This window comes from Blastococcus xanthinilyticus, assembly GCF_008124835.1.
In the GTDB taxonomy this organism is placed as follows: Bacteria; Actinomycetota; Actinomycetes; order Mycobacteriales; family Geodermatophilaceae; genus Blastococcus; species Blastococcus xanthinilyticus.
Genome location: NZ_VNHW01000002.1, coordinates 1 through 56,680, shown reverse-complemented (window position 1 = coordinate 56,680; position 56,680 = coordinate 1). Strand labels below are relative to the sequence as shown.

Below are 56,680 nucleotides of genomic sequence, written 5' to 3'. Positions count from 1 at the left end.
GGCCATGCCCGCGGCCGCGGTGATCATGTTCTTCTCGGCGATCCCCACGTTGACGAACCGCTCGGGGTGCCGCCCCTGGAAGTCCACGGCCCGGTTCGAGCGGGCCAGGTCGGCGGTGAGCACCGCGACGCGGGGGTCCCGGTCGGCGATGTCGGCCAGCTCGTCGCCGAAGACGAAGGCGGTCGTCCCGCGCCGGTCGTTGCCGTCGGCCGACCGCGCGTCCTTGAGCGCGGTGTCCGCCGTCCCGTTGAAGATCTCCGACTGGTCCTGCCACTCGCTCATCGGGGGGTCCCGCCGTCCGAGAGGCCGGCCGACAGCTCCGCGACGACGTCGTCGTAGTCGGCCCCGACCAGGTTCCCGACGTGCCAGTCGGGGCTCAGCTCCATCCGGCGCACGCCCCGGCCCTTGACCGTGTCGGCGATGATGCACTGCGGCCGGCCCCGGTCGGCGTCCGGCAGGCTCGCGAAGGCGGCCAGGATGCCGGGCAGGTCGTGCCCGTCGATGCGCCGGGTCTCCCAGCCGAACGACTCGAACCGCGCGGCGATCGGCTCCACCGTCATGACGTCCTTCGTGAAGCCGTCGATGCCGAGCTGGTTCACGTCCACCACCGCCCGCAGCCGCCCGAGCCCGTAGTGCCCGGCCGACATGGCCGCCTCCCAGATCTGGCCCTCCGCCAGCTCCCCGTCGCCGAGCATCACCCAGGTGCGGTAGTCCGCCCCCGACATCCGGCCGGCCATCGCCATGCCGAAGCCGACGGAGAGCCCGTGCCCGAGGGAGCCGGAGCTGAAGTCGATGCCGGGGATCTTCTTCATGTCCGGGTGGTCACCGAACGCGCTGCCCAGCCGCGTGTAGTCGTCCAGCAGGGCCGGCTCGAAGAACCCGAGGTCGGCCAGGACCGGGTAGAGGCCGATCGCGGCGTGCCCCTTGCTCAGCACGAAGCGGTCGCGGCCGGGGTCGCGCGGGTTGCGCGGATCCACCCGCAGCTCGGAGTAGTACAGCGCGGCCAGGAGCTCCGCGGCGGAGAAGACGGCGGAGTAGTGGCCCGCCCCGGCGATCCGGCTCAGCCGCACCGTCTCGAGCCGGATGAACATCGCCTTCTGCGCGAGCGATTCGGGGCTCGCGGCGGCCGTCGCCGGCCGGACCGTGCTGAGACTCATGGCTCGTTCCTTCGGTCGCCCGCACCGGGGTGCGGGATCGAGGTGACTATATTGGCCGGGCGTCCGGTATATCAAGGGTTCAGCGTGCCGGTACGGGGTCGCGTGACCGCGCCCGCGTGGCGCTAGGAGGACGCGCCGGGCAGCACCGCACCGAGCTCGGCGACGGGCAGGGCGTGGGCCTCGGCGACGGTCCCGGCCACCAGGGCGCCGGCGACGGTGCTGACCCCCGCGGCCAGTTCCGGGTCCTCCACCACCGCCCGGCGGGTGCCCTTGTCGGCGAGGGCGAGGACGTAGCGCAGGGTCGCGTTCGTCAGCGCACGGGTGGACGTCGACGGGACCGACCCCGGCATGTTGGCGACGCAGTAGAAGAGCGAGCCGTGCACGGGGTAGGTGGGGTCGGCGTGCGTCGTCGGCCGGGAGTCCTCAAAGCAGCCGCCCTGGTCGATCGAGATGTCCACCAGCACGCTGCCGGGCTTCATGCCGGCCACCTGGGCGTTGTCCACCAGGCGTGGCGCGCGGGCTCCGGGCACCAGTACCGCGCCGATGACCAGGTCGGCCCCGGCGACGGCCCGGGCGATCTCGTAGGCGTTGGAGCTCGTCGTCCGCACCCGCCCGCGGTACAGCGCGTCGGCCGCCCGGAGGCGGTCGGCGTCCAGATCGAGCAACTCGACGTCGGCGTGCATGCCCACCGCGATGGAGGTGGCGTTCAGGCCGGAGACGCCCGCGCCGATCACCACCACCTTCGCGGGCGCGACGCCGGGCACCCCACCCATGAGGACGCCCGCCCCGCCGCTGTGCCGCATCAGGTGGTAGGCGCCGACCTGGGCCGCCAGCCGCCCGGCCACCTCGGACATCGGCGCCAGCAGCGGCAGGGAGCGGTCGGCACGCTGCACGGTCTCGTAGGCGATCGAGTCGATCCCCGAGTCCAGCAGGGCCTCGGTGCAGGCGCGGGAGGCCGCGAGGTGGAGGAACGTGAAGAGCGTCTGCCCGCGGCGCATCCGGGAGTACTCGGACGCCACCGGCTCCTTGACCTTCAGCACCAGCTCGGACTGCGCCCACACGTCGTCGGCGTCGTGGATCTTCGCCCCCGCGCCGAGGTACTCCTCGTCGGCCAGCCCGGAGCCCACCCCCGCGCCGGTCTCCACGTGCACGTCGTGGCCGCGGGCCACGAGCTCGTGGGCACCGGCCGGCGTGAGGGCCACGCGGAACTCGTTGTCCTTGACTTCCTTGGGAACTCCGACTCTCAACGGGACTCCTCGTGCACCGGGGAAGGAGCTGGCGAGCGGTCGGCATCCGCGGCGACCGGTGCGGGTTTTATATCACTCGTCCGGAATAATCACCAGGGTCTGACGGGCGCCGGGAGCCGGCACCCGCCCGGGCGGTCAGAGCTCCGGACGACGCGCTCCCGCGGGGTTCGCCAGCTCGAACGAGGCCGCGACGCGGAGCAGCTCCACCTCGCCGTACGGGCGCCCGACCAGCTGGATGCCGACGGGCAGCCCGGCCGCGGTGAAGCCGCAGGGCAGGGAGATCGCCGGGAGCCCGGTGAGGGTGATGTACCAGCACGACCGCATCCACGTCAGGTAGTGCTCCTGCGGCTGACCGGCCACCTCGTGCGGCCAGTCCCAGTCGACGGGGAACGGCGGCAGCTGCACGGTGGGCATGGCCAGCACGTCGACGCGGTCCAGCGCCGCGAGCACCCGCGCCCGGACCGCCGACTGCTCCTGGACCGCCCGGTACAGCCCCTCGGCGGTGACCCGGAAGCCGTCCTCGACGTTGGTCCGCAGGTTCGCGCCGAGGACGTCGGCGTGCTCCCGGTACATCCCGCCGAACCGGCCCGCGACGCTCCACGCCCGGATGGTGGAGAAGGCGACGTCCGCACCGCGGAAGTCCGCCGCCCAGTCCACGACCGAGGCGCCCAGGCGCTCGAACGCGGTCCGTCCGTCCCGCTCCAGGACGGCGGTGACCTCCGGGTCGACCGGCAGGCCGCCCAGGTCGGGCGTCCACCCGACGCGGAGACCGGGCATGCGGTCCCGGGCCGGCTCGTCGGCGAGGGCGAGGAACTCCTCACCGGTCCCGGGCACCGAGTTCGGGTCCGCGGGGTCGAACCCGCTCAGGACGCCGTGCAGCAGGGCGGTGTCCCGCACGGTGCGGCCCAGCGGGCCCAGCACGGCGAGGTCGGGCCAGCTCCCCCGCTCCACGGGAGCCTGCGTGACCCGCCCGGGCGGGGGGCGCAGGCCCACCACGTTGCAGAACGACGCGGGGTTGCGGAGGGAGCCGCCCATGTCCCCGCCGTCCGCGAGGCTGACCATCCCGGCCGCCAGCGCCGCTGCGGCCCCACCCGAGGAGCCCCCGGCGCTGCGGTCGGGGGCGTAGGGGTTGCCGGTGCTGCCGAACACCTGGTTGACGGTGTGCGAGCCGAGCCCGAACTCGGGGACGTTGGTCTTGCCGACCCGGACGGCCCCCGCCCGCGCCATGCGCGCGGCGGCGTGCGCGTCCGCCGCCGGGACGTGGTCGGCGAACAGCCGGCACCCCCACGTGGTGCGCATGCCGCCGGTGGCCAGCAGGTCCTTGTGCGCCATCACGAGCCCGTGCAGCGGGCGCAGCTCCCGGCGGTGCGCGAAGGCCTCGTCCGCGGCGGCCGCCTGCCGGCGTGCACCCTCCGGATCGAGGGTCACGACGGCGTTGAGCACCGGGTTCACCTGCTCGATGCGCGCCAGCGAGTTCTCCAGCAGCTCCCGCGCGGAGAGCTCGCCGGAGCGGAGGAGCGACCGCTGCTCGACCGCGGGCAGGTGGCACAGCTCGACGTCCACGATCGCCTCCGGGTCGGGTGGAGGCGAACCTAGCCGCCCCGTCAACGCCGCCGGTCCGGAGCGATCGGGCGACCGGCACCGCGCCGACGTGCGGTTCCTCCCCTAGCGTGGGCGCGCGGAGTGCGGCGACGCACGGCCCCGGCCGACGACGGAGGCACCACCATGGCAGCGTTCCCGGCATCGGGCACCGACGCGTCCGAGGTCCTCGGGCGGATCGAGCAGCTCCAGCACGAGGACATCGGCTGGCGGGACGGACGCGCCTTCGCCTACGTCTACCACGCCGGCGAGGCGCTGGAGGAGCTCCTCCAGGACGCCTACCTGGCCGGCTTCTCGACCAACGGCCTGAGCCCCGCCGCGTTCCCGAGCCTCGGCCGCATGGAGCGGGACGTGCTGGAGATGGTCGGCGACCTGCTCGGCTGCCCGGCGCCCGCCGGGAGCATGACCTCCGGCGGGTCGGAGAGCATCCTGCTGGCGGTCAAGACGGCCCGGGACGCGCTGCTGGCCAGCCGCCCCGAGGTCGCCCGGCCGCGGGTCGTCCTGCCGGTGTCGGCGCACCCCGCGTTCAGCAAGGCCGCGCACCTGCTGGGCATGACCACCACCCGGGTGCCGGTGGACCCGGCCGGCCTGCGGGCCGACCCGGAGCGGATGCACCGGGCCGTGGCCGACGACACCGCGCTGCTCGTGGCCTCCGCCCCCTCCTATCCCCACGGGGTCGTCGACCCGGTGGCGGACCTGGCCGCGGTCGCCGGCGACCACGACGTGCCCCTGCACGTGGACGCGTGCGTCGGCGGCATGCTCCTGCCGTTCGTGCGGGACCTGGGCCGCCCGGTCCCCGCCTTCGACTTCACCGTCGCCGGTGTCTCGTCCATGTCCGTGGACCTGCACAAGTTCGGCTACGCGGCCAAGGGCGCGTCCCTCGTGCTGTACCGGGACCCGTCCTACTTCGCCCACCAGCCCTTCGTCTTCGACGACTGGTCGGGCGGGCACTACGCGGCGCCGAACGTGGCGGGCACCCGGCCGGGCGGGGCCATCGCCGCCGCGTGGGCCGCGCTCACGCACCTGGGCCGGAAGGGTTACCAGGACCTGACCCGGCGGGCCCTGGCGGCCACCGATGAGATCCGTGCCGGGATCGAGCGGATCCCCGGGCTGCAGGTCCTCGGCGCCCCCGACGCCAGCCTCCTGGCGTTCGGCTCGGCCGGGCCCTCGCTCCCGGCGATCGTGAAGGACATGCGCCGCCGCGGGTGGGCCATGGGTCTCCAGGGGCCGCCCGAGTCGATCCACCTGACCGTCACCGCGGGGCACGAGCGGGTGGTCGACGCGCTGCTGGCCGATCTCCGGTCGGCGTGCTCGGCCGAGGACACCGCCCCGGCCGAGCGGGCGCCCGGCTACACCTGAGCCGCCCCTGCCCGCCGGGAGAGCTCAGCCGGCCGAGCAGGCGCCGACCAGCGCCCGCGGGTCGGCCGCGCCGCGGGCCGGGCCGTCCAGCGGGAGCTCGATGAGGTGGGCGTGCCCGAACCCCACCAGGTCCCGGCCCGCCGTCTCGACCTCGTGGCCGCGCTGCTCCAGGCCCGCCCGCCAGGAGGCGGGGGCGTGCTCCTCGATGCGGACCCGGTGCGTGTCGGGACGCTCCCACACGTTGAAGCCGGTCCCCTCGTCCACCGCCAGGACCCAGCGCGGAGCGCTGAGCAGGGTGCCCGGGTCCTGCCCGGCGACGAGCAGCCGGGCCAGCATCTGGAGCAGGACCTGGGTCTGCGAGTCCCCGCCCATCGTGCCGAGCACCGCCCGCAGGGACCCGTCGGGACGGGTCACCAGTGCGGGAGCCAGCGTGTGCGGCGGGCGCCGGCCCGGCCGGTACTCGGCCGGGTGCCCGTCCTCGAGGCTGAACCCGAGGCCGCGGTTGTGCAGGAGCACGCCCGTGCCCGGGACCGCCACGTGGCAGCCGAACCCCTTGGCGTTGGACTGGATCAGGCTGACGCCCATGCCGTCGGCGTCGGTCGCGCACAGGTAGATGGTGCCGCCGGCGCGGTAGCGGTCACCCAGCCGCGCCGGACGCTCGGGGTCGAACATCGCGGCGCGCTCGTCCAGCCGGCCGGCGGCGATCAGCGCGGCGCCGTCCGCGCCGTCGAAGAGGCGCTGCGGCCGGTCGAACCCGGCCAGCCGCGCGGCCTCCACGGTGGCGTGGGCCCAGGCGCCGTCGTCGGGGTCCGCGGGCAGCCCGAGCCGCTCGGCGATGCCCGCGCCGGCCAGCCCGAGGTAGCCCTGCGAGTTCGGCGGGACGGTCCAGACGCGGTGCCCCCAGACGTCCAGGGCCAGGCCGTCCACCCACTCGGCCTGCGACCGGGCCAGGTCCTCGGGGAGGTACTCCCCGGCCCCCACCTCCAGGAGCCGCTCCCCGAACTCTCCGCCGTAGAAGCCGTCGCGCCCCTCGGCGGCGACGGCGCGCAGCATCCGCGCGGGCCCCGGCCGCAGCAGGAGGTCTCCCTCGGCGACCCCGGACCGCACCAGCTCGTCGCACCCGGTCACGCCGGCCAGCCGGGGCAGTGCGGCGGCGAGGAGCGGCGACGTCGGGAAGCCGGCCTCCGCCAGCTCGACCGCCGGCGCCAGGACGTCGGCGAGGGGCAGCCGGCCGAGCCGGCCGTGCAGGGTGACCCAGCCGTCCACGCACCCCGGCACCGGCGCGCTCCGCACGTCGGCCACCAGAGGCATGGTGCGGTGCCCCTCCGCGCGCATCCGGTCCGGGTCGGCCCCGCTCCCGGCCCGGCCCGAGGAGTTGAGCACCAGCGGCTCCGCCGAACCGGTCCCGGGGCCGCCGACCAGCGCGAACAGGTCCCCGCCCAGCCCGCACATGTGCGGCGCGGTGACCGCCAGCGCCGCGCTGGTCGCGATCGCCGCGTCCACCGCGTTCCCACCGGCCCGCAGCACCGCCGTCCCGGCCTCGGAGGCCAGCCGGTCGATGCTGCACACCAGCCCGTCCGTGCCGGGAACCGTCTCGGTCTTCCAGGACATGGGTGCCGCCTTCGGTCGGAGGCCGGGTGCGCCGGGTGCGCACGGCCACGGGGTCGGACTGGACGGGACGGACCCGGCGGACCGGTCCGTCCGGCGCGTCAGAGGTCGGGCCGGGCCGCCGCCCACGGCCGGCTCGCCTCGAAGGCGGCCGACGCGGTCAGGCAGAGGGCGTCCGCGTGCCACGGGGTCATGATCTGCAGCCCGATCGGCAGGCCGTCGGACGTGAAGCCGCACGGCACGGAGGCCGCGGGCCACCCGAGCGCGTTGGCCGGGAACATCAGCGGCCAGCGACCGCCGGGCACGGCCTGCACGGGCCGGCCGCCGATGTCGCCCGGCTGACCGTCGTAGGGCCACGCACCGCTGGTCATCGTGGGGCTGAGCAGGATGTCGTAGCCGTCCATGAACGTCCGCGCCTGGTCGTAGAAGACCGATCGCTGCCCCTGCGCCTGGACCAGCTGGGTCATGGTGATGTCCCTGCCGGCCTCCATGAGCGCAGCCATGCTGTCGTCGATCCACTCCGGGTGCTCCCGGGCCCGCTCGCCGAAGCTGCCGACGATGCCCGCCCGGAACAGCGTGCGGTGCCACTCGGAGGGGTCGTCCCAGCCCGGGTCGACCTCCTCGACGGCGCAGCCCAGCTCGCTGAACCGGTGCGCCGCCGCCTCGGTCGCCGCGCGGACCTCCGGGTCCACCCCCACCCGGTCCAGCCCGAAGTCCGGCGTCCAGGCGACGCGCAGGCCGGTGAGGTCGCCGTCGCAGGCCGCGACGTAGTCCTCCGGCGCGTTGTCGATCGACAGCGGGTCGCGGCGGTCGGGACCGGCCATGACCGAGAGCATCAGCGCCGCGTCGCGCACCGTGCGCGCCATCGGGCCGATGTGCGACCGCGCGCCCCAGTAGTCCCGGTTCGGCCAGAAGGGCACCCGTCCCGCCGACGGCTTGACGCCGTAGACCCCGCACAGGGCGGCCGGGATGCGGATCGACCCGGCGCCGTCGGAGCCCAGCGCGATGGGCCCCATGCCGGCGGCGACCGCCGCTGCCGCTCCCCCGCTGGAGCCGCCGGCCGTGCGGCTCAGGTCCCAGGGGTTGCGCGACGCCTCGGCCACCAGGTTGTCGGACATGTCCTTGTGGCCGAAGTGCGGGGTGTTGGTCTTGCCGATGATGACCGCACCCGCCGCCCGCAGGCGCTCGACCGCGACCACGTCGAAGTCCGGGACGTGGTGCTCGAAGAACTTCGACCCCCACGTCGTCCGCAGGCCGGCCGTGGCGAACAGGTCCTTGATCGAGACGGGGATCCCGTGCAGGGGGCCCAGGTCCCGCCCCTCCGCGACCGCCTGCTCCGCATCGCGCGCCCCCTGCCGAGCCCGCTCCTCGTCGAGGGTGATGAAGGCGTGCAGCGACGGCTCCACCTCGGCCACCCGCTCGAGGACGGCGTCCATGAGCTCCACGGGCGACAGCTCGGCGGACCTGATCCGCGCCACCAGCTCCGTGGCCGGCGCGTACACGAGCTCGTTCGTCGTCGCGGTCATGTCGTCGCGGTCATGGCGTCGCGGTCATGGCGTCGTGGTCATGGCGTCGTGGTCATGCGGGGCCTGCTCTCGTCAGGGACGCGGAGGATCGTGGTGCCGTGGCCCCGCGGGCACCGCATCCGTCCCGGAGACCGCTGCCGTCGACCGGCTCGCGGCCACGATCGGTGCCTCCCGGAAGCGGATCGGGAGCCGACCCGCGGTCGGTGATCCGGAACGGAGCGCACGCTACGACCAGGCGCCGGGCGCACGCAAGGATCACCGGGGGGACCAGCGGGCGGCTGCTCTAGGGTCGCCCGGGTGACGATCCCGGCGCTCGGCGGAACCTCCTCCCGGGAGGCGGCGCCGCTCGCCGAGCCCGACAGCGCCCGCGGACGATGAGGGTTCCGCCCGGCCCGGTGCCGGTCGCCGGTGGGACGGCCGAGCTGCTCGCCGACGCCGACCGGGACGGCAGCTGGGTGCTGCTGGTCGACGACACCCCGCAGTCGCACGTGGATCTCGAGGACCCGGCGCACCTGGAGTTCGAGTACGTGCGGCGGATGGGCCACGTGCTCGACCTCGCGGCCGGGCCGGGCGCGCCGCTGGACGTGGTGCACCTCGGGGGCGGCGCGCTGACCCTGCCGCGCTACGTCGCGGCCACCCGCCCCGGGTCGCGGCAGCGGGTGGCCGAGATCGACCAGCCGCTCACCGACCTGGTGCGCGCCCACCTCCCCCTCCCCCGCAACGCCCGGGTCCGGGTGCGTGCCGCGGATGCCCGGGCGGCGCTGGAGTCGATGCACGCGGCGACCGCCGACGTCGTCGTCACCGACGTGTTCGCCGGGGCCCGCACGCCCGCGCACCTGACCACCGTCGAGTTCGCTGCCCACGTGGCCCGCGTGCTGCGGCCCGGCGGGATCGCCGTCGCGAACGTGGCCGACGGCCCGCCGCTGCGCTTCGCGCGGGCCCAGGTGGCGACGCTGCGGACCGCCTTCCGGCACGTCTGCCTGCTCGCCGAGCCGGGGATCCTGCGCGGCCGCCGCTTCGGCAACCTCGTGGCGGTCGCCTCCGACGCCGAGCTACCGGTGGCCGGACTGAGCCGGGCGTGCGCCCGGGATCCCATGCCGGCGCGGGTCGTGGACGGCGCGGACCTGGAGCGCTTCGCCGGGAACGCCCAGCCGGTGCACGACGTCGACGCGGCGCCGTCGCCGGAGCCGCCCGCGGGCGTCTTCAGCCGCTGAGCCGGACGGCTGCGGGCCGACCTGCTACCAGGTGTTGCCGCGGGGCAGGCCGCGGACCGCGGGCCGCACGTCGACCAGGTAGACGACGGCGGCGATCACCGCGGGCAGGCCGAGCAGCGACATCGGCGTCTGCTGCCAGAAGATGACGAGCGCGGCGAGGCCGGTGATGGCCGCCCAGCCGGGCTTGGTGAGCTTGCCGGCGGCGACGTACCCCGCGGCCGGGCGGACGAGCGCGTCGGCGAAGGCCCAGACGGTGAGCGCCTGGGACGCCAGGTACAGGATGAACAGCAGCCATCCGTCGAACACGCCCATGCGGGGCAGCGTACCCGCGCCGGGGGGCCTCCCGGCCGGTTTCGCCCGGGCGGCTTCCCCCCGGAGAGGCAACCGCCCCGGACGCGACAGGGCCCCGGAGCGCTCAGCGCGGCTCCGGGGCCCTGGATCGTGGACCGTTCGGTCAGTTCTTCTTGGCCGGCACGGCGGTGGGGTCCGACCGGCGGGCGGTGCGGGCGCGGGTCACGCGCACCGACGTCGTCGGGGCCTTCTTGGTCGCCGCGCTGTTCTTCTTCGCCGCCGCCTTGGCCTTCGGGGCCTCGACCGGCTCCTCGGCCGCCTCGGCCACGGTGGCCGTGGCGGAGTCGGCCGTCTCCTGGACGGTCTTCTCGGCCTTGGCCGCGGTCCTGCCGGCCTTCGCCGCGGTCTTCTGCGCGACCGAGGTGACCTCGTCCGACGCCTCGGCGACGGTCTCGGCGGCCTCCTCGATGGCCTCCTCGAGCGAGCCCTCGACGGTGTCCACGGTCTGCTCGGCGCGACGCACCACGCGGCGGAAGCCGGGCTGGCGGCGCAGGTTCTCCACGACCTCGGCGCCGTGCTGGGCCAGGTCCTCGACGGTGGTGACGGCCTGCGTGCGGGCCACCTCGACGAGCCCGGCGACGGTGCTGCGCAGGGCGTCGGGACGGACCGCGGTGGCCAGCTGCTGCGCGGTGGAGCGCGCGGTGGTGGCGGTCTCGGTGGCGCGGGTGCGCGCCTCCTTCACGGCCAGGTCGGCCTGCACCTGGGCCTCGCCGGGCAGCGCGAGCACCGAGGAGGTGGCGCGCGACCGGAACTGCGACACCACGGTGCGGGCGCGCTCGACGGCCAGGTCACCGGCGCCGATGGCGGCCAGGAGGGGGGTCTTGGTGGCGGTGACGACGGTCTCGCCGTACTGCTTCACGGTCTGCGTGGGGGTCATGCCTGCTCCTAGGGGAGGAAGGGGGAACGGTCAGCGGGAGGGACGGTCAGCCGGCGGCCGGGGTGGTGACCCGGTGCTCGCGGACGTAGGTCTCGTAGAGCTCGAGCAGCACGGCCTTGTGCCGTTCGGACAGCGCCTCGTCGTTGCGGATCGCCGCCACGGTGTCCGGGTTGCCGGCGCGCCGGTCGAGGATCCCGGCCTGCTCGTAGAGCGTCTCGGCCGAGATCTTCAGGCCCCGGGCGATCGAGGCTAGGATCTCCGCTGACGGCTTCCGGAGGCCTCGCTCCACCTGGGACAGGTAGGGGTTGCTGACGCCGGCGGTGCGGGCCAGCTCGCGCAGCGAGACCCGCGCGGCGCTGCGCTGCTCGCGGATGAAGTCACCCACCGAGGTGCTGACCGACGAGACGCCCGGGGCTTCGGCGACCGAGTCCGCCACGGTGCCGGCGACCCGGTCCACCGTCTCTCGGACCGACGTCACCTGCTCTCGGACGAACTCACCGGGGGTCTGCACGCCTACGACGTTAACCCCGGGTGCTAGCTCCTGCAAGCGGAACGGTTAGCACGCCGGCGTGAAGAGCCTCACAGGGAACAGCCCAGCTCAGGGGTTCAGCGACGGGGCCGGGCGGACCTCTCCGACGACGCCGTCGCCACCCTTCACCGCCGGGCGGGCCCAGGGAGCAAGCGCCTCGGCGGGGACGCCCAGCCGGTGCAGGCCGGCGGCGAGCGCCGGGGTGCGGCCGCGGTCACCGCCGTCGTCGAGCTTGAGGGCCACCGCGCCGGCGCCCGGCAGCGCCGCGACGTGCACGCCGTCGGCGCCGCCCTTCACCAGCAGCCCGGGCAGCGCCGTCATGAGGTCGGTGTCCTCGCGGCCGGTGCCGGCGACGAACCACGGGTGCGCCCGCATGGCGTCGGCGACGGCGCGCTCCCGGGACCCCTCGGCCGCCGCCACCAGGGACAGGACGCCGCGGGCCAGCCCGGTCAGCGACAGCGCGTGCTGGGGCGCCCCGCAGCCGTCGACGACGACCGCGGTCACCGGCTCCCCTGCCGCGCCGGCCAGCCGCGCCTCGATCGCCTGCTGGAGCGGGTGCTCGCGCTCCAGGTAGCCCGCCGTCGGCCAGCCGGCGGCCACGCACGCCGCGAGCATCGCCGCGTGCTTGCCCGAGCAGTTCATCGCCAGCCGCTCGGGGGCGCGGCCGGCGACGATCCACTCCGACTGCGTGCCGATGTGCTGCGGCAGCGCCGGCGGGCAGCCCAGGTCGTCCGGCCCCAGGCCGGCGGCGGCGAGCATGCCGGCGACCAGGTCGCGGTGGCCGTCCTCGCCGTTGTGCGAACCCGCGCCGATGGCCAGCTCCGGCCCGGTCCGGGGCTGCCAGCCGGCCGCCAGCATCGCGGTGGCCTGCACCGGCTTGTTCGCCGAGCGGGGCAGCACCGGCCGGTCTCCGTCGCCCGCGGCGAAGGCCACGTCGCCGGCGGCGTCCAGGACGACCAGCGAGCCCCGGTGGACCGACTCCAGGAACCCCGACCGCCAGACCTCGACCAGCACCGGCGACGGTGACGTGCTGGAACGGCCCCCTTGCAGGGCCCCACCGCGAGCCTGCGAGCGGTGGGGGGCAAGGGGGTCCTCCATCAGTGCCGGCCCTCGTCGGCGAGCAGCGCCGCGACGTCGGCCTCGCCGTCGCGGTACCGCCGGCCGAGCTCGGCGGCGAGGCCGTCCATGACCTGCTGGACGCCGCGGCGCCGCTCCGACAGGCCCTTCTCCGCCGCGGCGAGCGACCGGGCCGCCTGCTCCAGCTGCGCGTCGGAGAGGTCGCTGATGGCCGAGAGGTCGGCGCCCCTGGTCAGCGAGTTCACCCAGTTCTCGTAGGCGTTGGGATCGGCCGGCTGCACCGTCTGGTGCCGGCCGAGGCCGTGGGCCGGGCCCCGGCCCTTCTCCGCCAGGATCTCCGGCAGCAGGTCGACCAGCGACCGGCCGTCGTGCTCGGCCCGGCGCTGCAGCTCGCGCCGCACGATGTCCAGGCGGCCCTGCAGGAGGCGCCGGGTGTAGGAGAGGTTGACCTCTTCCTGCTCCGCCTGCCGGCGCAGCCGCCGCACGTCGCTCATGGGCTGCTGCAGCGCGTCCTCGAGGAAGGCGGGGTCCAGCAGCGCGTCGACGGTGGCACCCCCGGCGGGGGACGGCTCGGAACTCACGGGGGACCTCCAGGTGCGGGACACCCGGCATCCGGGCATCGGTCTCGACGGGCGCGGGGACGAGCTCGGCAGCCGACCTCCGGACCTGGGCGGAGCGTAGGTCAGCTCGTCCGGCCTGCCCACCCGGGAGCGGGCGGCCGGATCAGGCGATCGTCCCAGACCGGACCGCCCGCACCCGGTCGCGCGCTGCCGTCCGGGTGTCGTCGAGCGCGTCGGGGCCGTCGTCGGGGTCGATCGCCGCCGTCGAGCCGCCCACGGTCAGGGCGGCGTCCTGGGCGACCGACTGCTTGACCAGCGCGAGGGCGATCACGCCGAGCTCGTGGTGCCGGACGACGCTGCCCACCCGGCCCACCGCGCGGGTGCCCGACAGCACCGGCTCACCGGGAGCGGGCAGGTCCTCGCTGACCCCGTCCAGGTGCAGCAGCACCAGCCGCCGCGGCGGGCGACCGAGGTTGTGCACGCGCGCCACGGTCTCCTGGCCCCGGTAGCACCCCTTCTCCAGGTGCACGGCGGTGTGCAGCCACTCCAGCTCGTTGGGGATGGTGCGGTGGTCGCTGTCCACCCCGAACCGCGGACGGCGGGCCTCGACGCGCAGCGCCTCGTAGGCGGAGCTGCCGGTGGGGCGGGCTCCGGCGGCCAGCAGCCGGTCAGCGGTCCCGCCCAGCTCGGCGCGCGGCACCAGCAGCTCGAGCACGACCGCCCCGCCGTCGCCGACCGGCGGCATGCGCCGCACCCAGCCGGCACCCGCCGGGGCGACGCGGTACGCAGCCTCGGGCACGGGGAGCCCCGCCGCCGCGACCACCCGGGGCGCCTCCGGTCCGACGACGCCGAGCAGGGCCCAGTCGTCGGTGACCAGCTCGGGCTCGACGCGGAGCATGAAGCGCATCCGCTGCAGGAAGGCGTGCAGCCCCGCGCCGGTCCCCGGCTCGACGTCGGCCCAGGTCGTGCCGCCCAGCTCGGCCACCACCAGGTGGTGCTCGACGTGCCCGTTCGGGCTGAGCACCAGCGCCTCGCTGCCGGAGCCGTCGGCCAGCCGCTCGACGTGCTGGCTGGTGATGCTGTGCAGCCAGGACAGCCGGTCGGCACCCGGTACCGCGAGCACGTCGCGGTCGCTGCGGTCCACCAGCCCGGCGCCCTCGGTGAGCACCCGCTGCTCGCGGAGCGGGTCCCCGTAGTGCGCCGCCACCACGCGGGCGGCGTCGCCGGCGACCTCGACCGGCACCGCACCCGGGAGGGAGAGCAGCGGCGAGGGCGTGGGCCTCTGGGGGGCGGGGCTCTGGGGGGCGGGGCTCTGGGGTGCGGTCATGACGACTCCGTTCCGGCGCGGTCTCGGCAGGCGCGGCACGTGCCCGACAGGGCGACATGACCGACGTCCACGGTGAAACCCAGATCCGCCGCCAGACGTTCCGCCGCCTCGTCCAGCAGGTCCGGCGCCACCGAGGAGATCTCCCCGCAGGAGGCGCACACCACGTGCAGGTGCGGCCGCTCGGCGGCGTGGTAGACCGGCGCGCCGCGCCCCAGGTGGGTGTGCCAGACCAGGCCGAGCCGCTCCAGCAGCTCCAGCGTCCGGTAGACCGTCGAGGTGTCCGGCGCGCTGCCGCCGGGACCGGCCTCCTCGCGGAGCCGGGCGCCGATGGCCTCCGGCGTCGCGTGCGCCAGCGCCGCCACCGCCCCCAGCACCCGGGCGCGCTGCGGGGTGAGGCGCAGCCCCCGGGCCCGCAGCTGCTCGGCGAGCGGCGCCGCGATGTCGTCGGTGCCCATGGCAGGAGCCTAGGCCCGCCGTGCGGCAGGCTGGAGGGGTGAACGAGCAGCGCAGCGTGGCGGTCTGGCGGAACGGGACGACCGAGGTGGTCCCGGCCGAGCAGCCGGTGGTGACCGCCTTCGACCTCGGCCTGGCCCGCGGCGACGGGATCTTCGAGTCCGTGGCCGTCCTGGGCGGCCGCACGCCGCACCTGGACGCGCACCTCGCCCGGCTGGCCCGGTCGGCCGCGGCCCTCGCCCTGCCCTCTCCCGGGGAGCCGGCCTGGCGGGCGCTGGTCGACGCGGTGCTGGCCGGCTGGACCTCCGCGGCCGAGGGGGTGTGCCGGCTGGTCCTGACCCGCGGGCACGGTGCGGGCACCGAACCCACGGCCCTGGCCCTGCTGTCCCCCGTGCCGGCCGAGACGCTGCGCCAGCGCGCCGAGGGGCTGTCGGTCGTGACGCTGGGGCTGGGCATCCCCGCGGACTTCCGCGCCGGGGCGCCGTGGCTGCTGGGGGGCGCGAAGACGCTCTCCTACGCGGTGAACATGGCCGCCCAGCGGCACGCGCACGACCTGGGCGCCGACGACGTGGTGTTCACCAGCCTGGAGGGGCTGCTCCTGGAGGGGCCCACCTCCACCGTGGTGTGGGCCGCGCGCGGCACCCTGCACACGCCGCCGGTGGAGACCGGGATCCTCGCCGGCACCACCCAGGCGCGGCTGTTCGCCGCCGCGGAGGCCGCCGGCTGGCCGACGTCGACGACCTCGGGCACGGTCGCGGACCTGCACGCCGCCGACGCCGTGTGGCTGCTCTCCGGGGTGCGCGGCGCCACCCCCGTGCACACCCTGGACGGGGTCCCCCGCGGGGACGCCGGGCTGTCCCGGCGGGTGCGCGACCTGCTCGCCGGGTAGCGTGGGCCCGAGGTGAGCCGGGAAGTCTGGTCGGCAGTCCCTTTGCCGACCCTCGCCACCGGAGCCGCCGCATGACAACGCCCGAATCCACCCGCCTGCTCGGCCGGGGCTCCTGGGCCGAGGCCCAGCGGGTCGCCTCCGTCCTCCGCAAGGAGACCGTCGGCGGCGCCCTGCTGCTGATCGGCGCCGCGATCGCGCTGATCTGGGCCAACTCGCCCTGGGCGGGGTCCTACGAGGCCCTGCGCGACGCCCGCGTCGGGCCGTCCGCGCTGCACCTGGACCTTTCGCTGGGCACCTGGGCGGCCGACGGGCTGCTGGCGATCTTCTTCTTCGTCGCCGGTCTCGAGCTCAAGCGCGAGTTCGTCGCCGGGGATCTCCGCGACCCGCGCCGGGCGGCGCTGCCGATCGCCGCGGCGGTCGGCGGGATGGCGATCCCCGCCCTGTTCTTCGTGCTGCTCAACCTGGGCGGACCCGAGGGAGCACTGCGCGGCTGGGCGATCCCGTCGGCCACCGACATCGCCTTCGCGCTCGCCGTCCTCGCGGTGATCAGCACCCACCTGCCCAGCGCGCTGCGCACGTTCCTGCTGACCCTCGCCGTGGTCGACGACCTGCTGGCGATCGTGGTCATCGCGATCTTCTACACCGACGAGCTGGTCGTCCCGGCGCTGCTGCTCTCGCTGCTGCCGCTGGCGGTCTTCGGTTTCCTCGTGCAGAAGCGGATCCGCTCGTGGTGGCTGCTGCTGCCCCTGGCGCTGGTCACCTGGGTGCTCATGCACGAGTCGGGCGTGCACGCCACGGTCGCCGGCGTGCTGCTGGCGTTCACCGTGCCGGTGGTGCGCAGCGACGCCGCCGGCGGACCGGACGCCGGCCCGGGGCTCGCCGAGCACTTCGAGCACCGCATCCGCCCGCTGTCGGCCGGGTTCGCCGTCCCGGTGTTCGCCTTCTTCTCCGCGGGCGTGGCCGTCGGAGGGCTCTCCGGCCTGGGCGAGTCCCTCGGCGACAGCATCGCCATCGGCATCATGGTCGGGCTCGTGGCCGGCAAGGCGATCGGCATCACCGGCGCCACCTGGCTGGTCTCCCGCTTCACCCGTGCGCAGCTGGACGAGAACCTCGGCTGGCCGGACGTGGTGGGGCTGGCGCTGCTCGGCGGGATGGGCTTCACCGTCTCGCTGCTGATCACCGAGCTCGCCTACGGCGCCGAGAGCGAGAGCTATGAGCACGCGAAGGTCGGCATCCTCTTCGGGACGCTGCTCGCCGCCGTGCTCGCCGGGGTCATCCTGCGGCTGCGGAACCGTCGCTACAAGCAGATGTACGCGGCGGAGAGCAGCGACGTCGACCGGGACGGGATCCCGGACGCCTGGGACACCGTCGACGACCGGGCGGAGCACCAGCCGGGGTGGGAGGGCGCGCCTCCCCCCGGCAGCACCTACGCCGGCAACCCGCTCGGGGAAGAGAAGGACGCGCCTCCGCCCGCCTACGAGACCGTGGACGACGAGGCCGAGCACGACCCCGACTGGGAGGGCAGCCCCCCTCCGGGACGGTCGGCCAGGCCGTTCGCTGACGGCTGACATTCTCGGTTGCCGGAGCGCTCGTGGCCGTCGTACCGTCGTCGTACACGAGAGAGGAGGTGGTCCGTAACTTTGCATAGCTACAGGACTCGTGAGGTGGCTGTCCGCTAGCCGCCGTCCAGATGGGCCGCCCGTTCAGACGACAGTCTGAGCGACGGCAGATCGCCCGTCCGTCGTACGGCGGCGAGCGAGAACCGGACAGTCACCCGACCCCCGGGCCGCCGACATTTGTCCAGTCGGCCCGCGAGCTGCTCCCCTCCGGGGGAGGCGCCGCGGAGCAGCCCGGGGGTTGTCCGTTCCCGGGGGGAGTTCGCGTGCAGCTCGGCGGCCTGCGGGTCGAGCCGGACGTCTCCGTCGGCACCTGGATCGCCGAGGCCGTGGCGCGGTCGCACTGGAGCACCGTCGGCTCCCTCGTCCCGCCGGGGTACCTCGCCTACGCGCGGGTGCTGCACCCGGCCTACCGCTACGACGGCGACGACGACGTCGAGGTGCCCTGGGCCGACGTCGCCGCGCTGAACGGCGCCGCCGGGCACCCTCGCATGCAGTGGCCCGCGATCACCGGCGGCTGGGAGTACCTGTCCGAGGACAGCCAGCCCCCCACCTGGGACGGCGCCCCCGCCGAGGGCCACCTGCCCTGCACCGTCGCCGAGCGGATGACCGCGGTGCTGGCCCGGCACACCGCCACCCCCGACAGCTGCCTCTTCGGCCGCTGGGCCGGGTTCGCCTTCGACACCCCCGACGTCCGGGGCGCCCCGCGGCTGGAGCTGCCGCGCGCGCGGGACGTCCTGCTGGTCCGCGGGCAGGTCGACCACGCCGTCCGCAACCTCGCCCCGGAGCCCTCCGAGCAGAGCGCCAACCTGTGGTGGCCGGCCGACCGCGCCTGGTGCGTGGCCACCGACATCGATCTGATGAGCACCTACGTGGGCGGCACCGAGGCGTGCATCGCGGAGCTGCTGGCCACCCCGGGGCTGGAGGTCGTCCGGGCGGACCCGGCCGACCGGGTCGGCCACGGCGACGACCCGGTCAACCCGGTGCCGCCCCGCGGCTGAGCCGGGCGCCGCTCAGGGCTCCAGGACCACCCAGTCCCCGGCGACGTCGACGAGCACCCCGTCGTCCACGGGCCGCACGTCGGTGATCCGCTGCGCGAAGGGCAGGGGGTCCAGGGGCACCCGGAAGGAGAAGCGCTCGCCGAGCAGCAGCTCGCTGACCCCGCTGAGGCCCGGCACTCCGCCGAACTCCCGGGGTTCGACGACCAGCGCACCGCCGTCCGCGCCGAGTTCCACGTCGGCGGTGGCCTCCACCCGGCGGCCGAGGAGGTCGGCCGAGCCGGTGACCTGCAGCTCCCCGGGGTCGGCCGCGTCGAGCGCGAGCGGGCGGCCGCTCAGGTCGAGGTACCGGTTGAGGTCGTCGTAGCTCAGGAACGCCTCCGCCTCGGTGCCGGCGATCAGCAGCCGGTCGGTGTTGCCGTGCAGCAGGTCGTGGAAGGACAGGTAGACGTCGCCCAGCCGGGCCTCGACGGACTGGATCCGCAGCGGGCCGGAGCTGACGTCCTCCATGGCGATCTCCACCTCGTCGTAGCGCCCGCGGAGCACCTGCGGGAGGAAGAACGCCCCGCGTACCGTCACGGCGGGTTCCTCCACCGTCCCGGTGTGCTCCTGCAGCGCCTGCGCGACGAGCCCCTCGGCCGCCCGGCGGGCGAGCAGGTCGGCGCCCCACAGGAGCAGGACGATGCCCAGCAGGATGCCCGCGGCGATCGCCGCACCCCGGCGCCCCTGCCGCCGGCTCGCCGCTCCGATCCGCCCCAGCAGGCTCGTCACGTGGCCGGCCCCGCCGTCCCGGCGGTCGCGGGCTCCCGGCCCGCGCCCTCGGCGGCCGCCCGCTCCTCGAGCAGGGCGTCCTGCTCCGCCGCGCCCAGCGGCGCCTGCGAGATCCGGATCCGCCCGCTGGGCCACCCCGCGGCCCGGCCGAGCAGGGTCAGGACGGCCGGCGTCAGCACCGGCCGGATGAGGAAGGTGTCGATCAGCAGCCCGAGCGCCATGATGAAGGCGACCTGCCGGAAGCTGTCCAGCGGGATGATCGCCACCATGGCGAACGTGGCGGCCAGGATGACGCCCGCCGCGCTGATGGCCCGGGCGGTGGCCGGCATGGCGACGACGATCGCCTCGCGCAGCGGGCGGCGGCCCGCCTCGTCCCAGATCGAGCCGACCGCGAAGACGTTGTAGTCCGAGCCGAGCGCGAGCAGCAGCACCGCCGTGGTGAACGGGACGTAGAACGTGAGCCCCGGATCGTCGAAGAGCCCCTGGAAGACCAGGACCGAGATGCCGAGGGAGGCGGCCACCCCGAGCGCGCTGGTGACCAGCAGCAGCAGCGGGGCCAGCACCGCCCTCAGGAACAGTGCCAGGATGACGAACTCCACGATCAGCGCGGCGAGCATCGTGCGCCAGAGGTTCTCCTGGGTGATCAGCGCGAGCTCGGCGGCGACCGCCGTCTGCCCGGCGACCCCCACCGTCGCGCCGTCGACGCCGGCCTCCTCCAGCAGGCCGGGGAGGCGGTCCCGCAGCAGCCGGAGATCCTCGATGGCGTCGGCCGCGAGGGGGTCGCTGTCCAGGATCACGACGAACCGGGCGATGTCGCCCGCGGCGGAGAAGACGATCCCGAACTCCTCGGGCAACGGGTTCTGCGCCGGGCCCAGGACCTGCGCCACGCCCGGCTGCGCCGCGATGGAGCTCTGCAGCCGGGCCAGCGCGCCGCGCTGGTCGGCGATGCCGGGGGCCTCGACCAGCACCTCGGTGGGCGCCACCACGCCGCGGACGCCGGACTCGTCGAGCAGCTCCGCGCCCTGCCGCACCGGGTCGTCCGACGGCAGCCCGGAGCTGAAGGACAGGTCCAGCCGGAGGTCGGCCAGCGGAACCGCGGCCGGCACGAGCACGCCCAGACCGATGAGGACCGCGATCCACGCCCCCCGGCGGGTGGAGGTGGCTCGCGCCATCCACCGGGCGCCGCGCCCGGACCGGCGGTCCAGCGCGCCTCCCCGCGCCACGCCCGACGGGAAGAACAGCCGCGGGCCGAGGACGGCGATCAGCGCCGGCACCAGGGTCAGCGACACCGCCACCCCGACCACGACGGTGAGCGACAGCGCCGGGCCGAACGCCCGGAACAGCTCGAAGTCGGCCACCAGCAGCGCCGCCGTCCCGGCCGCGACCGTGAGGCCCGCCACCGCGACGATCGGGCCGTCGGTGGTCACGGTCCGCCGGGCGGCCTCCTTCGGCGTCATCCCCGCCTCGAGGTGCCGGCGCATGCCGGAGAAGAACAGCACGCAGTAGTCGGTGACCACGCCGATGAGCAGGGCGGCGGTGAGCGGCCGCAGCTGGTCGGGGAGCGAGAACCCGAAGGCGGCTGCGGCGCGCGCCAGCACGTAGGTGGCCACCACGTAGCCGATCCCCGCCGCCGCGAGCACCACGAGCGGGGCGACCACGGAGCGGAAGGTGAGCCCCACGACGACGGCGATCAGCACCAGGGTGGCGACCTCGAACAGGTGCAGCCGCGCTCCGAGGTGCTCGGCCTGCTGGACCCGCGCCGGGGTGATGCCGGTGACGTAGGTCTCGACGTCCGGCTGGTTCCGGAAGTGCTGCGCGTACTGGCGGGCCAGCGCGGTGCCCTCGCTCAGCGACGTCCCACCGGTCGTGTAGAGGTAGGTGACCGCCGTCTCGGGGGTGGACGTCGGCAGCGGCACCGCGGCCACGATGTTGCCGTCCGCGGTCGGGGCCTCGCCCCGGAGCGCGGGCTGGGTGTGCTGCAGGGCCCACAGCGCGATGTCGGCGCGGGTGAGGGCGCTGAGCCCGCCCGGGTCGTGGACGACGACGGCGGTCTGGGACAGCACCGGCACGCGGAACTCCGTGAGCGACCGCTCCTGCACCTGCGCCGCCTCGCTCTCGGGGGGCAGCAGGCTGCCGAAGTCGTTGCTGCCCCCACCACCCGAGGGCGTCGGCAGCAGCACCGCCGCGACGGCGGCGGCCAGCCACAGACCCATCACGACCCAGCGGCCGGCCACCACGGCCGCGCGGAAACCGCGGCCGACGGCGGACAGCCCCCTGGCCGGCGCCCGCACCGCGGCCCGCGCCGCCGACCGTGCAGTCACCACGGCCTCCAAGCCTGTGATCGGCACCCGAGTACCGCCGGTGGGAGAAGGGTAGGGCGAACCCGCATCAGCCGCAGGCGGAAGGACTCCCCAGATGCCCGAGCACCGCGCCGAGCCCCCGGCCGGCGCCACCGCAGTCGCGGCGGCGGAACCCGAGCCCGCCGGGGAGGGCGCGGGATCCGGCGGCCCGGCGGGAGGCATCCGCACCTGGTGGCTGGTCGCTCCGGCCTTCGTCCTGGGCCTGTTCGCCGGCGCGATCCTCCTCGGGCTGCTCCGCGAGGACCCGCCCGCGGTCCCGGCGAGCGCCGCGGAGTACCCGGCCGACAGCGAGGCGGCGGGGCAGGGCCCGTCCGGCGAGGACGAGGAGCCGGGCGCGAGCGCGGAGTTCGCGGTGAACGCGGCCTGCCTGCGCGTGGTCAACGGGACCCGTGACCTGGTCGACGTCATCGGCGACCTCGGCACCGCCGCGGCGGACCTGGACATCGCCGGCCTGGACCAGGGGATCCGCGAGCTGCAGCCGCTGGAGCGGCGGCTGCGGGAGGACCTGGACGGCTGCGAGAGCGAGACCACGCTGCCCGGCGGCCGGGAGCCCGAGGACCCGGATGCCCCGGAGTCCGCCGACCCGTCCGGTGAGGACGGGTCGGAGGAGCCCGACGGCTCGCCCACGACCACCGCGCCGCCGGACTGAGGCGCCCACCCGGGGCCGGGCTCAGAGGACGGCCAGCTCCGTGGCGAGGTCGTCGAGCCCGAGCGAGCCCTGGGAGAGCGCGGCCATGTGCCAGGCCTTCAGCGCGAAGTCCGCGCCGCGGGCCCGCTGCGCCGCCGCACGGCCGTCCAGCCAGGCGCGTTCGCCGAGCTTGTAGCTGATCGCCTGCCCCGGCAGGCCGAGGTAGCGGACCAGCTCGCTGTCCAGGAAGCCGGGGTCGGCCCCGGAGTTCTCGCCGAGGAAGGCACGCGCCAGCTCCGGCGTCCACGGCCGGCCGTGGTGCCCGGCGAGGCTCCCCTCGGCGTCGTCGGGCACCGGCAACCCCAGGTGCATGCCGATGTCGATGACCACGCGCACGGCGCGCAGCTGCTGCGCGTCGAGGAACCCCAGCCGCTCCCCCGGGTCGGCGAAGTAGCCGAGCTCGTCCATCAGCCGCTCGGCGTAGAGGGCCCAGCCCTCCACGTTCGCGCCGACCGACCCGAGCGAGGTCTGGTAGGTCGAGAGCTCCCCCGATACGTGCGCCCACTGGGCCAGCTGCAGGTGGTGGCCCGGAACGCCCTCGTGGTACCAGATCGACACGAGGTCCCAGAGCGGGAAGCGGGTGCGGCCGAGGGTGGGCAGCCAGGTGCGCCCGGGGCGGGAGAAGTCCTGCGCCGGCCGGGTGTAGTACGGCGCCGCCGCGCTGCCGGGCGGGGCGATCATCGCCTCCACCCGCTTCACCGGCGCCGCGAGGTCGAAGTGCGTGCCGTCCAGCGCGACGATCGCCTCGTCCATCATCGCCTGCAGCCGCTCGCGGATCTCGGCCACGCCCTCGACCGCCGGGCCGTTCAGCGACAGCCACTGCATGGCCTCGAGCGGAGTGGCGCCGGGGCGCACCCGCTCGGCCTCGACGCGCTGCTCGGCCAGGATCCGGCGGTGCTCGGCCCAGCCCCAGGCGTAGGCCTCCTCCAGCCCCTGGCCCGCACCCAGGTCCGAGCCGGTCCAGCGCCGCGCCGCGACGGCGTACCGCTCGCGGCCGACGGCGTCCGGCGTCCCCACGGCGGAGGCGGCGTACTCGTCGCGCAGGTAGTCGCGGATCTCCGCGACGGCCGCGTCGGCCGCCTGCGCGGCGGCGTCCAGCTCCCCGCGCAGGGCGGCCGGGCCCGGGGCCACGAACCCGGCGAAGAACGGCCCGGCCAGCCACTCGTCGAGCTGGGCGACGACGCTGCGCACCTGCCGCGGCGCCACCACGAGACCGCGGCGGACGCCCTCCTCCAGGGTCTGCCGGTAGCCGCGGCAGGCCTCCGGCACGCGGGCGAGCCGGCGGCCGAGGACCGACCAGTCCGCCTCGCTGGCCGAGGGCATCAGCAGGAACACCTGACGCACACCGTGCAGCGGGCTGAACAGGTTGTTCAGCGACCGGAAACCCTCGCCGGACTCGATCACCGCGAGCTCGGCGCCGAGCCGCTCGCGCAGCAGCCGGGCGCACCGGCGCTCCACCGGGTCGTCGTCCAGCGCCGGATCGGCGGCGAGCACCCGGTCGAGCTCGGCCAGCGTGGCGCGGGCGAGCGCGGCCTCCGCCTCGAGCCCCGCCGGGCTCGTGTCGGGCAGGCGGTCGTCCCCGGGCCGGGTGCCCAGCGACGTCGCCACGATCGGGTCGAGGTCGCAGACGGCGTCGACGTACCGGTCGGCGACCTGGCGGGGGGTCGAGGGGGTGCCGGGCACCGGGGCGCTCACCGCAGGCGCTCCAGGCGGGCCGACATCGTCGGGCGCAGCGGGGCGTCGCCCGCGGCCCGGTCGATCGCGTACATCAGCGCGCCCTCGACGATGCCGTACAGCCGGACCGCGCGGGTCACCTCGGGGGCGTCGGGCGTGCGGGCCAGCACGTCGCTGGTGAGCTCCCAGCTCGTGGTGGTGCGGGCGGTGCCCACGTAGATCTCCACCAGCCCGTCGGGGCTGGCCACGAGCAGCTCGACGTCGTCGGAGCCACGGGGCCGCCAGAAGCCGGACTCACGGACGTCGGGCCCCACGATCCGGCCGTCGTCGGTGAGCCGCCAGGTGCGGGACTCGTAGGCGAGGAAGCCGCGACCGTCGTGGCCGAACCGGATCCACTGGCCGAACCGGACGTCCTGGTCGGAACCGGCGGCGGCGCCGCTCAGGATCCCCTCCCCGTGCCACTCCCCCAGCAGGGGGAGCATCGACAGGAGCTCCTCCGAGACCTCCGGGCCGCTGCGGACGTCGGCGGTGTCCGGGACCGGCAGCTCCGTCGGGCCGCTCATCGCCGGGCCGCCTTCGGGCCGCGGGACAGCCGGACGGCGCCGTAGCCGAGCGGCAGCGCGAGCAGCGCCGAGACGGTGACCAGGATCCAGGCAGAGACCATGGGAACCACCGTAGTGACGGCGCCGGGGCGCGGCCTCAGGCGGCCGCGACGGCGGCCTGCGCGGTGGCGGCGACCGCCTCGTCCCACCCGGTGGCCCGGAGGCCGAAGGTCGCGGTCGTCGCCGACCCGTCGATGACGTACTCCTGGTCGAACTGGTGCCGGATCGCCACGACCTCGCGCATCATCGGCACGGCGAGCCCGACCGCCCGCAGCACCGGCCACGGGATGCCCCGGACGGTTGGCGCGGGGACGCCCATGGCCGCGGCGAGGTCGGTCAGCGCCTCGCGCTGCGACCGCGGGGGCGCGCTGGGCACGTGCCACACCCGCCCGAGGGCGCGCTCGTCGGTGCCGAGCGTGGCGAGGGTGGCGGCCACGTCGGGCAGGTACGCCCAGCTCCGCGGGACGTCGGGGTTCCCGACCACCCAGGCGGTGCGCTGCCGCCGGAGGGCCGTGAGCTGGCGGGTGAGGTGGGACTGCGCCGGCGGCACCTGCGGGCCGACGAAGTCCGCGGCGCGCGCCTCGGTCACCCGGACCCGACCGGCCTCGTGCGCGGCCAGGGCGTCGGCCCACATGCGCGCCCGCACCAGCCCCTTGGTGTCGGTGGCGGAAAGGGGGCTGTCCGGTGCCATCGGGCCGGAGGGCCGGCCGTAGGGGTAGAGGTTGGCCATCGTCACCAGCACCGCCCCGGTGCGCTCCGCGGCGACCAGCAGGGCGGCCGCCACGGGAGGCCAGTCGGTGGCCCACCGGTGGTAGGCGGGGTTCACGGCGTTGTAGAGGGCGGCCGCGCCGTGCGCCGCCGCGGCGAGCGCCCCGGCGTCGGCGGCGTCGACCCGCCGGTGCTCGATGCCCTCCCCCGACGTGCCGCCGCCGCGCGAGAGCACCCGCACCTCGTAGCCGCGGTCCCGCAGCTCCCGGGCGGTGGTCAGGCCGACAGGCCCCTTGCCGACGACGACGTGCAGTGCCATGGGTGCTCCCTGGTCGCGGTGTGAGCAGTGCTCTCGTTCGTGGACGATGCTCGCCCTCTGCGAATCGAGTGTCAAGAGCGGTGCTCTCGATTGCGTGCGGCGCTCCGGACCTGGCAGGCTGGCGGCCGTGCCCACCGCCCGCGACCGCGTCCGCGCCGAGATCACCGCCGAGATCGCCGACGCCGCGCGCCGCCAGCTGGCCGAGGTCGGTGCGGCGGCGCTGTCGCTGCGCGCGGTGGCCCGGGAGCTCGGCATGGCCTCCTCGGCGGTCTACCGCTACGTGCCGAGCCGCGACGACCTGCTCACCCGGCTGATCATCGACGGCTACGACGCGCTCGGCGCCGCCGCGGAGCAGGCGGACGACCCGGCGGCGGCGCCCCGGGAGCGCTGGCTGGTGGTGTGCCGCGCGGTGCGGGCCTGGGCCCTGGCGCACCCGCACGAGTACGCCCTGCTCTACGGGTCCCCGGTGCCCGGCTACACCGCGCCGCGGGACACCGTCCCCGCCGCGACCCGGGTCGGCGTGGTCCTGGGCCGGATCCTCGGTGACGCCGCCCGGGCCGGCGCGCTGCCGCCGGTGTCCGGTGCGGCCGCCGCGGGGCTGGTGACCCCGGAGGCCACCGCCGTCCTGGGCGGATCCCACCCCGCAATCGACGAGGACGTGCGCGTGCGGGCCCTGCTCACCTGGAGCTCGCTCTTCGGCCTGATCAGCTTCGAGCTGTTCGGGCACTTCGTGGGCACCGTGGCGGACAGCGACCGATGGTTCGACCGCGCCGTGGCCGAGCTCGCCGGCACGCTCGGCCTCTGAGCCCGCGGCAGGACTGAGTCCGACCCGACAGCCACGGTCGCTGGTGGCGGCGGGGGGTCGTACGGCAGGCTGGTGGACCGGCCCCGGACGGCGGGGAACCGGTGGGAGGAGCAGTCATCGAGATGGCCGAGGCCGGCCGCGGCACCGCGCCGACCCCGGACGTCGACGCGCTGCCCGGCACCCCGTCGTGGTACTCGGTGCTGCACGACTCCTCCTTCATGTTCGCCGCGGTCTGCGACACCGCCGGCACCCTGCTCACCGCCAACCGGCTCGCCGTGGAGGGCCGCGGCTTCGACCGCCGCCGGCAGCTGGGCCGGCCGTTCTGGGACGCCGGCTGGTGGGCCGGCGACCCCGAGGTCCGCGACCAGGTACGCGCCTGGGCCCTCGAGGTGGCCGCCGGCGGTGCGCCGGTCCGCGCGGTCACCAGCTTCTTCCTCGCCGACGGCACCCGGCGGACCGCCGACCTGACGATGCAGCTCGTCCGTGACGGGGACCAGCAGGAGTTCCTCCTGGTCACCGGCATGGACATCACCGACCGGCTGCAGACCGAACGGGTCACCGCCGAGGCGCGCGCGGCGGGCATGGAGGCCTCCACGCTCCGCCAGATCGCCACGGCCCGGGCCCGCGACCTGGAGGTGCTGCGAGAGACCGAGGCGAAGCTGTCCCGGGCGCTCGCCATCTCCGAGCGGGTGCTGGCCAACGTCGCCGACGGCATCTACGGCCTCGACAGCGAGGGGCGGGTGGAGTTCCTCAACCCCGCGGCGTCCCGGCTGACCGGCTACCGGCCCGAGGAGCAGCTCGGCCGTGACCAGCACGCACTGATCCACGGACGGCGCCCGGACGGCTCGGAGTACCCCCGCGAGGAGTGCCCGGTCTGGCAGGCCCTGCGTACCGGCCGCACCATGATCGCCGACCACGAGACCCTCTGGCGCCGCGACGGCACGCCGATCCCGGTGGAGATGGTGGTGGTGCCCACCCTCGAGGACGGCGTGCACACCGGCGTGGTGGTCTCCTTCCGCGATCTCACCGACCGGCTGGCCGCCCAGCGCCAGGCCGCGGAGCTGGAGGCGCTCGCCGCCCGGACCGCCGCCGACCGCGCGCTGTCGGACCGGCTGCAGCAGTCGCTGCTCACGCCGCCGCCGGAACCCGACCACCTGCAGATCGCCGTCCGGTACAGCCCCGCGGCGCACGAGGCCCAGGTGGGTGGCGACTGGTACGACGCCTTCCTGCAGCCCGACGGCGCCACCATGCTGGTGATCGGCGACGTCGTCGGCCACGACAGCAGCGCCGCCGCGGCGATGGGCCAGGTGCGCGGGCTGCTGCGGGCCCTGGCCTACGACCAGGACGAGGGGCCGGCGGCGACCGTCACGCGGGTCGAGCACACCGCCCGCGGGCTGGCCGTGTCGACGCTGGCCACCGCCGTGCTGGCCCGGATCGAGCGGCACCCCGACGTCCCGGTGACCGGCCGGCGGCTGCTGCGGTGGAGCAACGCCGGGCACCTGCCCCCGGTGCTGCTCGCCCCCGACGGCACGACCACGCTCCTGACGACCCCACCGGAGCTGATGCTCGGCATCGACCCGGACGCGCCCCGCAGCGACCACGTCGTCGACCTGCACGACCGGCACACCCTGCTGCTGGTCACCGACGGCCTCGTCGAGCGCCGGGACATCGACCTCGACGAGGGGATCGCCCGGCTGCAGGAGGCGCTGCGCGACCTCGGCTCGACACCGCTGGAGGAGCTGCTCGACACCGTGCTCGCCCGCCTGGTGCCCGAGCCCGGCGCGGACGACGTCGCGATCGTCGCCGTCCGGGCCTTCCCCGAGGACCGCCCGCGCCCGGCCGAGGCCGGCCCGAACCGCCTGCCGCCCGGCATCGACTAGCAACGGCAGCGGCCCGCCTCCCCGGAGGGAGACGGGCCGCTGCGCGGAATCGTCACTCGACGACGACGGTCGTCTCGTTCAGGCCGACCTCGGCCGAGACCACGCGCTCGCCCTTCCCCACGGACGCCAGCGAGCGGACCTTCCACTCACCCGGCGCGGCGAAGAACCGGAACTCGCCCTCGGGGCTGGTGACCACCTCGGCGGTGAACTCGTCGGTCGAGTCGAGCAGCCGCACGTAGGCGCCGGCCACGGGTGCGCCGTCGTGCCACACCGAGCCCTGGATCACCGTCTGCGTGCTCAGGTCGATGCCGGCGAGACCACCGCCCTGCTTCGGGGCTCCGCACATGTCAGCTCACTTCTCGATCGGGACGCCGACGAGCGAGCCGTACTCGACCCAGCTGCCGTCGTAGTTCTTGACGTTCTTCTTGCCGAGGAGCTCGCTGAGCACGAACCAGGTGTGGCTCGACCGCTCGCCGATGCGGCAGTAGGCGATGGTCTCCCGGCTGTCGTCGAAACCCTGCTCGCCGTACAGCGCGGCCAGCTGCTCGTCGGACTTGAAGGTGCCGTCCTCGTTGGCGGCCTTGCTCCACGGGATGTTGATCGCCGTGGGCACGTGACCGGCCCGCTGCGACTGCTCCTGCGGCAGGTGCGCGGGGGCGAGGATCTTGCCGGAGAACTCGTCGGGCGAGCGGACGTCGACCAGGTTCTTGCTGCCGATGGCCGCCACGACCTCGTCGCGGAAGGCGCGGATGGAGAGGTCGGGCTCGCTCGCCACGTACTGGGTGGCGGGCCGGTCGACCTCGTCCTTCGACAGCGGGCGCCCGTCGAGCTCCCACTTCTTGCGGCCGCCGTCCATGAGCTTGACGTCGGAGTGGCCGTAGATCTTGAAGTACCAGTAGGCGTACGCGGCGAACCAGTTGTTGTTGCCGCCGTACAGCACCACGGTGTCGTCGTTGCCGATGCCGCGGGCCGACAGCAGCGCCTCGAAGGCGGTCTTGTCGAGGTAGTCGCGGCGCAGCGGGTCCTGCAGGTCCTTCTTCCAGTCGAGCTTGACGGCGCCCTCGAGGTGGCCGCCGTCGTAGGCGCTGGTGTCCTCGTCCACCTCGACGAAGACGATGCCGGGCTGGCCGAGGTTCTCCTGGGCCCAGTCGACGGTGACGAGCACATCGGTGCGACTCATGGTTCCTCCGTTGGTCGGTGTGCGGGGGATCGTTCTGCTGCGGGGCGGAACAGGTCCGCGGACGAGCCGGCGCGCCGGACCGGGCGCGGCGCCGCTCGAGGGGCTCACGGGAGACAGGGGCGTCCCGGCGGCACGCGAGGCGCGTCCGGGCGGTGCGGTGCCGCCCTCAGGGAGCCGGACACAGGCTGCTGCCGACGCGGCACAGGTCCACTGCGCGGCGCGAGGTCAGCAGGAAGCCCACGGCGCGAGAGTAGCCGATCACGCGCCACCGGCCCCGTGGGCGTCTACCAGCGCGACCAGTTCCGCCAGGCCAGGCGCGCCGCTGCTCCGGTGGACCACCCGGCCCGCGCGGTCGAGGTAGAACAGCTCGGGCGTGCGGCGGACGCCGAGCTCCCGCACCTCGGCCAGGTGGCTCTCCGCGTCGACGTGCAACGTGGCCAGCCCCGGCCGGGTGGCCTGCAGCTGTGCCAGGCGGGCCTTGGTGGCCCGGCACGGTCCGCAGAACGCGGTGGAGAACTGGACGACGGTCAGCTCGGCCCGGTCCGGGTGCACACCCAGCCGCTCGAACACCGCCCGCTCCTCCACCCGCCGTCCAACCCGGGTCGCCGGGGCCGCATTCCGCCCGGCCCCCGCGGCTACCCCGCGCCGATCAGCGCGTCATCGGCCGCGACGCGCACGTCGACGCCGTCCGGGGCCGGGGCCACGCCGGTCAGCCGGAGGCCGAAGGGCAGCTCGATCGGGTAGCGCAGGTCGAGCAGGTCGCTGGCCGGGCCGACCAGGAAGCCGGGCAGGGCGACCCCCGCGCTCTCGGCGCGTTCGACGTTGATGACCAGCTCGTCGCCGTCGAGGGAGACCGTGCCCACCGCGGCCAGGGGCACCGGTCCGCCGAGGAGGTCCACGGTGCGGGTGATGCGGAGCCGGTCGCCCTCCGGCTCGAGCGTCGTGTCCCCGCCGATCTCCTCCGCCAGCAGGTCGTAGGAGAGCGTCGCGACGCCGTCGATGCGGCCGACCGGCAGCTCGCCCACGTCCCCGGCGAGGACTGCCGACAGCGGCAGCTGCACCTCGCGCAGGACGACCTCCGCCCGGGTGCCCTCCGGCCGGCCGAGCTCGGCGCCGGTCAGCGCGATGCGCACCTCCTCGTAGCTGCCGCCGACCGCCTGGGTCAGGAACGGGAAACCGCGGATGTCGACCGCCGGCACCCCCGCCAGACCGGCACGGTCGGCGAGCTGCGCGGCGACCTGGTCCTCGGCCACGGCCACCGCGATCCGGTCGAGGAGGACCCCCAGACCGACCAGCAGGACGAGCAGGACCGCGAGGACCCTCACAGCACCGTCAGCACGCCGAGGGCCACCGGTGCGCAGGCGGCGACCGGCAGCAGGACCTGGACGACGGTCGGCGCCCAGGGCGAGAGGGCGTCGACCCGGCCCTCCGCCGTCGTCTCCACGGCGAGGTAGCTGCCGGCCACCCCGGCCAGCGCCACGACGCCGGCGAGGACCGCGCCGGCCAGGAGCGCCCGCAGCATGCCGAGCTCGGCGACGTCGCGGACCGCCCAGGCGGTGGCCGCGCCGGCCAGCACGGCGAGCACCATGCCGGTCAGCCCCCGGGGGACGCCGGGCGCCAGCTGCGGTCGCGGCAGCACGGCGTCGGTGAGGTGCCCGACCACGAGCGCGGCGCCGATCACGAGGCCGGTGACCACGAGCGGCCCCTCGCCCGACCGCTCGAGCAGCAGCACCGCGCCGAGCGCGGTCACGGCGGTGAGCAGCACCGCCGACCCGGCCAGCGAGTCGACCAGGTCGGGCCGCGGGAAACGCACCATCTGCTGGAGCACCAGGGCGAGGAAGCCCACCCCGAGGACGGCCAGCAGGCCGCCGAGGACCGGTCGCGCGGGGAGCAGGAGGGCCAGGTCCGCCGCGACGGCGGCGGCCGTGCCGACGGTGAGCGCGGCGGCGAACCCCTGCACGCCGGTGGCCAGCACCCAGGAGAGCACCAGGGCCAGCTGCAGCACCAGCACCGCGGCCAGCGCCCCCACGTCCCCGAGCAGCCCGGGTAGGCCGGCCAGGAGCGCGGCCACGACGACCGCGAGGCCGGCCGCCGGCAGGTGGTGCGGCCGGGCCGGCGTCGTGGAGGGGACGGCCGTGGAACTCACCGGCCGATCGTCTCAGAAGCGCGGCGTCCGGTCCGCCCGACGAGCGGAGCCGTCGCACCGGGCGTGTCCGGAGCCGGGGCACCCCGGGCGCGGGCTCCGAGGGTCAGGCGCCGTTCCCGGGCGCGACCCGGCGGAGGCGTTCCTCGGGCCAGCGGGCGACGGCCTCGGCGAGCACCTCGTGCAGGAAGGCCAGGAACTCCCGGGTCTCGGCCAGGCGGCGCCCGCCGGGGCGGTCGGGCCCCAGCAGGTCGATGCCGGCCGCGACGATGTCCTCCATCCGCTGGAGGGAGCTGAGCTCGGCACTGGTGAAGCGGGTCCAGAGGTCGGCGTCGTCGAGGACGTAGAGGTCGCTGCGGGTGCCGGGCTCCCGCTCCCGGACGAGGAAGCCGATCTGCACCAGCTGGCGCACCGCCCCGCTGATCGCGGCCGGGCTGACCCGCAGCCCCTCGGCGAGCTCGGCGGCGGTGTACCGGTCGGCGTCGTCGGCCAGCGCGTAGGCGAAGACGCGCGCGGGCATCGGGGCCATGCCCGCCTCCCGGAGGAACAGCGCGAAGCGCTCGACGAACCTGAGCAGCGTCTCCCGCTCCTCCGCCGTCGCCTCCGCGCTGGTCACGTCCCCACGGTACCTGAGCGTCGCTAATTCAATGAGCTTCACAAATTTGTGAAGGACGCGTAGCTTCGGGTGCCGTGACCACGACCACAGCCATCTCCGTGTCCGGTCTGGGAAAGAGCTTCGGCGCCACCCGTGCCCTCGACGGTCTCGACCTCGAGGTCGCCTCGGGCGAGGTGCACGGCTTCCTCGGTCCGAACGGTTCCGGGAAGTCCACGACCATCCGCGTGCTGCTCGGCCTGCTGCGCCCCGACGAGGGCCGCACCGAGCTGCTCGGCGGCGATCCCTGGCGCGACGCCGTGGCGCTGCACCGCCGGCTCGCCTACGTCCCCGGCGACGTGACGCTGTGGCCCACCATCAGCGGCGGCGAGACGATCGACCTGATCGGCGCGCTGCGCGGCGGCCTCGACCCGCGCCGCCGCGCGGAGCTGCTGGAGCGCTTCGACCTCGACCCGCGAAAGAAGGCGCGCACCTACTCGAAGGGCAACCGCCAGAAGGTCGCCCTCGTGGCCGCGCTGGCGTCCGACGCGGAGCTGTTCATCCTCGACGAACCCACCTCGGGGCTGGACCCGCTCATGGAGGCGGTGTTCCAGGAGTGCATCCGTGAGCTGCGCGCCGACGGGCGCACGGTGCTGCTGTCCAGCCACATCCTGGCCGAGGCCGAGGCCCTCTGCGACCGGGTGAGCATCATCCGGCTGGGCCGGACGGTGCAGAGCGGCACCCTCGCCGAGCTGCGCCACCTCACCCGGATGTCGATGGTCGTCGAGACCGAGCGGCCGGCCGACGCCCTGGCCGACCTCCCCGGGGTGCACGACCTCCGGCACGACGACGGCCGGGTGCGCTTCGACGTCGACACCGACGCGCTCGACGACGTCCTCCGGCACCTCGCCGGCCTCGGCGTGCGCGGCCTGACCAGCACCCCGCCCACCCTCGAGGAGCTGTTCCTGCGCCACTACGGCGACGAGCTCGCGGCCGACGGCGTGCCGGCAGGCCAGGGAGCGGGGCGGTCGTGAGCACCGGCTCGAGCACCCTCGCCGGCACCGGCGCGCTGTTCCGCTTCGCGCTGCGCCGTGACCGGCTGCGGCTGCCGGTCTGGATCGCCGCCGGCACGTTCATGGTGGTCACCCAGTCGATCTCCAGCCAGGCCCTGTACGAGACCTCCGCGGACCTGGCCGCCTACCGGGCCTCGGTCGGCAGCAACGCGGCGACCATCGCGCTGGCCGGCCCCCCGGTCGGGCTGGACACCGTCGCCGGCGCGGTCGCCTTCGAGATCTCCGCGACCGTGATGCTGATCGCCGCGCTGATGGCGATGTTCACCGTCGCCCGGCACACCCGGGCCGACGAGGAGGCCGGCCGCACCGAGCTGCTCCGGTCGGCGCGCGTCGGCCGGCACGCACCCCTGCTGGCGGCCGTGCTGCTCGCCGCGCTGGCGTGCGGCGCGCTGGCGCTGGCGATCGGCGCGGCCACGACCGCGACCGGGCTGCCGGCGCCCGGGTCGTTCGCGCTCGGCGCCGCGGTGGGCGCGTGCGGCCTGGTCTTCACCGGGATCACCGCCGTCGCCGTCCAGGCGACCGGGCACACCCGCGGGGTCTACGGCCTGGTCGGTGGGCTCTTCGCGGTCGCGTTCGTGCTGCGCGCCATCGGCGACATCGAGGGCAACTGGGTGGTGTGGACCTCCCCGATCGGCTGGGCGCAGGCCACCCACCCGTTCACCGACGACGCCGTCGTCCCGCTGCTGCTGTGCCTGGCCGTGGCCGCCGCGCTCGTCGTCGCGGGGTTCGCCCTGCTCGACCGGCGCGACCTCGGCTCCGGCCTCCTCCAGCCGCGCCCCGGCCGGCCCGCCGCCCGGCGGACCCTGCTCTCCCCCCTGGGCCTGGCGGTCCGCCTGCACCGGGGTGCGCTGATCGCCTGGACCGTCGGGCTGGGTCTGCTCGGGGTCGTCTACGGCGCCCTGGCGGAGTCAGTAGAGACCCTGATCGGGGAGAACGAGGAGGCGCTGGCCCTCTTCGGCGACCCGGACGTCGACCAGCTGGTCGACGCCTACCTCGGCACGACGTTCGCGGTCACGGCGCTGCTGGCCTCGGCCTACGCGGTGTCAGCGGTGCTGCGGGCCCGCGGCGAGGAGTCCGAGGACCGGGCCGAGGTGCTGCTGGCCACGGCGACCAGCCGGTCGGCCTGGCTGGGCAGCCACGTGCTCGTCGCCCTGCTCGGCTCGGCGCTGGCGATGGCCGTCGCCGGGGTCACCACCGGCCTGGTGCGCGCGGCGCAGACCGGGGAGGCGGCGGCGCTGGGCCGGATGGTCGGAGCCGCCGTGTCCTACGTCCCCGCCGTCTGGGTGGTGGCCGGAGTGGCGGTCGCGCTCTTCGGGCTGCTCCCCCGCGTCGCGGCGGCGGCGGCGTGGTCGGCGGTCGGCCTCTTCCTGCTGATCACCTTGTTCGCCGAGTCCTTCGACTGGCCGGGCTGGGTGAGCGACCTCTCGCCGATCAGCTGGGTCCCGACGCTGCCGCTCGAGGAGTGGACCCTCGCCCCCCTCGCCGGGCTGGTCGTGGCGGCCGCCGTGCTCCTGGCCGCCGGGCTCACCGGCTTCCGGCAACGGGACATCGCCCTGGGCTGACCCGCCCGGGGTGGGCGAGAGGGGCTGGTGGCCGGGCGCGTCCGCTATCCTGCTGCCTCACCTCGACAGCGTCGTCGTAGGTCCGGCCGTCGCCCGCCGGCCCTGGACCCCAGAGGAGACGACATGCGACTCGTGCTCATGACCTCGGCCCGCCAGGCCACCACCGAGGTGCTGCCGGCCCTGGGGCTGCTCGGCCACCAGGTGCGCGTGGTCGCCCCCGAGCTCTCCAGCCTGCTCGACGGCGACTCCGGCGACGTGGTCCTGGTCGACGCCCGGCACGACCTGATCCAGGCCCGCACGCTGTGCGGCCTGCTCTCCTCCACCGGCGTCGCCGCCGCCCTGGTCGCCGTGCTCTCCGAGGGCGGCCTGGTCGCGCTGTCGGCCGACTGGGGCGTGGACGACGTGCTCCTCGACACCGCCGGCCCCGCCGAGGTCGACGCCCGGCTCAAGTGGGCCACCGCCCGCCGCCTCGCCGCCGCCGCCCCGGCCGACGGCGCCGACGCGGCCGTCACCCAGGCCGGCGAGCTGGTCATCGACGAGCACAGCTACTCCGCCAAGCTGCGCGGCCGCGCCCTCGACCTCACCTACAAGGAGTTCGAGCTCCTGAAGTACCTGGCCCAGCACCCCGGGCGGGTCTTCTCCCGGGCACAGCTGCTCCAGGAGATCTGGGGCTACGACTACTTCGGCGGCACGCGCACCGTCGACGTCCACGTGCGCCGGCTACGGGCCAAGCTGGGCATCGAGCACGAGGCGCTGATCGGGACGGTGCGCAACGTCGGCTACAAGCTGGACCGGCAGGTCGCCGACGCCACCGCGCAGGCCGCCCGCACGGAGAGCGACGCCGAGCTGGTCTGATGGGCACGTGACCACCGGCACGGACGTCCTCGAGGTCCGCGCGCTGCTGCGGGCCGCCGCCACCGCGGACGGGGTGCGCCCCCTGTCGGAGGAGGGCGAGCTGCGGTTGCAGCACGGCTCTCCCGGCGGGGTGGACCTGGTCGTCCGTGACGGCGGGGACCTCGCCGGCTACGCCCGGCTCGACGACGGCACCGCCGAGCTCGTGGTGCACCCCGCCTTCCGGCGACGGGGGCACGGTACGACGCTGGTGCGGCGCCTGGTCGAGGCGGCGGCGGACCGCCCGCTGGACGTCTGGGCCCACGGCGACCTCCCCGGGTCGGCGGAGCTGCTGGGCGCGCACGGTTTCCGGCGCGCCCGCGTCCTGCTGCAGCTGCGCCGCGACCTGGCCGGCGTGGACCCCGACCCGCGCCCCGAGCTGCCCGCCGACGTCCACGTGCTGCCGTTCCGCCCAGGCCGAGACGAGGACGCCTGGCTGGCGGTCAACGCGCGCGCCTTCGACTGGCACCCCGAGCAGGGCCGGATGACGCGTGCGGACCTGGCGCTCCGGGAGGCCGAGCCCTGGTTCGACCCGGCGGGGTTCCTCATGGCGTGGCGCGGCGACCCCGACGCCGGCGGGACGCTGCTCGGGTCGCACTGGACGAAGGTGCACCCGCCGGGGGACGCCGGGGACGACGCGGTCGGCGAGATCTACGTGCTCGGGGTCGACCCCGCGGCGCAGGGCATGCGGCTCGGCCGCGCGCTCACCGACCTGGGCCTGGCCCACCTCCGCGGACGGGGGCTGGGCGAGGTCCTGCTCTACGTCGAGGAGGACAACGCGGCAGCGGTGCGGCTCTACGAGGGACGGGGCTTCCGCCGGTTCGCCGTCGACGTGTCCTGGCACCGGGAGCCGCAGGGCGGCTGAGCCCGTCCGCGCCGCCGCCGGGACGGCGGTCAGCCGGGGACGGGCACCGCGCACCGGGCGACGGCTCCGGCGGCGATCTCCTCGGCCCAGCCGCGGACCGCGCGCCAGTCCCGGAGATCGCCCGCCGCGCTCCCGGCCGGCCAGACGCTCCGCTCGGCGGCCGACAGCAGCCGCCGCTCGAGCCGGCCGGGGAAGGCGCGGTGCCCGCGCGCGCCGATCCGGTCGCCGAACGCGCGCACCTCCGCGTCCTCGCCGCCGGGGCCCCACGGCTGGTCGCCGCCCAGGCCGCTGGAGAACAGCCACGTCGGCCGGCGGCTCAGCTCCGGTGCGACGTCCGCGAGGTAGCGGCGGGCCGGCTCCAGCCACCGCCCCGAGTACAGGGCGCTGCCCACCACCACGGCGTCGAAAGCGGAGGGATCTGGCTGCAGCTCGACCGGCGCCAGCGCGGCGGTCAGCCGGCCGCCGCGGCCGGCCTCGGAGGCGCACGACCACCGGGCCAGCTCGGCCGCGATCTCCCGGGTCGCCCCGTGCCGGCTGGCGAAGACCACCAGCACCCGGGGGCCCCCACCAGCCACCGCGGGGAAGGGCAGGAGGCCCGCGCGGGCGGGTGCAGCGGTCCGGAGGACCGGCACGGCGGCGGCCACTCCGGGATCCATCACCAGGGAGTCGGTCATGACCGGGACGTTATGCGGGGCGGGACGGCACCGAGTGAACTCGGAGGGAACACCGCACCACCCGCCGGGGGGCGACGCCGGGATGCCCGCTGCGCCCGACGGCAGGAGGAGGCGGGCGGACGCACTCCCGACGAGGCGTCCGCGAGGTGAACGCCGGGCCCCGACCGTTGTCGAGGGGTTCGCCCGCGGGACGGCTCAGCGCCTCCTGCCCTCCCTAGCGTCGGCCAGGCCCTGGGGCCACATCAGCCCCGCGGACCACACAAGGAGAAGCGGGTTCATGACCACCTCGTTCGATCGACGCAAGTTCCTGGCGCGTGGCGCAGCGGTCACCGCCGGGACCATGCTCGCCAGCGGCACCCAGCTCCTGGGTGCCCACGGCGCACTCGCCGCCCCCGGCCGCCGCGGCCCGGAGCTGAAGGCCCCGGACAACGGCGGCTACGGGCCGCTGCAGCCCACCAAGGACCGGACCACCGGGCGCACCCTGCTGAGCCTGCCGGCCGGCTTCGAGTACGCCTCGTTCGGCCACGCGGCCGAGTACGCCGCAGCGCTCGGCCTGCCGGCGGCGATCGGCTCCGACGGCTACCCCACCCCCGGCCGGCACGACGGCATGGCGACCTTCAAGGAGCCGCAGAGCTACCGGGGCATCATCAAGCTGGTCCGCAACCACGAGCAGGGCTACTCCCCGATCGACGCGGGCCAGGAGCCGGGCGACTACACCGGCCGCGACTACGACCGCGACCTCATCGGCAACCCGGCGTCCGCCTACGACCCGATGGCCGCCGGCGGTACGACGACCCTGACCTTCGACACGCGCTCCCTGACGCTGGTCGACAGCTTCATCAGCCTCAACGGCACCTCGGTCAACTGCGCCGGTGGCCCCACCCCCTGGGGTTCCTGGCTGAGCTGCGAGGAGACCGTCAACGGCACCCAGAACGGGTTCGCGAAGAACCACGGCTACATCTTCGAGGTGCCGGCCAACGGTCCCGACCGCAAGCGCACCCAGGGCCCCTACCCGGCGATGGGCCGCTTCGCGCACGAGGCGGTGGCGGTCGACCCGGCGAACGGGACCGTCTACGAGACCGAGGACAGCGGCAACACCTCCGGCTTCTACCGCTTCCTCCCCAACAAGCCCGGCTACCTGGCCGAGGGCGGGACGCTCCAGATGCTCGCCGTGAAGGGCCAGCCGCAGCTGAGCACGTACCAGGGGTTCAGCGGCCGCGTGGGCGAGCCGCTGCAGGTCGAGTGGGTCACCATCGACGACCCGGACCCGGCCGACATCACCACCGAGTCGGTGTTCAACCAGGGCTTCGCCAAGGGCGGCGCGGCCTTCGCCCGCCTCGAGGGCTGCTGGTACGACGGGGGCAGCATCTTCTTCAACGCCACCAGCGGTGGTGACGTCGGCGCCGGTCAGGTGTGGGAGTTCCGCCCGCGCGGCCGCTCCGGCGGCACGCTGACCCTGCTCTTCGAGTCCCCCTCCGAGGAGGTGCTGGACTCGCCGGACAACCTGACCGTCAGCCCGCGCGGCGGCCTGGTCCTCTGCGAGGACGGCGGCGACGAGCAGTTCGTCCGCGCCCTCGACGAGCAGGGCCGGATCTTCGACTTCGCGCGGAACACCATCGAGGGCGAGGAGGCGGACATGAACAACGAGTTCGCCGGCGCCTGCTTCAGCCCCGGCGGCGAGGTCCTGTTCGTCAACATCCAGACCCCCGGCGTCAGCTTCGCGATCCGGGGCCCCTGGGACAAGGGCGCGATCTGACCCCGCGCACACCCGCGCGGCCCCTGGCCGCGTGCTGACGCACGACCTCCGCGTGCGCCCCGGCATCCCCGGATGCCGGGGCGCACCCGCGTCTCGTCGCCGCATCGTCGGGGACATGCTGGCTTCCGGCCACCGGCTGTCCACCTGCGCGCGCCAGCCTGCCCGCAGGCGAGCCCGTCCGGGGCTCGCGGACAGCGAGGTCGCCGTGATGCCCACCCCCGCCCCGCCGGCCCGCCCGCCCGGGCCGGCGCGCTACCGGACGTCCCTGGCCCGGCGCTCCGAGGTCCCCGCCGCCCAGCGCCTCCGCGCCTCCGTGCTCGCGGCCGGGTCCGCCGCCCGGGCCGGCACGGCGACCTCCGCCAGGGACGACCTGGACGAGTGGGACGACCTGTGCGACCACCTCGTCGTCCGGGACGAGGCCGACGACGAGGTCGTCGGCACCTGCCAACTGCTCCCCCCGGAACGCACCATGGCGCTGGCCCGCAGCTACGGCGACGACCGGTTCGACCTGGCCCGGCACGCGCGGCTGCGGCCGTGGACCGTCGCGGCCGGGCGCAGCTACGTGCACCCCGCGCACCGCCCGGCGGCGGTCACCAGCCGGCTGTCGGCCGGCGTGCTGCGGTACGTCCTGGAGCGGGGACACCCGTTCCTCGCCGGTTGCGCGTGCATCCCGCTCACCGACGGCGGGTCGACCGCGGCCGGCATCTGGGACGTCGTCCGCCCGCGGCACCTCGCCCCGGCGGCGCTCCGGGTGGTGCCGCACCTCCCGTTCGACGTCGAGGGCCGGGGCGTCCCCGGGCAGCCGCCCCTGCCGTCGCCCCTGCGCGGCTGCCTGCGCTCCGGCGGGGTGGTGTGCGGCCGGCCCGCCCACGACCGCGCCGCCGGCATCGCCGAGTTCTACGTCGTCGTCCCGCTGAGCGCGGTGGCCGCCCGCGCGCTCGGCTCCGCCGGGGGCCGGCGATGACCGCCCGCACGCGGGTGCACCCGCCCGGCACGGTCGGACCCGACTCGTCCCGGCCGTCGGTCGACCGGGCCACCCGCCGTCGCCGCCTGCTCCGCCTGACCGGGGTCCTGATCGGCACGGCCGTCCGGATCCGGGTCATGTCCCGCGCCGGCCGGCGCACCCAGCGGCGGATCGCCGTCTGCGCCGCGGCCGGCGTGCTGACCGCGCTCGGCGTCCGGGTCGAGGTGGTCAACCCGTCGGCGCCCTGGCCCCGCACCGGGCGGGGTCACCTCGTCGTGAGCGACTCCGGCACGTGGCTGGACGAGCTGGCGCTGCTCGTCGCCGTCCGGGCGACGCCCGTGGCGGACGCCGCGATCGGCGACCGCGCGCTCGTCGGCGGCCTGGCGCGGCGGCTCGGCGCGATCCCGGTCTCCCGCGACCGGCCCCGCTCGGTGGCCGCCGCCGTCGACCGGGCCGCTGCGCTGCTGCGCCGGGGCGAGCCGATCTCCGTGCGGCCAGGGAGCAGCGCCACCCGCCGGTCCGGGCCGGGGCGGTTCTCCCCGCCGTTCTTCCAGGCCGCGGTGGACGCCGGCGCGCTGGTCTGCCCTGTCGCGATCCGGCACCGCGCCGGCGGGGTGCCGGCGCCCGCGCTGCCCGCCCAGGTCCGCGACGGCACCCTGCTGGGGAGCATCGTCCGGATCGCCGCCCTGCGGGACCTCGTGGTCGAGGTGCACCTCCTGCCGGCCCTGGACGCGTCCGCCGGCGGCCGCCGCGCCCTCGCCGCCCTCGCCCAGCACGCCGTGGCGCAGGTGGCCGGGACCGGGCGGCCGGTCGCGGTGGTCCGCCCGGGCGCGGCACGGAGCTGGGCACCGGCCGCCGGCCGGCCCCCCGGGCAACCGCGTCGCGGGGTGCCCGACGCCGCCTGAGGCACCGGCGCGGACCGCGGCTCCGCACCGCGGGACACGCTCGTGCACGTGCGCGAACGACCGTTCCGAGGCTAAGGTGACGCTCGCCACCCATGATCATCTGAGTCCTCGGCGCCCGTTCACCGGCCGTTCACCTGACCTGGGCCGAGCAGCCACCTGGGCTCCCTACCGTCCCTCTCGTCGGTCCCACGCTGCCCGGAAAAGGTCCGGGCGAACCTGAGAGGCCCTGAGTTGAAGCTCAGCACGAAGACGCGCGCCACCACGCTCACCGTGGCGCTGGCGAGCACCCTCGCGCTCGCCGCCTGCGGTGCATCGAACGAGACCGAGACCGCCGGCGGAGACACCGGCGGTGGCGAGGCCTCGCTCAGCGGCGACCTCGTCGGCGCCGGTGCCAGCAGCCAGCAGGCAGCCATGGAGGCCTGGCAGGCCGGTTTCCAGGGCGAGTACCCGGACGTCAACTTCAGCTACGCCCCCGAGGGCTCCGGCGCCGGCCGCGAGCAGTTCATCAGCGGCGCCGTCGACTTCGCCGGCTCGGACGCCGCGCTGGACGAGGAGGAGCTGACGGCCGCGCAGGAGCGTTGCGCCGGTGGCGAGGTCTTCGAGCTGCCGAACTACATCTCCCCGATCGCGGTCGCCTACAACCTGGAAGGCGTCGAGGACCTCAACCTCTCGGCGGCCACCATCGCGAACATCTTCTCCGGGACGATCACCAACTGGAACGACCCGGCGATCGCCGCGGACAACCCGGACGCCACCCTGCCGGACCAGGCCATCACCCCCGTGCACCGTTCCGACGACTCGGGCACCACGGAGAACTTCACCGACTACCTGTTCCAGACCGCCGGTGACGTCTGGACCGCCGAGCCCGACGGCGTCTGGCCGCTCCCCGGCGGCGAGGCCGCCAGCGGCACCTCCGGTGTCGTCAGCGTCGCGGGGCAGACCCCCGGCGCGATCGTCTACGCCGACGCCAGCCGCACCGAGAACCTGGGCGTGGCCAACATCGCGGTCGGTGAGGACTTCGTCGCACCCAGCGCCGAGTCCGCCTCCGCCGTCGTCGAGAACTCCCCGGCCGTCGAGGGTCGCGGCGAGTACGACTTCGCCATCGAGCTGAACCGCCAGACCGAGGGCTCGGGCGAGTACCCGATCGTGCTGGTCAGCTACCACGTCGGCTGCATCGAGTACGACGACCAGGGCACCGCTGACAACGTGAAGGCCTTCATGGAGTACGTCATCAGCGAGGCGGGCCAGCAGGCCGCCGAGGAGAATGCCGGCAACGCGCCGATCTCCGACGCACTGCGCGAGCAGGCGCAGGGCGCGATCGACGCCATCACCGCCGCGAGCTGATCCAGCCCGCCGCGATGGCCCGGGACGTCGTACCGACGTCCCGGGCCATCGCACCGCCCGGACCCCGGGCACAGGACCACGACGACCCGGATCCACGAACTCCGACGGAGCAGCGGTGACCGCCACGAAGGCCCCGACCGAACCCCCCGGGCAGCGCACGGTGCGCCGGCCGGGCGACCGCCTCTTCGCCGCGAGCGCCAAGGGCTCCGGGATCTTCATCCTCCTGGTCCTCGCCGGTGTGGCCGCCTTCCTCATCAGCAGGGCGCTCCCGGCGCTGGTCGCACCCGCCGAGGACATCCCCGGCGGCGCCGGACTGGCCGGCTACATCGCGCCGCTCGTGGTCGGCACGCTCCTCGCGGCCGTCCTCGCGCTCCTGGTCGCGACCCCGCTCGCCGTCGCGATCGCGCTGTACGTCGCCTACTACGCGCCCCGCCGGGTCGCCGCCGCGCTGGGGTACGTGATCGACCTGCTGGCCGCTATCCCGAGCGTCGTCTACGGCTTCTGGGGCCTGACCGTGCTGGCTCCGGCCCTGCTGCCCTTCCACGAGTGGGCCGCCGAGTACCTCGGCTGGATCCCGCTGTTCGCCGGGCCGGCGTCCAACACCGGCCGGACGATGTTCACCGTCGGCCTCGTGCTCGCGGTCATGATCCTGCCGATCATCTCGGCCATCTCCCGCGAGGTGTTCATCCAGGCGCCCGCGCTGCACCGCGAGGCCGCGCTCGCCCTGGGTGCGACCCGCTGGGAGATGATCAAGATGGCGGTGATTCCCTACGGCAAGTCCGGCGTCATCGCCGGCGCGATGCTGGGGCTGGGCCGCGCGCTGGGCGAGACGATGGCCGTGGCCATCGTGCTGTCCGGTGGCGCCGCCGCGACGCTCAACCTGATCAGCAACTCCAGCCCGTCGACGATCGCGTCGAACATCGCGCTCCGCTTTCCGGAGGCCACCGGGCTGGACGTGAACACCCTGATCGCCAGTGGCCTGGTCCTCTTCCTCATCACCCTGGCGGTCAACATGCTCGCCCGGTGGATCGTCAACCGCCGCGCCGACTTCTCCGGAGCCAACTGATGAGCCTCGAGACCCAGTCCCCGGTCCGGGCCGCCGAGGAGCCGAGCGGCCCGATCCGTCACCGACGCAAGCTGCCCCGGCTGGCGCCGCTCGCGCTCTACGCCGCCGGCGTGGCGGTCGGCGCCCTGCTGTCGGCGCTGACCGGCTTCAGCCTGGCGCTGACCGTCTTCTACGGCGCCGTCCTGGGCACGCTGGCCGTGTACGCCGGGTCGCGGGCCGTCGAGGGCCGGCGCAAGGCCACCGACCGACTGGTGACCGCGCTGGTCACCACGGCCTTCGCCGTCGCGATGGTGCCGCTGGTCTCGCTGGTCTACACCGTGCTCGACAAGGGCCTGGCCCGCTTCGACGGCCAGTTCTTCACCAACTCCATGTTCCGGGTCGTCGGTGAGGGCGGTGGCGCCTACCACGCGATCCTCGGGACGCTGATCATCACGGCGCTGGCCGCGGCCATCTCCGTGCCGATCGGGCTGCTCACCTCGATCTACCTCGTGGAGTACGGCTCCGGGCGGCTGAAGAAGTCGATCACCTTCTTCGTCGACGTCATGACCGGCATCCCGTCGATCGTCGCCGGTCTCTTCGCCTTCGCGCTGTTCACCCTGATCTTCGGCAACGGCATCCGGCTCGGCGTCATGGGCGCCGTGGCCCTCTCGGTGCTGATGATCCCGGTGGTCGTCCGGTCCTGCGAGGAGGTGCTCAAGCTCGTCCCGAACGAGCTGCGGGAGGCCAGCTACGCCCTCGGGGTGCCCAAGTGGCGCACCGTCGTCAAGGTCGTCCTGCCCACCGCCATCGCCGGCCTGGGCACCGGGGTCACGCTGGCCGTCGCCCGCGTCGTCGGTGAGACGGCACCGCTGCTGGTGACCGTCGGGCTGATCACCGGCACCAACCTCAACCCCTTCGACGGCCGGATGGCGACGCTGCCGGTCTTCGCCTACTACCAGCTCACCCAGCCGGGCGTGGACGCCCAGGCCTTCCTCGACCGGGCCTGGACGGCGGCGCTGCTGCTCATCATCATTGTCATGGCGCTCAACATCGTGGCTCGCCTGATCAGCCGCTTCTTCGCTCCCAAGACCGGTCACTGACCGGGACCGACGCTCCGACCGACCAGAGGACACGCACGTGGCCAAGCGCATCGAGGTCTCCGACCTCAACATCTACTACGGCAACTTCCTGGCCGTGGAGGGCGTCAACGTCGCCATCGAGCCGCGCAGCATCACCGCGCTGATCGGGCCGTCCGGCTGCGGCAAGTCGACGTTCCTCCGCTCGCTGAACCGGATGCACGAGGTGCTGCCCGGCGCCCGCGTCGAGGGCAAGGTCGTCATGGACGGCCAGGACCTGTACGCCGCCGACACCGACCCCGTCGACGTGCGCCGCTCGATCGGCATGGTCTTCCAGCGCCCCAACCCGTTTCCGACGATGTCGATCTACGACAACGTCATCGCCGGCAACCGGCTGAACAGCAAGCGGATGAAGAAGGCCGAGGCCGACGAGGTCGTCGAGAAGTCGCTGCGTGGCGCCAACCTCTGGGCCGAGGTCAAGGACCGCCTCGACCGCCCCGGCTCGGGCCTCTCCGGCGGGCAGCAGCAGCGGCTGTGCATCGCCCGGGCGATCGCCGTGGAGCCCGACGTGCTGCTCATGGACGAGCCGTGCTCTGCCCTGGACCCGATCTCCACGCTCGCCATCGAGGACCTCATGGCCGAGCTCAAGGAGCGGTTCACCATCGTGATCGTCACGCACAACATGCAGCAGGCCGCGCGGGTGAGCGAGCAGACCGGGTTCTTCAACCTCAACGGCGTCGGCCAGCCCGGCCGGCTGATCGAGTTCAACCCGACCGAGAAGATCTTCAGCAACCCGGACGAGAAGGCCACGGAGGACTACATCTCCGGCCGCTTCGGCTGAGACACGGCGATCCTCCGGATCGCACCGCGGCCACGTGCCGTCCCCCCGCGCCCGGAGCGCGACCGTCGCTCGGTCGCGGAACCCTCCCGGCCCCACTCCTCACGACCCTGCTCACCGCGGCCACGTGCCGTCCCCCCGCGCCCGGAGCGCGACCGTCGCTCGGTCGCGGAACCCTCCGGGCCCCACTCCTCACGACCCTGCTCACCGCGGCCACGAGCCCTGCTTCAGCAGGTGACGGCGGCCGCCTCCGGCTCGGGGGCGGCCGTCGGCGTGTCCGGGGCCACCGGCTCAGCCACCGGCGCCGCCCCGATCTCCACCGGGACGACGGTGGTGTACCCGGGGCCGATCACCAGCTGCACCGAGTCACCGATGGAGTCGCTCGGCTGGAGCACCGATCCGGGCACCGCCGCGGCCACGGTCCGCGCCCGCTCCAGCGCCGCCGGGCCGTACCGGACGACGCTCTCGTTGACGGTGCCCGACTCGTTGCCGACCGTGCCGACGCCGAACCCCTGCGCCCGCAGCGCGTCGGCGACCGTCGCCGCCAGCCCGGTGGTCCCGGTCCCGTTGAGGACGTCGACGGTGATCTCCGCCTGCGGAACCGTGAGCGGATCGGGGCCGGCCGGCTCCGCGACCTCCGGTGCGGGGGCGGCCTCCGTCCCCCCGGCCTCCGCGGCCGCTTCCGCAGCAGCCGCCTCCGCGACCTCCTCGGCGCGCTGCCCCTCGAGCACCTCGGCCGGCAGCTGGGTCCCGTCGATGACCTCGTCGAAGAGGCTGCGGGTCGCCGGCCCGTCGAGGACGACGAACGCCTGGTCGGAGCCGGCCGGGACGTAGCCGACCTCCGCCACCGGCAGACCGGCCCGCTGCACCGCATCGCCGGAGAGATCGCCCAGGGTGCTCGCCAGCACCCGCAGGTCCCCCAGCGTCGTCTGCGCGTCGAGGGTGAGGGCGTCGGAGGCGCGGTTCAGGAAGCGGGTGAGCGCGATCGGGTCGAGCAGGGTGTCGGTGGACATCGCGGCCCGCATCGTGGAGGTCAGCAGCCGCTGGGCCCGCTCGGCGACGGCCGCACCCGTGACGTCCGTACCGGTGTCCCCCGGCTCGAGGAAGCCGGAGGCGCCGCTCGCGGAGAGCTCGGACGGCCCCGCCGGCGGGGGGACGGCGGCGGCGGCGATCGCCTCCGAGGGCACCACGCAGACCGGGACGCCGCCCAGCGCGTCCACCATGCCCGGCAGCTGCGCGAGGTCGACGCCGAGGTAGTGGTCGATCCGCAGCCCGGAGAGCTGCTGCACCGCACGGACCATGCACGCCGGCCCGCCGTCCAGCAGCGAGCTGGCGAACGCCTCGGTGACCGGGTTGCGCAGGTCACCGTCGGGGGTCCGGCAGGTGGGGGTGTCCACGAGGGTGGTGGGCGGGACGCTCACCAGCACCGCGCGCTCGCCGTCGGCGGCCACCGAGACCACCAGGGTGGCGATCGAGGCGGCCCCGGTCTGGTCGGGGATGCCGCTGCCCACGACGAGGTAGGTCTCCGCGGCTTCCTGCAGCTCCGGCGCGAGCACCTCCGGCCCGTCGAGGGCCAGCGCGTCGACCCGGTCGATGCGCTGGTCGACGTAGAAGTACAGCGCCAGGTGGTAGAGGACGACGACGCCGACGATCCCGGCCAGGGCGGTCGCCACGCGAACGAGCCGGCGCCGGCGGGGGCTGCGCGGGGGGCGTTCCGCGGGCGGGCGGCGCCGGGTCGCACCGGAGGACGGCGGCGGGGCCAGGCCGGGCAGCGGTGGGACGGGGCCGCTGCGCCGGGACGGTCGCTCGTCCGGCGCCCAGACGGCCGGGCCGCCGGCGGGTGGAGCAGCGGGCGGCGCAGCGGACGAGCCGTGGACGACCGGTGCGCGGGCCGCCCCGGGCACCGGCGGCAGGCCGTTCTGGGCCGATGGACCCGGGTGGACGGCGGACTGCGCCGACGGGACCGGCGGGAACCCGGGCTGTGCCGACGGGGAGCCGGGCTGCGCCGCCCCGGGACGCGCGGGGACGGGGGGCAGCCCGGCGCGGACCGACGGGCCACCCGCGTCTTCCGCCGCCCCGGCGTCACCGGGCCGGGCCGGGCGGCGGTCGGGCCTGCGGCTCGGCTCCGGTCGTTCCGCCGCGCGCCGGGGCCCGGGATCGGGATCGGCGTGACCGCGCCGGGCGGCGCGTCGGCTGCCGACGGCGCCACCCTGCCGCGCGAGGAGCTGCTCGACGGTCACCGGCTCGGCGGTGCCACCCTCGGCGGTCCGTGCGCGGCGGGAGCGCCCGGGGACGTCGCGGTCGCCCGCACCGTTCCGCGTCGGCTGATCGCCCACAGGTGTCGACACCTTCTCGTCGTCCGCACGTACGTGTCCCGTCGGTCCACGATACGGGCGTCGGCGCCTCCGCCACGCCGACGCGCGGCAGGAACGGCTGCGGGATGCAGGCAACCGAATGGTGGCCCACCGGGGGGATGCGTAGCGTCCTCCCGGTGCGCCTGCCTTCCGTGCCCGGTCCCTCCGACGTCATCGCCCTGGTGGAGAGCCTGCGGGACGGCGTCGGCGAGGCCGTCGCGCTGGTGCCCCGCGCGGCCGGCGCGCTCGGTTCCCTGGAGGAGCTCCTGGAGCGGGTGAACGGCGTGGTGGGCCGGGTCGAGACGGTCGTCGACCGGGTCGACGGCGCACTGGACCGGATGAACGGCGCCCTCGACCGCGCCGACGAAGCCATCACCGGGCTCGACGCCACCCGGGGCCGCGCCGACGAGGCCATCACCGGGCTCGACACCACCCGCGCCCGCGCCGACCAGGCGATCACCGACCTCGAGGCCACCCGGGGTCGCGCGGACGACGCGATCACCGAGCTCGGGGCCACCCGCGAACGGGCCGACGGCGCGATCACCGACCTGATGAGCACCCGGGGCCGCGCCGAGGACGCCATCACCGACCTCGGCGCCACCCGGGAACGCGCGGACCAAGCCATCACCGACATGGACACCACCCGCGGCCGCGCCGACCAAGCCATCACCGACATGGACACCACCCGCGGCCGCGCCGACCAAGCCATCACCGACATGGACACCACCCGCGGCCGCGCAGACGACGCGATCGAGCAGGCCGGCGGGACGCTCGGCCGGGGAGACGTGGTCGTGGGGCGCGCCGAAGGCCTGCTCGGGCAGGCCGGCGGGCTGCTGGGCCAGGGCGAGGAGATGGTCGGACGGATCGCCCCGCTGGTGACCGACTACGAGCCGGCCCTGGTCGCGCTCGCCCCGTCGATCCGCCGGCTGGCGGCGTCGTTCGACGCCTCCGAGGTCGACGCGCTGATCACGCTGATCGACCGGCTGCCCCGGCTGCTCACGCACCTCGACGAGGACATCCTGCCCGTGCTGGAGGGCCTGGAGAGCGTGGGCACCGACGTGCACGACCTCGTCGACACCGTGCAGGACATGCGCCGGATCGTGAAGGGGTTCCCCGGCTCCAAGCTGTTCCGCCGGCGGGGAGCCGAGGAGATCGCCGACGACGAGGCGCGGGAGGGCGCCGGCGCCTGAGCCGGCGCCCTCCCGCGGCCGGCGCTCAGGGGCCGTCGGCGCCCGGTCCCGGACCGGTCTCGGTCGGGTAACCCAGCGCTCGGACGACGTCGCCGATCCGCTCGAAGGTCTGCCCCTCCGGCAGCCGCTCCAGCTCGGCGGCGACGACGTCGGGGGCGCGGTGGTCCCGGGCGGCCTCGACCAGCTCGGGGCCGGTGCTCGGGAAGTCGGCGCGGTCCAGCCAGCGGGCCAGCTCGGCCCGCGCGACGACGGCGTCCTCCGTCATCCCCACCGGCACCCCGCCGGTCAGCGTGCCGGCCGGGTCCGCGTCGATGTCCGGCTCGCCCTCGGCGACCGGCTCGACCTCGCGCCACTCGTGTGCGCGGGTGGCCCGCTCGGCCTTCATCATGCCCTGGGTCTCGTGCTCGAGCTCCTCGTCGAGCCGCGGGTTGTGCTTGGTGCTGCGCGAGCCGGCGAAGTCGCCTGCGGACTCGGTCACGTGTGCCTCCAGTGTGTCTCGGGCCCGGCGGCGCCGGGTCGTGGTTCCGCCCGCGGCAGGGTCAGGCCTCGTCGAGCGCGCCGGGCTTGTGCACCGCGGTCTTGCCGCTCTTGTCGCTCTTCACCTCGTACTGCGGGTCGTCCTCGCTGGCGCGCACGGTGCGGCCGGAGGCCTCGGTGTCGGAGGTGATCTTCCGTTCCACCGTGCCCTCGGTCTCGCTCCCGTGGCTCTTCCAGGTGACGTGGTCACCCTTCTTCAGGTCGTCGGACATGGCCTCTCCCCGGTCGCGGACGGTGCTGCCCCTGCCGTGCCCGGAGCGGGCGGCCGACACACATCGCCGGCGCCGAGGCGCCGTCCTCCTAGGCTCGGCAGGCGTGACACCAGCTGACGCCGCCTTCGTCGAGGGCCTGCGCCCGGTCGACGTCCTCACCGTCGTCGGCGTCACCGACGTGACGCCGTCGGTCCGCCGGGTCACCCTCCGCGGCACCGCCGAGGCGGTCGCGGCCGCCGGGCCGACGGTGAACCTGCTCGTGCCCCGGGTGGACGACGCCGCGCCGCACTGGCCGCAGGTGCAGCGCGACGGCCGGATCGTCTGGCCCCAGGGCAGCCACGGCGTCGCGCTGCGCAGCTACACGGCCCGCCGGCAGGACCCGGGAGCGGGCGAGATCGACATCGACTTCGTGCTCCACGGCGACGGGCCGGCGGCCTCCTGGGCCGCCGCCGCACGGCCGGGTGCCCTGCTCGCCGTCGCCGGGGCCGCCTCGCTCGCGGAGCGCCCCGCCCGCTGGGTGCTGCTGGCCGGCGACGAGACCGCCCTGCCCGCGATCAGCCGGCTCCTGGCGGCCCTCGCGCCGGACACGAGCGGGATCGCCCTCCTGGAGGTCGCCGGCCCCGAGGAGGAGCAGCCGCTGACCGCTCCCCCGGGCGTCGCAGTGCGCTGGCTGCACCGCGGAGCGACGGCGCCCGGGGAGACCACCCTGCTGGCCGACGCCGTCGCGGCGCTCGACCGGCCCGAGGGCGAGGACGTCTTCGCCTGGGTGGGCGCGGAGTCCGCGGCGGTGCGCACCATCCGGGCCGACCTGCGGGGCCGCTGGGGCCTGGGCCGGGCCCAGCACCACGCGATCGGCTACTGGCGGCGCGGGCGGGCGATGGCGCCCGCGGGCTGACCCGGGCACAGGGCAGCGCTCCCAGCACGTTCACAGGTAGCGTCCAGTTCCAGCGCAGCGGGGACCTCGATCCTCGGACCATGACCACCACATCGGTACACGGGACCGGAGGCGCAGTGGCCGGGAACCAGCCCACGGGCGGCACCGCTCCGGAGGCGCGCCTGCTCGTGGTGGACGACGAGCCGAACATCCGGGAGCTGCTGTCGGCGAGCCTGCGCTACGCCGGCTTCGAGGTGGCCACTGCCGCGGACGGCCAGCAGGCCCTCGCGCTCGCCGCGTCCTTCCGGCCGGACCTGCTGGTGCTCGACGTGATGATGCCCGGACTCGACGGCTTCGGCGTCGTCCGGCGGCTGCGCGAGACCGGGCGGCACACCCCCGTGCTGTTCCTGACCGCCCGCGACGCCGCCGAGGACAAGATCTCCGGCCTCACGCTGGGCGGCGACGACTACGTCACCAAGCCGTTCAGCCTGGACGAGGTCGTCGCCCGCATCCGGGCCGTGCTCCGGCGCACCACCGGCGCGCAGCGCGCGGCGGAGGCGCCGCGGCTCACCTTCGCCGACATCGAGCTCGACGAGGAGACCCACGAGGTCATCAAGGCCGGCGAGGTCATCAGCCTCTCCCCCACCGAGTTCAAGCTGCTGCGCTACCTGATGGCCAACGCCGGACGGGTGCTGTCGAAGGCGCAGATCCTCGACCACGTGTGGAACTACGACTTCAACGGCGAGGCCAACGTCGTGGAGTCCTACATCTCCTACCTGCGCCGCAAGATCGACACCACCGAGCCCCGGCTGCTGCAGACCATCCGCGGCGTGGGCTACACGCTGCGCCTGCCGCGTGGCTCCTGACCCGAGCGCGGGCGGCGCCCCCGCGGGACCCCTGGGCAGCCGGGTCCCGCTCCGGGTGACGCTGGTCGCGCTGCTGGTCGTGCTGGTGGCCGCGGCGCTGGCGGTCACCGGTTTCACCGCGACCTACCTGCTGAAGACCTACCTCCAGGACCAGCGGGACACCGAGCTGGTCGACAACCTGCACGCCTACGAGCGGCTGCCCGGCCTGGCGGAGGCCTGCCTCGACCCGCCGGCGTGGCCGCAGCCCAGCCCCGCCTACGTCGCCTGCCTCGCGCCCGAGGACGACCTGCCGCTCGTCCTGGCCGCGCCCCGCGGGCGGTACGGCGACGTCCCCGAGCTGGACCCCCGGGACGTGGCCCGGCTCCGCCAGGACGACGGGCCGATGAGCGTGCGCACCGGCGGCCGCACGGACTGGCGGATGGCCACCGCGGAGCTGCCCGGCGGCTACACCCTCGTCGTCGGCACCGACCTGAAGGCCACCGAGGCGGCCATCGGCCGGTTGGTCCGCATCGAGGCCGTCGTCGGCCTGATCGTGCTGACCCTGCTGGCCGCCGCCGGGTACGTGCTCGTCCGCAACAGCCTGCGCCCCCTGGCCGACGTCGAGCAGACCGCCCGGGCCATCGCCGCGGGCGACCTCTCCCGGCGGGTGCCGATCGGCGACGAGCGCACCGAGGTGGGCCGCCTCTCCACCGCGCTCAACGGCATGCTCGCCCGCATCGAGAGCGCCTTCCGCGCCCAGCAAGCCTCCGAGGAGCAGGCCCGCGGCTCCGAGCACCGGATGCGCCGGTTCGTCGCCGACGCCAGCCACGAGCTGCGCACCCCGCTGACCTCCATCCGGGGGTTCGCCGAGCTCTACCGGCAGGGCGCGGTCCGCTCCGAGAGCGACGTCCGCCGGCTCATGGAGCGGATCGAGTCCGAGGGCGCCCGGATGGGCGTGCTGGTCGAGGACCTCCTGCTGCTCGCCCGGATGGACCAGCAGCGCCCGCTCAACCTGCGGCCGGTGGACCTCGCCGCGATCGCCGGCGACGCCGTGCACGACGCGCGGGCCGTCCAGCCGGCCCGGCCGATCAGCCTGCACCTCGACGAGTCGCTGACCGACGCGCCGGTGGTCGTCGGGGACGAGAGCCGGCTGCGCCAGGTCGTCGGCAACCTGATCACCAACGCCCTCACCCACACCCCGCCGGGCACGCGGGTGCAGGTCTCCGTGGCCCAGGACCCGGCCGCCCCCGACGTGCTGCTGCTCCGGGTCGCCGACCAGGGGCCGGGCATGGCCGCCGACGACGCGGCGCGCGCCTTCGAGCGGTTCTACCGGGCGGACACCTCCCGCACCCGCGAGGCCGGCGGCACCGGGCTGGGCCTGGCCATCGTCTCCTCCCTCGCCGCCGCGCACGGCGGATCGGCGTCCCTGGAGACCGCGCCGGGGGCCGGTCTCGCGGTCACCGTGCGGCTGCCCCGCGGCGGCCCGCCCGGGGGTGGCACGCCCACCGGCTGAGCGCGCTTGCGACGATCTGCCGGTGACGACGACCGACGGCTCCCCCGACACCGCCGCACCCGCCGACGGCGAGCTGATGACCGCCTCGGTCGAGCTGGCCGCCGCGCTGCGCGCGCTGATCGAGCTCTCGGCGACCACCACGGCCGACGCGGCGGCGGTGCGCGCGGCCACCGATCTCGTGCGCGCGGCGACCGGCGAGCTCGAGGGCCCGCGCCGTCCCCTCTCCCAGCTGCCGCGGCTGGACGACCCCGCCGCCCGGCGGCGGACGTTCAACCCGGTCAGCGGCGTGGCCAACGGCATCGCCCCGCCGCTGCGCTTCCGCGTGACCGACGGCGTGGTCACCGCCGAGGCCACCCTCGGCGCGGCCTACGAGGGGCCGCCCACCTTCCTGCACGGTGGGATGAGCGCGCTCTTCATGGACCAGGTGCTGGGTGACACGGCCGCCGTCAACGGGCTGTGGGGCATGACCGCCCACCTGGAGCTGGACTACCGCGGACCGGTGCCCCTCGGCCGCCCGCTGGCGTTCCGCGGCTGGGTCGAGGAGACCTCGGGCCGCAAGTCGGTCATCGCCGGGACGATCGCCCTGGCCGACGCGCCGGACCAGCCCCTGGTCGAGGCCCGCGGCATCTTCGTCATGCCGCGCCCGGAGAAGCTGGCCAGCTACTTCGGCTCGGTCACCGACGCCTCCGGGACCCACCGCCCGCCGGGCAACGCCGGCGACGCCACCGCCGTCGAGCCGCAGCGCTGACGGGCGTGGACGCCGACGTCGAGGTCGCCCGGCTGGCCGCCCGCGCGGCGGCCGACGCGCTGCTGCCGCTGCGCTCGTCCGGCCGGACCGGCCGGCCGCTCGGGGACGCCGGCGACGCGGCCGGCCAGCGGGCGATCGCCGCGGTCCTGGCGGCCGAGCGGCCCGGGGACGTGGTGTTCAGCGAGGAGGCCACCGACGACGCCCGGCGGCTGTCGGCCGACCGGGTGTGGATCGTCGACCCGCTCGACGGCACCCGGGAGTACTCGGCCCCCGGGCGCGCCGACTGGGCGGTGCACGTGGCCCTGTGGGTCCGGGGGGAGCTGGCGGCCGCCGCCGTCGCGCTGCCCGCCCTCGGCGAGGTGCACGGGACCGATCCGGCGCCCGCGCTCCCCGCCCGTCCGGACGGACCGGTCCGGATCGCCGTGAGCCGGACCCGCCCACCGGCCGAGGCCGAGGCGGTGGCGACCACCCTCGGCGGCCGGCTGGTCCCGCTCGGCTCGGCCGGCTACAAGACGCTGGCCGTCGTCCGCGGGGAGGCCGACGCCTACGTGCACTCCGGCGGCATGTACCAGTGGGACTCCGCCGCACCGGTCGCCGTCGCCCGGGCCGCCGGCCTGGTCACCTGCCGGCTCGACGGCTCGCCGCTGGTCTACAACGGGCCCGACCCCGCCCTTCCGGACCTCGTCGTGGTCCGTCCCGAGCTGGCCGACGAGGTGCTGGCTGCGGTGCGCGCGGCGCGATAGCGGACACTGGTCGGGAATCCGCACCAAGTCGATGGAGTTGGCCGGTGCGGTAGGACCACCTGATCCCGAGCCTCCGGAGCACGCCCGCATGAGGACCCCCGACTACCGGCTGAGCCAGCTGGAGACGCTGGAGGCCGAGTCCATCCACGTGATCCGCGAGGTCGTCGCCGAGCTCGAGCGGCCGGTGCTGCTCTTCTCCGGCGGCAAGGACTCCATCGTGATGCTGGAGCTCGCCCGCAAGGCGTTCGCGCCGGCCCGCATCCCGTTCCCGGTGATGCACGTGGACACCGGGCTGAACTTCCCCGAGGTGCTGGAGTTCCGCGACAAGCGGGTGGCCGAGCTCGGCGTGCAGCTGGTCGTCGCCTCCGTGCCCGACGCCATCGCCGCCGGCACGGTCAAGGAGGAGCCCAACGGCTCCCGCAACCGCATCCAGACCCCGGTGCTGCTCGACGCGGTGGAGGAGCACGGCTTCACCGCGCTGTTCGGCGGCGCCCGGCGCGACGAGGACAAGGCGCGGGCCAAGGAGCGGGTGTTCTCCTTCCGCGACGAGTTCGGCCAGTGGGACCCGAAGAACCAGCGCCCCGAGCTGTGGGACCTCTACAACGGCCGGATCCACCTGGGCGAGTCGATCCGGGTCTTCCCGCTGTCGAACTGGACCGAGCTCGACATCTGGCAGTACATCGCCCACGAGGAGATCGCCATCCCGCCGCTCTACCTCGCCGAGGAGCGCGAGGTCGTGGAGCGCCAGGGGATGCTCTACGCGGTCAACGAGTTCATCTCCCCGCGCGAGGGCGAGCAGGTCCGCCGGCAGAGCGTGCGGTACCGCACCGTCGGCGACGCGAACCTGACGGCGGCCGTACCGTCGACCGCCACGACGGTCGACGAGGTCATCGCCGAGATCGCCGTGACCCGCATGACCGAACGGGGCGCGACCCGGGGCGACGACAAGGTCAGCGACGCCGCCATGGAGGACCGGAAGAAGGAGGGCTACTTCTGATGGGCACCGAGACCGCCGCCCAGCCGGGCGCCCACCCCCTCGCCCCGATCGACGTCCACTCGGCCGCCGCCGAGCAGGCGCACGACCTCGCGGTCGCCCGCAAGGACATCCTCCGGATCGCCACCGCGGGCTCCGTCGACGACGGCAAGAGCACGCTGATCGGCCGGCTGCTGTACGACAGCAAGGCCGTGTTCGAGGACCAGTACGCGGCGGTCGAGCGGGCCAGTGCCGGCGGTGACTACGTGAACCTGGCCCTGCTCACCGACGGCCTGCGGGCCGAGCGCGAGCAGGGCATCACCATCGACGTCGCCTACCGCTACTTCGCCACCCCGCGGCGCACCTTCATCCTGGCCGACACCCCCGGCCACGTGCAGTACACCCGCAACATGGTCACCGGCGCCTCCACGGCCGACCTGGCGATCGTGCTGGTCGACGCCCGCAAGGGGATGCTGGAGCAGAGCCGGCGGCACGCCTTCCTCGCCTCGCTGCTGCGGGTGCCGCACCTGGTGGTCGCGGTCAACAAGATGGACCTCGTCGACTGGTCGGAGGCGACCTTCGAGGCGATCCGCGACGAGTTCACCGCGTTCGCCGCCAAGCTCGACGTCCCCGACCTCACCGTCGTCCCCATCTCGGCGCTGCGCGGCGACAACGTCGTCCGCCGGTCGGAGAACACCCCCTGGTACGAGGGGTCCTCGCTGCTGCACCACCTCGAGCACGTGCACGTGGCCAGCGATCGCAACCTGGTCGACGTCCGCTTCCCGGTGCAGTACGTGGTGCGCCCGCAGTCCGACACCCACCACGACTACCGGGGCTACGCCGGCACGGTCGCCAGCGGCGTGCTGCGCACCGGCGACGAGGTGCAGGTGCTGCCCAGCGGGCTGACGACGACGATCGCCGGCATCGACGGCCCCCGCGGCCCGGTGGACGAGGCCTTCGCGCCGATGGCGGTGACCGTGCGCCTCGCCGACGACCTCGACGTCTCCCGCGGCGACCTGATCTGCCGCCCGGCCAACGCCCCGCACGTGACGCAGGACCTCGACGCGCTGGTGTGCTGGATGACCGACGAGCCGCTGCGCCCGCGGCAGCGGCTGGCGGTCAAGCACACGACCCGCACGGTGCGCGCCATGGTCAAGGACGTGCAGTACCGGCTCGACGTCAACACCCTGCACCGGCAGCCGGACGCCGGGGAGCTCGGGCTCAACGACATCGGCCGCGTGCGGCTGCGGACCACCCAGCCGCTGTTCGTCGACGACTACGCCCGCAACCGGGTGACCGGCCGGTTCATCCTCGTCGACGAGGCGACCAACGCCACCGTCGGTGCCGGGATGCTCGTCCCCGGCAGCTGACCGGCGTCCCCGGCAACCAACGGGCGTCCTGGCTCACCTGACGGGGTCCTGGCTCACCTGACGGGGTCCTGGCTCACCTGACGGGGTCCTGGCTCACCGTCGGTGCTGAGCCAGGACCCGGAACGATCAGGACGCTCCTATGACGGGTCAAGCCGCGAGCGGTGGTGATTCGAGGCGTCGGTAGAGCTCGCGGGCGATGTAGCGCTTGAGGCAGCGTTT

56 protein-coding genes (1 of these 56 cut by a window edge) are annotated in these 56,680 nt (G+C 75.2%); 27 read left to right on the top strand and 29 right to left on the bottom strand.

Features of this window, described 5'->3' with window-relative positions:
- From BD833_RS03095 to BD833_RS03080, 4 genes are all read right to left on the bottom strand, one after another.
- Positions 1–282: the start of a transketolase family protein gene (locus BD833_RS03095; protein ID WP_166531686.1), read on the bottom strand. The gene continues 738 nt to the left of window position 1, outside the view; only the first 282 of its 1,020 coding nucleotides appear in the window; it begins with the start codon at positions 280–282; its stop codon lies off the left edge, out of view.
- Entirely contained in the window at positions 279–1,157 is an 879-nt protein-coding gene (locus BD833_RS03090; protein ID WP_166531685.1) for a transketolase, read from the bottom strand. The genes BD833_RS03095 and BD833_RS03090 overlap by 4 nt, the downstream gene beginning before the upstream one ends.
- Before the next feature lie 122 nt (positions 1,158–1,279).
- Positions 1,280–2,404, bottom strand: a complete 1,125-nt coding sequence (gene ald / locus BD833_RS03085) for an alanine dehydrogenase (RefSeq protein WP_166531684.1) — start codon at positions 2,402–2,404, stop codon at positions 1,280–1,282.
- A 135-nt stretch (positions 2,405–2,539) separates the two neighbouring features.
- On the bottom strand, positions 2,540–3,967 hold the full coding sequence (locus BD833_RS03080) for an amidase (RefSeq protein ID WP_166531683.1): 1,428 nt from the start codon (positions 3,965–3,967) through the stop codon (positions 2,540–2,542).
- 162 nt (positions 3,968–4,129) lie between these two features.
- Here BD833_RS03080 and BD833_RS03075 point away from each other — a divergent pair, with 162 nt between their 5' ends.
- Entirely contained in the window at positions 4,130–5,362 is a 1,233-nt protein-coding gene (locus BD833_RS03075) for a pyridoxal phosphate-dependent decarboxylase family protein (RefSeq protein WP_166531682.1), read from the top strand.
- Positions 5,363–5,386: 24 nt separating this feature from the next.
- Here BD833_RS03075 and BD833_RS03070 read toward each other — a convergent pair whose 3' ends face one another.
- Entirely contained in the window at positions 5,387–6,973 is a 1,587-nt protein-coding gene (locus tag BD833_RS03070; RefSeq protein ID WP_166531681.1) for a gamma-glutamyltransferase family protein, read from the bottom strand.
- Between the two features lie 98 nt (positions 6,974–7,071).
- The gene (locus BD833_RS03065) at positions 7,072–8,496 is read right to left on the bottom strand and encodes an amidase (protein ID WP_166531680.1); all 1,425 of its coding nucleotides are present in this window, start codon (positions 8,494–8,496) and stop codon (positions 7,072–7,074) included.
- 374 nt (positions 8,497–8,870) lie between these two features.
- Here BD833_RS03065 and BD833_RS03060 point away from each other — a divergent pair, with 374 nt between their 5' ends.
- On the top strand, positions 8,871–9,710 hold the full coding sequence (locus BD833_RS03060; protein ID WP_166531679.1) for a spermidine synthase: 840 nt from the start codon (positions 8,871–8,873) through the stop codon (positions 9,708–9,710).
- Positions 9,711–9,734: 24 nt separating this feature from the next.
- On the opposite strand, the gene BD833_RS03055 is transcribed toward BD833_RS03060, so the two are convergent.
- From BD833_RS03055 to BD833_RS03025, 7 genes are all read right to left on the bottom strand, one after another.
- Positions 9,735–10,022 (bottom strand): DUF2516 family protein, encoded by a 288-nt coding sequence (locus tag BD833_RS03055; RefSeq protein ID WP_166531678.1) that lies wholly within the window; start codon positions 10,020–10,022, stop codon positions 9,735–9,737.
- 142 nt (positions 10,023–10,164) lie between these two features.
- Positions 10,165–10,938, bottom strand: a complete 774-nt coding sequence (locus BD833_RS03050) for a hypothetical protein (protein ID WP_166531677.1) — start codon at positions 10,936–10,938, stop codon at positions 10,165–10,167.
- A gap of 46 nt (positions 10,939–10,984) precedes the next feature.
- Positions 10,985–11,449 carry a helix-turn-helix domain-containing protein gene (locus BD833_RS03045; protein ID WP_166531676.1) on the bottom strand — a complete coding sequence of 155 codons (465 nt, stop codon included), beginning with the start codon at positions 11,447–11,449 and terminating at the stop codon, positions 10,985–10,987.
- An 87-nt stretch (positions 11,450–11,536) separates the two neighbouring features.
- Positions 11,537–12,481 (bottom strand): asparaginase, encoded by a 945-nt coding sequence (locus tag BD833_RS03040; RefSeq protein ID WP_243737418.1) that lies wholly within the window; start codon positions 12,479–12,481, stop codon positions 11,537–11,539.
- A gap of 83 nt (positions 12,482–12,564) precedes the next feature.
- Positions 12,565–13,125, bottom strand: coding sequence for an RsiG family protein (locus BD833_RS03035; RefSeq protein WP_166531674.1), 561 nt, complete (start codon positions 13,123–13,125; stop codon positions 12,565–12,567).
- 142 nt (positions 13,126–13,267) lie between these two features.
- A complete protein-coding gene (ygfZ, locus tag BD833_RS03030) occupies positions 13,268–14,431 on the bottom strand; it encodes a CAF17-like 4Fe-4S cluster assembly/insertion protein YgfZ (protein WP_166531673.1) in 1,164 nt (387 codons plus the stop codon).
- Positions 14,428–14,886 carry a Fur family transcriptional regulator gene (locus BD833_RS03025; protein WP_166531672.1) on the bottom strand — a complete coding sequence of 153 codons (459 nt, stop codon included), beginning with the start codon at positions 14,884–14,886 and terminating at the stop codon, positions 14,428–14,430. The genes ygfZ and BD833_RS03025 overlap by 4 nt, the downstream gene beginning before the upstream one ends.
- Before the next feature lie 38 nt (positions 14,887–14,924).
- On the opposite strand from BD833_RS03025, the gene BD833_RS03020 reads away from it, so the two are divergent.
- The 3 genes from BD833_RS03020 to BD833_RS03010 all read left to right on the top strand — a co-directional run bounded on the left by BD833_RS03020 (position 14,925) and on the right by BD833_RS03010 (position 18,390).
- Positions 14,925–15,773 (top strand): aminotransferase class IV, encoded by an 849-nt coding sequence (locus tag BD833_RS03020; protein ID WP_166531671.1) that lies wholly within the window; start codon positions 14,925–14,927, stop codon positions 15,771–15,773.
- Positions 15,774–15,844: 71 nt separating this feature from the next.
- Positions 15,845–17,341 (top strand): Na+/H+ antiporter NhaA, encoded by a 1,497-nt coding sequence (gene nhaA, locus BD833_RS03015; protein WP_166531670.1) that lies wholly within the window; start codon positions 15,845–15,847, stop codon positions 17,339–17,341.
- 314 nt (positions 17,342–17,655) lie between these two features.
- Positions 17,656–18,390, top strand: a complete 735-nt coding sequence (locus BD833_RS03010; RefSeq protein WP_166531669.1) for a hypothetical protein — start codon at positions 17,656–17,658, stop codon at positions 18,388–18,390.
- Between the two features lie 12 nt (positions 18,391–18,402).
- Here BD833_RS03010 and BD833_RS03005 read toward each other — a convergent pair whose 3' ends face one another.
- Both BD833_RS03005 and BD833_RS03000 read right to left on the bottom strand, forming a co-directional pair.
- On the bottom strand, positions 18,403–19,158 hold the full coding sequence (locus BD833_RS03005) for an LmeA family phospholipid-binding protein (RefSeq protein WP_166531668.1): 756 nt from the start codon (positions 19,156–19,158) through the stop codon (positions 18,403–18,405).
- Complete coding sequence (locus BD833_RS03000; protein WP_166531667.1) at positions 19,155–21,479, bottom strand: MMPL family transporter; 2,325 nt, start codon at positions 21,477–21,479, stop codon at positions 19,155–19,157. Before BD833_RS03000 ends, BD833_RS03005 begins: the two co-directional genes overlap by 4 nt.
- A 94-nt stretch (positions 21,480–21,573) precedes the next feature.
- Here BD833_RS03000 and BD833_RS02995 point away from each other — a divergent pair, with 94 nt between their 5' ends.
- Complete coding sequence (locus BD833_RS02995; protein ID WP_166531666.1) at positions 21,574–22,167, top strand: hypothetical protein; 594 nt, start codon at positions 21,574–21,576, stop codon at positions 22,165–22,167.
- A 21-nt stretch (positions 22,168–22,188) separates the two neighbouring features.
- On the opposite strand, the gene BD833_RS02990 is transcribed toward BD833_RS02995, so the two are convergent.
- The 3 genes from BD833_RS02990 to BD833_RS02980 form a co-directional block, all read right to left on the bottom strand.
- A complete protein-coding gene (locus tag BD833_RS02990) occupies positions 22,189–23,901 on the bottom strand; it encodes a DUF885 domain-containing protein (RefSeq protein ID WP_166531665.1) in 1,713 nt (570 codons plus the stop codon).
- Positions 23,898–24,443: a heme-binding beta-barrel domain-containing protein gene (locus BD833_RS02985; RefSeq protein WP_166531664.1), complete on the bottom strand. Its 546-nt coding sequence runs from the start codon at positions 24,441–24,443 to the stop codon at positions 23,898–23,900. The genes BD833_RS02990 and BD833_RS02985 overlap by 4 nt, the downstream gene beginning before the upstream one ends.
- Before the next feature lie 136 nt (positions 24,444–24,579).
- Positions 24,580–25,509, bottom strand: coding sequence for an NAD-dependent epimerase/dehydratase family protein (locus BD833_RS02980; RefSeq protein WP_166531663.1), 930 nt, complete (start codon positions 25,507–25,509; stop codon positions 24,580–24,582).
- Positions 25,510–25,636: 127 nt separating this feature from the next.
- Here BD833_RS02980 and BD833_RS02975 point away from each other — a divergent pair, with 127 nt between their 5' ends.
- Together BD833_RS02975 and BD833_RS02970 are read left to right on the top strand one after the other, a co-directional pair.
- On the top strand, positions 25,637–26,314 hold the full coding sequence (locus BD833_RS02975) for a TetR/AcrR family transcriptional regulator (RefSeq protein ID WP_208092310.1): 678 nt from the start codon (positions 25,637–25,639) through the stop codon (positions 26,312–26,314).
- A gap of 122 nt (positions 26,315–26,436) precedes the next feature.
- A complete protein-coding gene (locus BD833_RS02970; protein ID WP_166531661.1) occupies positions 26,437–28,194 on the top strand; it encodes a SpoIIE family protein phosphatase in 1,758 nt (585 codons plus the stop codon).
- Positions 28,195–28,246: 52 nt separating this feature from the next.
- Here BD833_RS02970 and BD833_RS02965 read toward each other — a convergent pair whose 3' ends face one another.
- From BD833_RS02965 to BD833_RS02940, 7 genes are all read right to left on the bottom strand, one after another.
- A complete protein-coding gene (locus BD833_RS02965) occupies positions 28,247–28,540 on the bottom strand; it encodes a DUF1416 domain-containing protein (protein ID WP_166531660.1) in 294 nt (97 codons plus the stop codon).
- Between the two features lie 6 nt (positions 28,541–28,546).
- On the bottom strand, positions 28,547–29,374 hold the full coding sequence (locus BD833_RS02960; RefSeq protein ID WP_166531659.1) for a sulfurtransferase: 828 nt from the start codon (positions 29,372–29,374) through the stop codon (positions 28,547–28,549).
- Positions 29,375–29,540: 166 nt separating this feature from the next.
- The gene (locus BD833_RS23425) at positions 29,541–29,615 is read right to left on the bottom strand and encodes a putative leader peptide (protein ID WP_424945166.1); all 75 of its coding nucleotides are present in this window, start codon (positions 29,613–29,615) and stop codon (positions 29,541–29,543) included.
- Positions 29,616–29,632: 17 nt separating this feature from the next.
- The gene (locus tag BD833_RS02955; protein WP_243737417.1) at positions 29,633–29,944 is read right to left on the bottom strand and encodes a TlpA family protein disulfide reductase; all 312 of its coding nucleotides are present in this window, start codon (positions 29,942–29,944) and stop codon (positions 29,633–29,635) included.
- A 65-nt stretch (positions 29,945–30,009) separates the two neighbouring features.
- A complete protein-coding gene (locus tag BD833_RS02950; RefSeq protein ID WP_166531657.1) occupies positions 30,010–30,699 on the bottom strand; it encodes an LmeA family phospholipid-binding protein in 690 nt (229 codons plus the stop codon).
- Positions 30,696–31,520 carry a hypothetical protein gene (locus tag BD833_RS02945; RefSeq protein ID WP_166531656.1) on the bottom strand — a complete coding sequence of 275 codons (825 nt, stop codon included), beginning with the start codon at positions 31,518–31,520 and terminating at the stop codon, positions 30,696–30,698. The genes BD833_RS02950 and BD833_RS02945 overlap by 4 nt, the downstream gene beginning before the upstream one ends.
- Before the next feature lie 103 nt (positions 31,521–31,623).
- Positions 31,624–32,133: a GbsR/MarR family transcriptional regulator gene (locus BD833_RS02940; protein ID WP_166531655.1), complete on the bottom strand. Its 510-nt coding sequence runs from the start codon at positions 32,131–32,133 to the stop codon at positions 31,624–31,626.
- 74 nt (positions 32,134–32,207) lie between these two features.
- Between BD833_RS02940 and BD833_RS02935 the strand changes: the two genes are divergently transcribed.
- The 4 genes from BD833_RS02935 (at position 32,208) to mshD (ending at position 36,500) form a co-directional block, all read left to right on the top strand.
- Positions 32,208–33,143, top strand: a complete 936-nt coding sequence (locus tag BD833_RS02935; protein ID WP_166531654.1) for an ABC transporter ATP-binding protein — start codon at positions 32,208–32,210, stop codon at positions 33,141–33,143.
- Positions 33,140–34,744: an ABC transporter permease gene (locus BD833_RS02930; protein ID WP_166531653.1), complete on the top strand. Its 1,605-nt coding sequence runs from the start codon at positions 33,140–33,142 to the stop codon at positions 34,742–34,744. Before BD833_RS02935 ends, BD833_RS02930 begins: the two co-directional genes overlap by 4 nt.
- Before the next feature lie 123 nt (positions 34,745–34,867).
- Entirely contained in the window at positions 34,868–35,599 is a 732-nt protein-coding gene (locus BD833_RS02925; protein WP_166531652.1) for a winged helix-turn-helix transcriptional regulator, read from the top strand.
- A gap of 7 nt (positions 35,600–35,606) precedes the next feature.
- On the top strand, positions 35,607–36,500 hold the full coding sequence (gene mshD, locus BD833_RS02920) for a mycothiol synthase (RefSeq protein WP_166531651.1): 894 nt from the start codon (positions 35,607–35,609) through the stop codon (positions 36,498–36,500).
- A 29-nt stretch (positions 36,501–36,529) separates the two neighbouring features.
- On the opposite strand, the gene BD833_RS02915 is transcribed toward mshD, so the two are convergent.
- A complete protein-coding gene (locus BD833_RS02915; protein WP_166531650.1) occupies positions 36,530–37,174 on the bottom strand; it encodes a flavodoxin domain-containing protein in 645 nt (214 codons plus the stop codon).
- Positions 37,175–37,451: 277 nt separating this feature from the next.
- Here BD833_RS02915 and BD833_RS02910 point away from each other — a divergent pair, with 277 nt between their 5' ends.
- The 7 genes from BD833_RS02910 to pstB all read left to right on the top strand — a co-directional run bounded on the left by BD833_RS02910 (position 37,452) and on the right by pstB (position 45,105).
- On the top strand, positions 37,452–38,930 hold the full coding sequence (locus BD833_RS02910) for a PhoX family protein (protein ID WP_166531649.1): 1,479 nt from the start codon (positions 37,452–37,454) through the stop codon (positions 38,928–38,930).
- A gap of 208 nt (positions 38,931–39,138) precedes the next feature.
- A complete protein-coding gene (locus BD833_RS02905; RefSeq protein WP_166531648.1) occupies positions 39,139–39,894 on the top strand; it encodes a GNAT family N-acetyltransferase in 756 nt (251 codons plus the stop codon).
- Positions 39,891–40,799, top strand: coding sequence for a lysophospholipid acyltransferase family protein (locus BD833_RS02900; protein WP_166531647.1), 909 nt, complete (start codon positions 39,891–39,893; stop codon positions 40,797–40,799). Before BD833_RS02905 ends, BD833_RS02900 begins: the two co-directional genes overlap by 4 nt.
- A gap of 231 nt (positions 40,800–41,030) precedes the next feature.
- A complete protein-coding gene (gene pstS / locus BD833_RS02895) occupies positions 41,031–42,143 on the top strand; it encodes a phosphate ABC transporter substrate-binding protein PstS (protein ID WP_166531646.1) in 1,113 nt (370 codons plus the stop codon).
- Between the two features lie 115 nt (positions 42,144–42,258).
- The gene (gene pstC, locus BD833_RS02890; RefSeq protein ID WP_243737416.1) at positions 42,259–43,209 is read left to right on the top strand and encodes a phosphate ABC transporter permease subunit PstC; all 951 of its coding nucleotides are present in this window, start codon (positions 42,259–42,261) and stop codon (positions 43,207–43,209) included.
- Positions 43,209–44,288, top strand: coding sequence for a phosphate ABC transporter permease PstA (gene pstA, locus BD833_RS02885; RefSeq protein ID WP_166531644.1), 1,080 nt, complete (start codon positions 43,209–43,211; stop codon positions 44,286–44,288). The genes pstC and pstA overlap by 1 nt, the downstream gene beginning before the upstream one ends.
- Positions 44,289–44,325: 37 nt before the next feature.
- On the top strand, positions 44,326–45,105 hold the full coding sequence (gene pstB, locus BD833_RS02880; RefSeq protein ID WP_166531643.1) for a phosphate ABC transporter ATP-binding protein PstB: 780 nt from the start codon (positions 44,326–44,328) through the stop codon (positions 45,103–45,105).
- Between the two features lie 224 nt (positions 45,106–45,329).
- On the opposite strand, the gene BD833_RS02875 is transcribed toward pstB, so the two are convergent.
- Positions 45,330–46,775 (bottom strand): LCP family protein, encoded by a 1,446-nt coding sequence (locus BD833_RS02875; protein ID WP_243737415.1) that lies wholly within the window; start codon positions 46,773–46,775, stop codon positions 45,330–45,332.
- 818 nt (positions 46,776–47,593) lie between these two features.
- Here BD833_RS02875 and BD833_RS02870 point away from each other — a divergent pair.
- Positions 47,594–48,646 carry a hypothetical protein gene (locus BD833_RS02870; RefSeq protein ID WP_166531641.1) on the top strand — a complete coding sequence of 351 codons (1,053 nt, stop codon included), beginning with the start codon at positions 47,594–47,596 and terminating at the stop codon, positions 48,644–48,646.
- A gap of 25 nt (positions 48,647–48,671) precedes the next feature.
- On the opposite strand, the gene BD833_RS02865 is transcribed toward BD833_RS02870, so the two are convergent.
- Positions 48,672–49,124, bottom strand: coding sequence for a DUF2795 domain-containing protein (locus BD833_RS02865; protein ID WP_166531640.1), 453 nt, complete (start codon positions 49,122–49,124; stop codon positions 48,672–48,674).
- A gap of 61 nt (positions 49,125–49,185) precedes the next feature.
- Positions 49,186–49,395, bottom strand: coding sequence for a hypervirulence associated TUDOR domain-containing protein (locus tag BD833_RS02860; RefSeq protein WP_166531639.1), 210 nt, complete (start codon positions 49,393–49,395; stop codon positions 49,186–49,188).
- Between the two features lie 103 nt (positions 49,396–49,498).
- Here BD833_RS02860 and BD833_RS02855 point away from each other — a divergent pair, with 103 nt between their 5' ends.
- From BD833_RS02855 to BD833_RS02825, 7 genes are all read left to right on the top strand, one after another.
- A complete protein-coding gene (locus BD833_RS02855; protein ID WP_243737414.1) occupies positions 49,499–50,290 on the top strand; it encodes a siderophore-interacting protein in 792 nt (263 codons plus the stop codon).
- An 80-nt stretch (positions 50,291–50,370) separates the two neighbouring features.
- Positions 50,371–51,135 carry a response regulator transcription factor gene (locus BD833_RS02850; protein WP_243737413.1) on the top strand — a complete coding sequence of 255 codons (765 nt, stop codon included), beginning with the start codon at positions 50,371–50,373 and terminating at the stop codon, positions 51,133–51,135.
- Positions 51,125–52,627 carry a sensor histidine kinase gene (locus BD833_RS02845; protein WP_208092309.1) on the top strand — a complete coding sequence of 501 codons (1,503 nt, stop codon included), beginning with the start codon at positions 51,125–51,127 and terminating at the stop codon, positions 52,625–52,627. The genes BD833_RS02850 and BD833_RS02845 overlap by 11 nt, the downstream gene beginning before the upstream one ends.
- A gap of 22 nt (positions 52,628–52,649) precedes the next feature.
- Positions 52,650–53,375 carry a PaaI family thioesterase gene (locus tag BD833_RS02840; RefSeq protein WP_243737412.1) on the top strand — a complete coding sequence of 242 codons (726 nt, stop codon included), beginning with the start codon at positions 52,650–52,652 and terminating at the stop codon, positions 53,373–53,375.
- A 5-nt stretch (positions 53,376–53,380) separates the two neighbouring features.
- Positions 53,381–54,118 carry an inositol monophosphatase family protein gene (locus BD833_RS02835; RefSeq protein WP_166531636.1) on the top strand — a complete coding sequence of 246 codons (738 nt, stop codon included), beginning with the start codon at positions 53,381–53,383 and terminating at the stop codon, positions 54,116–54,118.
- A gap of 88 nt (positions 54,119–54,206) precedes the next feature.
- Complete coding sequence (gene cysD, locus BD833_RS02830; protein WP_166531635.1) at positions 54,207–55,115, top strand: sulfate adenylyltransferase subunit CysD; 909 nt, start codon at positions 54,207–54,209, stop codon at positions 55,113–55,115.
- Positions 55,115–56,461, top strand: a complete 1,347-nt coding sequence (locus BD833_RS02825; RefSeq protein WP_208092308.1) for a sulfate adenylyltransferase subunit 1 — start codon at positions 55,115–55,117, stop codon at positions 56,459–56,461. The genes cysD and BD833_RS02825 overlap by 1 nt, the downstream gene beginning before the upstream one ends.
- Positions 56,462–56,680: the final 219 nt, after the last annotated feature.

What these genes read in the sequence shown, in the direction of transcription:
- BD833_RS03090 (WP_166531685.1), bottom strand. Translation starts at nt 1,157, where the DNA reads ATGAGTCTCAGCACGGTCCGGCCGGCGACGGCCGCCGCGAGCCCCGAA.
- BD833_RS03075 (WP_166531682.1), top strand. Translation starts at nt 4,130, where the DNA reads ATGGCAGCGTTCCCGGCATCGGGCACCGACGCGTCCGAGGTCCTCGGG.
- BD833_RS03070 (WP_166531681.1), bottom strand. Translation starts at nt 6,973, where the DNA reads ATGTCCTGGAAGACCGAGACGGTTCCCGGCACGGACGGGCTGGTGTGC.
- BD833_RS03065 (WP_166531680.1), bottom strand. Translation starts at nt 8,496, where the DNA reads ATGACCGCGACGACGAACGAGCTCGTGTACGCGCCGGCCACGGAGCTG.
- BD833_RS03060 (WP_166531679.1), top strand. Translation starts at nt 8,871, where the DNA reads ATGAGGGTTCCGCCCGGCCCGGTGCCGGTCGCCGGTGGGACGGCCGAG.
- BD833_RS03055 (WP_166531678.1), bottom strand. Translation starts at nt 10,022, where the DNA reads ATGGGCGTGTTCGACGGATGGCTGCTGTTCATCCTGTACCTGGCGTCC.
- BD833_RS03050 (WP_166531677.1), bottom strand. Translation starts at nt 10,938, where the DNA reads ATGACCCCCACGCAGACCGTGAAGCAGTACGGCGAGACCGTCGTCACC.
- ygfZ (WP_166531673.1), bottom strand. Translation starts at nt 14,431, where the DNA reads ATGACCGCACCCCAGAGCCCCGCCCCCCAGAGCCCCGCCCCCCAGAGG.
- BD833_RS03025 (WP_166531672.1), bottom strand. Translation starts at nt 14,886, where the DNA reads ATGGGCACCGACGACATCGCGGCGCCGCTCGCCGAGCAGCTGCGGGCC.
- nhaA (WP_166531670.1), top strand. Translation starts at nt 15,845, where the DNA reads ATGACAACGCCCGAATCCACCCGCCTGCTCGGCCGGGGCTCCTGGGCC.
- BD833_RS02995 (WP_166531666.1), top strand. Translation starts at nt 21,574, where the DNA reads ATGCCCGAGCACCGCGCCGAGCCCCCGGCCGGCGCCACCGCAGTCGCG.
- BD833_RS02985 (WP_166531664.1), bottom strand. Translation starts at nt 24,443, where the DNA reads ATGAGCGGCCCGACGGAGCTGCCGGTCCCGGACACCGCCGACGTCCGC.
- BD833_RS02980 (WP_166531663.1), bottom strand. Translation starts at nt 25,509, where the DNA reads ATGGCACTGCACGTCGTCGTCGGCAAGGGGCCTGTCGGCCTGACCACC.
- BD833_RS02970 (WP_166531661.1), top strand. Translation starts at nt 26,437, where the DNA reads ATGGCCGAGGCCGGCCGCGGCACCGCGCCGACCCCGGACGTCGACGCG.
- BD833_RS02965 (WP_166531660.1), bottom strand. Translation starts at nt 28,540, where the DNA reads ATGTGCGGAGCCCCGAAGCAGGGCGGTGGTCTCGCCGGCATCGACCTG.
- BD833_RS02960 (WP_166531659.1), bottom strand. Translation starts at nt 29,374, where the DNA reads ATGAGTCGCACCGATGTGCTCGTCACCGTCGACTGGGCCCAGGAGAAC.
- BD833_RS02925 (WP_166531652.1), top strand. Translation starts at nt 34,868, where the DNA reads ATGCGACTCGTGCTCATGACCTCGGCCCGCCAGGCCACCACCGAGGTG.
- BD833_RS02915 (WP_166531650.1), bottom strand. Translation starts at nt 37,174, where the DNA reads ATGACCGACTCCCTGGTGATGGATCCCGGAGTGGCCGCCGCCGTGCCG.
- BD833_RS02910 (WP_166531649.1), top strand. Translation starts at nt 37,452, where the DNA reads ATGACCACCTCGTTCGATCGACGCAAGTTCCTGGCGCGTGGCGCAGCG.
- BD833_RS02905 (WP_166531648.1), top strand. Translation starts at nt 39,139, where the DNA reads ATGCCCACCCCCGCCCCGCCGGCCCGCCCGCCCGGGCCGGCGCGCTAC.
- BD833_RS02900 (WP_166531647.1), top strand. Translation starts at nt 39,891, where the DNA reads ATGACCGCCCGCACGCGGGTGCACCCGCCCGGCACGGTCGGACCCGAC.
- pstA (WP_166531644.1), top strand. Translation starts at nt 43,209, where the DNA reads ATGAGCCTCGAGACCCAGTCCCCGGTCCGGGCCGCCGAGGAGCCGAGC.
- BD833_RS02860 (WP_166531639.1), bottom strand. Translation starts at nt 49,395, where the DNA reads ATGTCCGACGACCTGAAGAAGGGTGACCACGTCACCTGGAAGAGCCAC.
- BD833_RS02850 (WP_243737413.1), top strand. Translation starts at nt 50,371, where the DNA reads ATGACCACCACATCGGTACACGGGACCGGAGGCGCAGTGGCCGGGAAC.
- cysD (WP_166531635.1), top strand. Translation starts at nt 54,207, where the DNA reads ATGAGGACCCCCGACTACCGGCTGAGCCAGCTGGAGACGCTGGAGGCC.
- BD833_RS02825 (WP_208092308.1), top strand. Translation starts at nt 55,115, where the DNA reads ATGGGCACCGAGACCGCCGCCCAGCCGGGCGCCCACCCCCTCGCCCCG.